Consider the following 57671-nt stretch of genomic DNA (forward strand, 5'->3'; position numbering starts at 1 on the left):
TCAGGCTGCATAAAGTTTATATTTTTTTAGTGTCTACTTGACAGGGCCCACACCAATTAGTCCAGTTTAAATAGTTCACCAGTAGTAAAAAGTAACAGCAGACTAGAAAAGCTGGCAGTGGTGCAAACCTCCATTTCTTAGGGACCGGCACTACTAATACCAACACCACTAACATTTCTAACGTAACGCTAGTCGGCACTTCTTTAGTCTTTTGCCTACTAAGTCGTGCTATTTACTTAGGCAGTGCAAGCTTTCTAAAAGCAAACTAAATAAAAGCCTCGCAAAGTCAGTTTCGGCTTTGCGAGGCTTATTTGGTAGACAATTTATTTTTGTAGATTTTGCTTAAAATATTTTTTGATTTGCTGTTAAATTCAGGCGCACCGACTAAGTTCAGCTAACTTAGTCGCCAACTAAACCCACATAGTGGGCGAAGCGCATGAAGCCTGCCTGACCAGCTTTCGTACGCTTATATACACCAGCATCCTCAAGCACCCGCTTGAAGACTTGCCCCACCTCTGCCTTGACAATTTCGCTAGCATTAGCAGGCGTTAATTCAGGATGCTTAGCCTTAATTTCATCGGCCCAAGCTTGGTGGTAGGCCTTGATTTCATTAGGTTGCCCTAACAGGTACTTGGCTACTTCAGCTAGTTCTGCTTTCAAGCGCGGCGGCAAGATTGCCAAGCCCATGACTTCAATAAGCCCAATGTTTTCCTTCTTAATGTGTTGGACGTCTTGGTGAGGATGGTAGATTCCATCGGGGTACTTGGCTGAAGTTTGGTTATCCCGTAAAACCAGGTCTAACTCAAACTTGCCATCCCGCTTACGAGCAATCGGTGTGATTGTATGGTGCAACTCTCCCTCCGATTCGGCCACGATTTGTAAATCCTCATCAGAGTAAGTACGCCACTTAGCCAAAATCTTGCTTGCCAGTGCCACTAGCTCTTCCTTACTGTCTGAACTCAAGCGAATGACAGACATTGGCCACTTAACAATCCCGGCTGCGACGTTAGGATAACCAGCGAATTGTAGCTGCTTTTCAACTGGGGCCTTTTCCATCGCGAACACGTGCCGCCCACCTTGATAATGTTCGTGGGTTAAAATTGATCCCCCAACGATTGGTAAGTCGGCGTTGCTCCCTACAAAGTAGCCGTCAAACTGAGCGACAATACTCAACAGGCGTTCAAAGGTTGCCTGGTTAATTTCCATCGGCTCATGTTGGCTATCTAGGAAGATGCAGTGCTCGTTAAAGTAAGCGTAAGGCGAATACTGGAAGCCCCAGGTTTTTTGGCCGAGCTTAAAGCGAATGATTCGGTGGTTAGCCCGCGCAGGATAGTCAACCCGCCCTTGATACCCCTCATTTTCTAAGCACAGTTGGCACTTAGGGTAGCCAGCTTGCTTCAACTTTTTAGCAAGCGCAATGGCCTTAGGGTCCTTTTCTGGCTTAGAGAGGTTGATGGTAATTTCAATCTCACCATACTCGGTTGGCACTTGGTAGTAGATATTCTTGGCGATGGCCTTTACCTTAACATAGTCGTTTTGCTTACTTAAGGCATAAAAATCACTGATGGCTTGACTTGGATTCTGATGATAAGTTTCCCAGAAACGTTGGTTAACCACACTCGGTCTAGGGGTAATGAAGTTCATTAACTCTGCCCCTAACGTATCGCCTTCGTTAAAACTTGCTCCCACCTTGCCGTTTGCTTGTGCAAGGGCTACCAACTCATCTTTCAAATCAATGATTGCTTCTTTAGTGGTAGTGCGGTCAGCACCAGCTTCACCAACTAGGGCTAGCACCCGGTTCTTCAAATAAACTGCGTCTAGGTTAGTGTAATCACTATTAGTAATTACCTGCGCTACAAATTCATCTACTAATTTACCTGCCATCTCAATCCCGTCCTTAATTAAAAATTACAATACCTTAGTGCCATCAGCGATTTCCGCAATGTAGAAGGCTGGGGCGTAACCAATTTTAGCTGTATAAGCCTTGCCAACTTCTTCTGTAAAGGCCGCTACCTTGTCTTTAGCGACGATTGCGATTCCGCAACCACCAAATCCAGCCCCGGTCATGCGGGCACCGAGGACACCAGCTTGCTTCCAAGCTGTGTGTGCCAAGGTATCTAACTCAACCCCAGTTACTTCGTAGTCATGCTCTAATGAAACGTGGGAAGCGTTGACTAGGCGACCAAACTTGTCCAAATCACCTGCTTGTAAAGCTTCTTGGGCTTGGAGAGTCCGTTGATTTTCCCAAACAGCATGACGGGCACGCTTCAAACGGTTTTCGTCAGCGATTAAGTAGCTATATTCGTCAAATGTTTGAGCATCTAATTGACCCAAACTTTGAATATCTAACTTAGTTTGGAGTTCGGCCAAAGCTTGTTCACATTCACCCCGCCGTTCATTGTACTTAGAATCAGCCAATTCCCGGCGCTTGTTGGTGTTCATAATCACAATTACGTTATCCTTTAAATCAAGGGGAACTAATTCATAGTCTAGGGTGTTAGTATCTAACAGGATGGCCCGGTTGGCTGCCCCCATCCCGACTGCGAATTGATCCATAATCCCTGAGTTAACCCCGATAAAGTCATTTTCAGTCTTCATCCCGATTTTGACGATTTCAAGGCGTTCAATGTCTAGGTCGAATAACTCTTGGGCGATAACCCCCATCAACATTTCGATTGAGGCTGAAGATGAAAGCCCCGAACCGTTAGGAATGTTACCGTTTAGGTAAATATCCATCCCCTTATCGATTGGATAACCAGCTTCCTTTAAGAAATGAATCATCCCTTTAAGGTAGTTAGTCCAACCATCAGCCTTATCAAAATGTAAGTCGGCCAAAGGCACTTCCACAATCCCTTGGTCTGCAAAGTTAGCCGAATAGAAACGGAGTGTTTGGTCGTCACGCTTCCGCGCAGCCCCGTATGTACCTAGGGTAATCGCACATGGGAATACGTGGCCCCCGTTATAGTCGGTATGTTCACCAATTAAATTAATCCGTCCAGGTGAGAAGAAAGTTGCATCTGCTTCTTGTTGAAAAATTTTACTAAATTCTGCTTTTAAATCTGCTTTATTCATAATTAATTTACCCCTTTAAGTCGTATTATCAGAAAGCGTTTTTATTTACAAGCTTATTCTATCCTTAACTGAGTAAAATTTCAAGTATTATTTAGTTAATTTTTACTAACTTAACCAAATTTATTTACCAAATAATTTTGGCCAGTAAAAAACGAGCCTCTTTTTACAAAGAGAACTCGTTTAAACTTTATGCCTAAATTCCTTCCAAACTAAAGGTGACGGTTAACGGCTTGGCTGCATCCAGCCAGTAGCGCTTATGCACTGGCGCGCCCCAAGAGTCGTCGCCCCCAACTCCCATTTGGGCCACTAAAATCCGGACCCAAACAAAGTGAGCGGCTGGTAATTCTTCCTGGTGACTGGCATTTTCTAATTCGTAAACCGAGTTAGGTAAGACACTGCCTTCAAAGGCCTGGTCGCCAGCACTAAACCGCAGGCCGTGTCCTAATTCATCGGTAACTTCCAACCAGCGTAGGCCAGTGCGGTTCCCTGTTTCTTGGGGAACCAGGTAAGGCGCCTTATTTTCCTTAGCGGTGGTCTCAAAAATCCCTAAGCGGGCACCGGCTTTCCGGTCGCAATAATTTTCAGATGGACCGTAACCATAGTAGCGCACGTTTTGGTAAGGGGCCTTTAGTTTAAAGTCCATCCCGTATGCGGGAATTGATGGTAAGTTTTCATAGCCTGGATAGCTCAACTTAATCGTAACCTTACCGTGACTATCAACGGTATAAGCCACCGTGTGGTAGTATTCACCAGCTAGTGCTAGTTGGTGTTTAAAGGTAACCGTGACACAATCTACCTGTTCTTCAACCTTAGCGTCAACGTGCTTTTGGTAAAGACCAGCTGCCAGCCACATTCCCCGGTCAAAACCATGTTTAACCCCGCGGTCATTATCGGTTTGGGCCCGCCAAAAGCTCGTCTTCGGCGTCCGAGTAATGTATTCTTTACCGGCGTAGACATAGGAAACCAAACCTCCTTCGGCTAAGGAGAGTAGCACGCTAAAGTTTGGCCCGTGCACGCCAATGTTAACGTCGCCGTGAACAACCTTAAGTGCGGCTTGCTTAACAGGCTTAGTTTGGCCTACAACCTGCTTAATAAATTGACCAAAGGTTAGTTCATAACCAGCTTGCGCCCAGTTTGTAGCCCGCTGCAATTTTTGACTAACCTCATAAGTATACTCACCCGGCGCAAGTGCTTTTGGAAAGTCCACCTTGAAACTAGCTGTTTGCCCAGCTGGCACTACCCACTGATAAGCCTTGTGCCAGATTGGTTGCCCAGCTTTTTTCAAGCTAACTTCAAAGTAACTATCACTGGTATCAACAAATAAGTTAGTATTTCTAACGGTGACTTCCTTGTCAGTTAGACTCAGCTTAACGTTGGCATATAGTTGCTTTACTTCTTGAGCCTTAGGCGATGGAGTCCGGTCGGCAAAGACAATCCCGTCCCCACAAAATTCATAATCGGTAGCCCGGTCATCCCAATCACCACCGTAGGTTAAGACTTCCTGGCCAAATTCATTGTGCTTGAGGAGGGCTTGGTCAATGTAATCCCAGATGAACCCACCTTGATACTGTTGGTACTTGTCTTCCAAGTCAGTATACAGGCTCATCCCGCCCAAGGAATTCCCCATCGCGTGCATATATTCACAGGAAAGGTAAGGCTTTTTCGGCTTGGTTTCTAGGTAGGCTGCAATTTCTTGCGGCTTAGCATACATCCGGCTTTCCATATCGGAAATTTCATCATAATCCCGGTTCCAAAAGACCCCTTCATAGTGAACTAACCGGCTGTCGTCTACCCTGTGGAAAAACTTGGTCATCTCTAAAATATCGCTCCCGGCGTAAGACTCATTTCCACAAGACCAAATCAAAACGGCCGCGTGGTTCTTATCCCGCTGAAAGAGGCTATTAGCTCGATCTAAAACGTTAGCCTGCCACTCAGGTTTATTGCCCGGTACATTCCAGCTTGGCTCACATTGCCCTAGCTTTTGCCAAGAGCCGTGACTTTCTAGGTTTGTTTCGTCAATCATATACAGGCCGTATTCATCGCAAAGCTCATACCAGCGACTCTGGTTAGGGTAATGAGAGGTTCTAACCGCGTTAATGTTGTGGGCCTTCATAAACTTAATGTCCCACAGCATCTCCTCTTCCCCAATGGCCCGGCCCTTCTTATAGGAGAACTCATGACGGTTAATTCCTTTAAAAATGAGGCGTTGGCCATTCAAGAGCATTAAGCCGTCTTTGAGTTCAAAGGTCCTAAACCCTACTGGTTGTTGGACAACTTCAACTAACTGGGAGCCTTTTAAGATTGCTAGTTCCAGCGTGTATAAGGTAGGACTTTCTGCGCTCCAAGCAGCCACAGCAAGGTCTGTCAGTTTAAAGCCAATCTCTGGTTGGCCATCCACAAAGCCCTCTGTGATTAAATGGTTTTCTTGATCTCTCAAAGCGTAAGAAACCGTCACTTCAGCCAAGTCACCAGTCAGCTTGCCTGCTAGTTCCAACTGCCCCTTTTGATAATCAGCCCCCATAGTCGCTTTGACAAAGACATCTTCCAAGTGGGTCTTAGGAACTGCGTAAAGATAGACATCCCGGAAGATGCCGGAAAAGCGCCAAAAATCTTGGTCCTCAATCCAACTAGCAGCCGAGCGCTTATAGACTTCCACCGCCAGCTTGTTTTCCCCAGCTACCAGGTAGTCGCTCAGTCTAAATTCGGTTGGACTAAAAGCATCTTCCCCGTAACCAACAAAGTGACCGTTTAACCAAACGTAAAAAGCCGTTTCTACCCCCTGAAATGAGATAAAGACCTCTTTTTGCCGTAAGGCTTCATCAAGTTCAAAGGTTTTGACATAAGATCCAACTGGATTATAGTCTTTAGAAATCTTGGGTGGTCGTAGTTCATCTAAGCCATCCCACGGATACATCGTATTAATGTATTGGTTTTTATCATAACCTTGCATCTGAATGTGCCCTGGAACTTGAATTTTGTCAAAACCAGTCGTATCAAAATCAAGTCGATAAAAATCCTTGACCCGTAAGCTGGGGTTTTGAGCGTAACTAAATTGCCAGGTGCCATTTAACGACTGGCGCAACTTCATCTGCTTAGTCGCCGCTTCTTCATAAGATTGATAGTACTTATGGTCTGAATGGGCGGGAATTTTATTAACCGCAAAAACTTCCGGATCTTCTAACCATGCTAAACTTGCTTCCATTAAATGTAACCTCCTAATCTAGTACCTTAAAATGATAACTTTTTGACGTGTAATCTTGGTGGACCACCGGATCATAAAGACCCAGCTTCATTAACTCGGCCCCACTATATACTTGCCCCGTGGCTTCTTCACGATAGAGCAAGTCTGGCTTTAAACCAGCTAAGTGCGTCTTAGTCAGTGCCCCTTGGGCAAAGGCTTGCTCCTGGAAGGTAAAGAGCATTGCTTCTCTTTGGTCCGGACTGACAAACATCCAGGCCGTTTGGTTTCCCTCGTACGGGCCCTTCAAGCGGTAGAACTTACCATACTGGATTAAGGACCGAATCTGCTTGTAGCTAGCAACCTGCTTTTTGACGGCGGCCTGCTCTGCTTGACTCAGCTTCGTTAAGTCGAGTTCATAACCAAAGACCCCGCTCATCGCGACGTCCCCTCTGGTTTCCAGTGGTGTCTGCCGCCCCGTTTGGTGGTTAGGCACGGCTGAAACGTGGGCTGTCATCGTTGAAATTGGGTAGGCCAGCGAAGTCCCGTATTGGATGGTTAAGCGGGCAATCGCGTCGGTATTATCACTTGCCCATGATTGTGGCATGTAATAAGCCCAGCCAGCATCGAAGCGGCCCCCACCACCAGAGCAGCCTTCAAATAAGACGTCCGGGTAGTTCGTGGTTAGTTTCTCTAAGAGGGCGTACACTCCCAAAATGTAGCGGTGATAAACTTCCCCCTGTCTGCTTGCTGGTAGGCCCACCGAGTAAACATCAGAGATATTGCGGTTCATGTCCCACTTAATGTAGTCAATTCCTTGGTCTAAAACCTGGCTTAATTGTTGGTAGACATTTGCTTGCACCTCAGGCCGACCCATATCTAAAACAAATTGGCTCCGTGATGGACTTGGGGCACGACCTGGAACTTGCATTAGGTAGTCTGGGTGTTGCCGGTACAAGTCCGAATCAAGCGAAATCATTTCAGGTTCAACCCAGATTCCAAATTTCAAGCCCTGTTCATGCACATAGTCGCTAAAATGCTTGATTCCTTGAGGGAACTTCTTTTTATAAACGGACCAATCACCTAATGAACTGGTGTCATCATCCCGGTGACCAAACCAACCATCATCTAAGACAAACATTTCAATCCCTAATTTCTTAGCGTCAGCCACAATTGGTTTGAGCTTTTCTTCGTCAAAATCAAAGTAAGTCGCCTCCCAATTGTTCACTAAAATTGGACGCGCTTGGTGCTTAAACTTACTTCTAACCACCCGCTCTTGAATAATCTGGTGGAAGGCTTGACTCATTTGGTTTAAACCGGCCTCCGAGTAAGTCATTAGCACTTCCGGTGTCGTAAAACTTGCCTGGGGCTGTAGGTCCCAACTAAAGTTATAATCGTTAATTCCAATCAATAAGCGGGTTTGGTCAATTTGATCTTGTTCCAGTTCGAATTTGTGGTTACCGGAATAAACCAAGGCAAAACCATAGGCTTCCCCACTAAATTCATCCGTTTTCGGTTCAACCAAGGCCAAAAACGGGTTCATGTGGTGACTGGAACTGCCCCGGCGGCTCTCAAAACTCTTCACCCCCGCCGTCACCTTAGCCCGCGTTAAGTGGCGTTCGTTAGCGTGCGCGCCCGGTAGGCAAATCGATTCAAAGTCCTTGGCAACAAAGTCTATCTGCAGTGAGGCTAACTTTTTAATCGTAACCGCCTGGCTCCCCAAGTTAGTCAGCTTGCTAGACCGAGTAATAATGGCCTGATCTCGGTAAATCGTATAGTTCAACGCTAGCTCTAAGTGGCTGACTTCATCGACTAAGTTAATAATTAAGGTTTGAGCTTCCGTCTTATCTTCCACAAAGGCTTGGGGTAAGCCAGCTAATTCTGGCTTGCCGTCCACAATTTGGTAGTCTTTAAAAATCCATCTAGCTGCCCGGCTGCCATCAGCATGTTCAATGATAGCTGCTGGCAAGCGGTAATCACTATCCCCACTGGCACTATATTCTTGTGGTAAAGTATCTAGCGAATAAGTCCGGTCTGTGTGCCCAGGTAAATTTCCTGAAAAACCCCGGTCAACCCGCGGATACCTCAATTGACCATGGTAACTATCAATAGCGCTCCCAAAGTATAGGTGGCTCAAAATACCCCCTTCTTCCAGCGCCAATAAATAGGATATTTTACGGTTATGTAGGTGAAAAACGCCTTGCTGTTCATCAAAAGTAATTAATGCGGTCATCAAAAAACCTCCTTCGACTGTCGTTTCTACCCATTCTAGAAAACGCTTCCTAGTAAATTTTACTATATTTTACTTAATGTTTCAATTAATTTAGTTAACGATTTTATTTTTAACTTATCTATGCTACAATATTTTTAATTAAGAACTGTTCTAAGGGGGTTTTCTCATGGCTACAATTAAAGACATTGCTGAGCGCGCCCAGGTTTCGACCGCAACCGTTTCCCGGGTCCTCAATAATGACAAGTCCATGTCAGTTAGCGCTGAAACTAAACAACGTATTTTTGAAGTTGCCGATGAATTAGACTACACCAAGCATAAAAAGCAACACCCAAGCAAAACGACAACTAATAAGCTAGCAATTGTTCAATGGTATACCAAAGAAGAAGAATTAGATGACTTATACTACTACTCCATTCGGGTCGGGCTCGAAAAACACGCCCAGGAGCTAGGCTTTGACCTCGTCCGAATCTTCAACAACGATCCGTTAACCGACGCTCAAAATGTGGACGGCATCATCGCCATCGGTAAATTTTCCGCTAGCCAAATCAAGAGCCTAGCCAAACTCAATAGCAACCTGGTTTTTGTCGATAGCGACACCTTAAATGCAGGTTACAGTTGCGTTTGCACCGACTTCCAAAATTCGGTCACCAACGTTTTGGACCACTTTATTAAACAAGGGCAAACCAAAATTGGGATGTTAGCCGGTGAAGAAGCCACCTCTGACCGCAAGCTATCCTTGATTGACCCACGTTTTTCCACCTTCAAACACTACCTCAGTGAAAATGGCTTCTATAATTCTAAGTACGTCTACGTAGGTCCCTTCACTACCGATGCCGGCTATAAAATGATGAAGGCCGCCATCAATGAACTAGGAGCCGACCTACCCCAAGCTTTCTTCGCCGCTAACGACGCCTTAGCTATCGGGGCTTTACGTGCCTTACAAGAAGCCAATCTCAGTGTTCCTGACCGTGTCAGCCTCATTTCCTTTAACGACACCTCTGCAGCTAAGTTCGTCTACCCCCCTTTATCTGCAGTCACGGTCTACACTAAGGAAATGGGCCAAGCAGCCGTCGATTTACTCAAGCGTAAACTAGATCAACAGGACCTAGGCGTTCCGCGGATGATTAAAATTGCTACCAAGTTGACCTTACGTGGCAGTAGCCTTAACTAGGGGGAATTTTATGCTAACCTATAATGTTGATTCCGAAATCAAACTAGCCTTACCCCGCCCAGAAATCGACGGTCCTAAGCTCTTTGCGCTAATCCAGGCCAGTCCCAACCTAGGCGACTTTCTTCCCTGGGTTAGACTTACTAAAATGGCGGCTGATGAAGAGAGTTTTCTACGTCAATGTAATGAACACTGGGCCAAGGGGCGCTCTTTAAACCTAGTCATCCACTACCGCAACCAAGTCGTCGGCACGCTTAGCCTAAATAGCATCCATGATTGCCACGCCGACATTGGTTACTGGCTTGGGCAAGAGTTTGAAGGTTACGGCATCATGAGTCGGTCAGTCGCTGGCCTCATCTCCTTAGTCAAAAAAGATTATCCCCACATTAAACGCTTGGAATTACTAGCAGACGTAGCCAACACCCGCAGTAATAACGTTGCCAAGCGACTCAACTTTACTTTGGAAGCCTGCCTCAAGCACCGCCTCAAACACTACGACGGCACAATTCATTCTGCTAACCTCTATGCTTTTTACCTAGACTAGCCCAACAAAAAAGGTTGAAATCAGCTTACCTCCAAGTTGATTTCAACCTTTTTCTATTGAAAAACTGAATTTAGTAGATTTTCTAAATCGGCAGCACTACTCCTAGCAAAAACAACCATAGTGCTAACCACAAACTCAAATGAGCTATCTTTTTTTGAAGTAGGCTATATTCTGTTAACCCATCTTTTACATAGTAGAGAAAATATTCTTTATACTCCTCGTATTCTTTACTTCTCTCAATTTCTTTACGCTCCTCAAGTTTAGCAAAATACTCTTTCAGTATTCCCGGTGTTTTATCATTTATAGCTACCGTTATAGAAGCTTGGCAGCTAATAAGCACAAAAAGTACGCTTAGTATCCATAGACTATATTCTGACATTTTATTTGAAATAATACCGCTTATATTTCCAATCATTAAGATGACGACACAACCAAGGCTTATCAGAATCACTATTCGTAATCCCCTATGTAAATACCAATAAAACGTATTTTCTTTTTTGATTTGTTGGCGGACATCTTTTCGGATTTGCTTCTTCTTTTTAATTCTCTGCTTGCCAACCCTCCATGTCTCTGTCACTTCTTTTTTAGCATCTTGCCAATATTTTTTCGCATCTTCCCACCACTTTTTTAAATTACTCTTACGCTGAGCCATAGTAGCCCGCTGGAAAAGTATTCTTCTCAACGAAATAACCTCAACTTCTGTCGCTTTTCCTTCTTCTGATTTTGCATCTGCTTCATCTGACGTAACTTTTTTCTTACTCAGTCCTTGCCTAATAACTCTAGTTCTTAATTTCCTAATTTTTATAATACATACTGCAATCCTTGTTAAAAAAATCGTACTCAAAATTAGTAATGCTAAAAATAATATCAACATAAAAAATGCATTTAATTGCAAAGCTTGGATTAATTTAGGTAAAGCAGCAATTAGTGTAAGCAGGACTAGACTTATCAAATCAAGCGCTAATTTTAAATTTTTTAACAACACCGTAACCTCCTCAGTAGCTTGACAGCTAAACACTCCTAGTCAAATCCCTAAAATAGGGCCGTAGGTTAAGTATAACCCCCTCTTGTCAGATTACCAACTCCGCTAACTATTTAGCTACCAATTAATGCCACTACTACTAAAAAATAGGCTACCAACTTCTGCAGTGGTAGCCTATTTCAGTGACGTTGGTTCAAGGTTTGCTTAAACCAACTTGCTATTTACTTTGTAAACTTAGTACTTCATCTTTGGCGCTGACCATGGTGCCACTAGCTAGCTTGAGGTCAATGTCTTTGAAAGCATCGGAGTTAGTAACCGTCACAATCACGGTGTCATCTAAACCGGCTTTCTTAATGGTTGGATCCCAGAACTCTAGAATTTCTTGGCCAGCCTTAACGCGCTGCCCTTCTGTCACGTAGGAAACAAAGCCCGTGCCCTTTAGCTTAACTGTTCCTAACCCAACGTGAATCAAAAGGACGACCCCATCATCTGACACTAAGCCCACGGCGTGACGGGTAGTGAAGGCTTGGCGAACGGTAGCGTCAAATGGAGCAAAGACGCGGCCGTCACTAGGCTTAATTGCAAAACCTTGGCCTAATTTGCCGCTAGCAAAGGTTGCATCATTAACTTCTGCTAGGGAAATTAATTGACCAGCGATTGGAGCCTTAACACTTAATACTTGGCTAGAAACTGCTTCTGTTTCGCCTTCACCTAAGTATTCATCCCAAGTCTTTTCAAGTTCAGCCACAATTTCGGCGTGCTTTTCTTCGGTTAACTTAACCTTGAAGAAGAAGACTAGGGCCCCTAAGATGATTAAAACAAATGGAATCCCAAATACATACAACTTGAAGGACATGATGCCATGAGCGGTCATGGTCTTAGCAGTTGCCCCTGTAGTCATTCCGGCAGCTACGGCCGCAATCCCGATGACTGAGTTAGAAACCGCGCCCCCGAACTTATCAAGTAAAGGACGAACTGATAAGGTAAGTGATTCGTCACGGTGACCTAACTTAAGTTGCCCGTATTCAACGCAGTCAGTAATTGTCATTAAAACTACCAAGAATACTAATGGTTGGGGAATGAAGAAGAGTTCGGCTGCAACTAAGACCATTACCAATGAAGTACCGGCAATCGTGAAGACCCCAATCCCACAAAGCATGATGAAGATACAGATGAAGAAGAGGTTTCTTCTGTTAATCTTGTCTGCTAATTTAGGAAAAAGCGATACTGATAACAACCCCACTAAGGTGTTGATGGTCCCTAGTAATGCGAATTGAGCTGCGTGGCCTAATACGTAGGTAAAGTAGTAAAGCTCGGAAGCATTTAAGATATTTACCCCAGTTGTATATAAAACGTAAGACAAGGAAATTGCCATTAACTGATCATTCTTCACTAACACTTTCAAAACGTCTTTAAACCCAGTCTTTTCAGTGTTTTTCCGCAAGTCTGAATCAATTTCATGGGTACCAAGTCCAACTCCGACGGCAGTTAAAAAGGAGATAGCAGCCACGATAAAGGCAAACCAGAACCAACCCCGGTTATCACCGGCCCCACCATTTCTACTCATTGAGAAGAAGAGGACGATTGGCATGATAACCACACTGACAATGTTAGCACCGATGGTAGAACCAATCCGGGCGAAGGTCGCTGTCTTTTCCCGTTCCTGTGATGAGAAGGATAAGGCGGGAATCATGGACCAAAAACCAATATCTTTAAAGGAATAAAAGATATCCATGGTGATGTAAATAATTGCAAATAAGATTAGGTATAGGCCTGGATTAGTCTTGTTTAAACCACCCATGTCGGTAAATAAAATTAACAACGAAACAGAACTGATTAATCCACCAATTACAACCCAAGGCTTAAATTTACCCCAGCGGGTCTTAGTGTTGTCGATAGCGTTTCCAACAAATGGGTCAATTACTAATTCGATAATCCGTAAGGCCGCGATAATGTTGGTAATGTATAAAACCATCCGGTTATTTTGGGCTTCGTTCCCCGTGTTAAATAGGTGCGAAGTAACAAAAGTAATGAAGAATGTTGATAAGGTCGCATAAAAAATATCGTGACCAAATGCCCCAAATGAGTACGCAATCCGTGATTTAGCGTTACCGCTTGTTTGAGGTACAGCTTGACTAGTACTTTCCATAGGAGTCTATCCCCTTTTCTACTATAATTTCTTTACAAGCATTATAGTAAACGATTTCAAGAAAATTTTCAATACTTTTTAGTAAATTTTTAGTGAAATATTTATTATTTTTTACCACAAAAAATAGTGGTTACCTCACCGCTGTCTCACTGGTAACTACTTCCTACTATATATAAGATGTACTTTCTAACCATAACAAAAAGTCCTTAGATGATTTCCTCGGACTTTTTAACTAATATTTACTACAAAAATTACCGAAGAAATTAAACCATAAACACTGGGAATTAAATAAAATGGAAACCTATTTAAAAAGCAATGTTTTCTAACACTCAAAAAAAGGATTAAAATATTCAGCCTCAGATAGTTACGCACCTAGTGCCTCACGTAGCCTCTTTAAATTTTTGTTGTGCCAACCAATCATACTCAGCTTAGGAAAATCAACAAACAACTTGATCCCTTCACCATCCCTAGCCTGCTCTGTTAATTCTAACACTAAGCTAGTGGCCAGTTCTCGTTCATAAATTGACGCCTTTGCAATCTTTTCAGCGGGTATATATAGTCCATCATGAAACGTCCCTTGCTTGCTTTTATATTCCGCGGTGAAAAAACCCCCTAAACGCGAAATGTGGACGTAACTAGTTTCAACCTTATCCTTACGCAGGGCGTTAACGGAAAGCAAAACTGCTTCAGGTTGATATGTTACCTCGGGAATTACCGACTGCATGTAATCCCGGAATTTTTCACGATGCGAAAATCTAAACTCCATTCCACACCTCCATTCTGCCAACACTATTTACCCTAAAACTATCATTTTGTGTAACTTTTTGCAATTCTTTTTTAGTTAAATTGTACAAAATCTACCGCTTTTTTAATTAAAATCTTAAAGCCTTTAAATTAGCTACCGGCATTGTTACAACGGTATATACGAATGTAACATTATCCACTTGTAAGTGTTCGAGTTGCCTGCGATATTAAAAGTTACTTATACTCATTTGATAATTAATGTTCAAATTCGAACTTATAAATAATAGTAAAAAAATCCTTCGCAATGAGCCTGTCATTACGAAGGATTTTTTCTTGTTAGCAACTAAAGTTTTAGTATTGATTTAGCCTAAGAAACCTAACCATTTACCTAAGATACCAAGGGCAAAGATTGCCACGATAATTAACATTGGGTTTACACCCTTCTTAAGTAACCAGGAAACAAAGAGGGTTAACAGTAAGGCTAACATCCCAGGCATCACGGAATCCAAGATGTCTTGCACCGTTTGGGTCTTACCGTTAATCTTAGTTGCCACAATCGGAATGTTAATCGTGGTCCACTTAGATACCAGCGCCCCCATAACGAATAACCCTACAATTGAAGCACCTTCAGTTAGTTTCTTAATTCGGTTACCAGCCATGTCTTGGATAATTTCGCTCCCCTTGACGTAACCGTAACGGAGGAAGTACCATTTCATGGTCAAGCGAATGGCATTGATTAAGACGAAGAACAATAATGGTCCCAGGATGCTACCAGTCATGGCAATCCCAGCCCCTAAGGCGGCTAACACAGGCCGAGCCGTCCCCCAGAATAGTGGGTCACCAACCCCGGCAAGGGGCCCCATCAACCCAATCTTCATGGCAGCAATGGCAGTCCCGTCAATGTTACCACCGTTGGCCTTTTCTTCTTCCATAGCGGCTGTTACCCCAAAGATTGGAGCGGTTAACCATGGGTGGGTGTTGAACCATTCCATGTGCCGAACCAAGGCTTCGTTTCTTTCCTTACCTGGCTTGTATAAGCGCTTGATGGCTGGAATCATGGTGAAGCAGTAACCCATGTTTTGGGCCCGTTCAAAGTTAAATGACCCTAGCAAGAACCAAGACCGGATATACATATTGCGAATATCGCCTTTAGTTAATTTTACTTGTTTGTTGTTTAAGTCTGCTGGTGTTTGCATCAAAATCCCTCCTAGTCATCCAAGTCGTCGTCTAGATCATCGTCTAAGTCGTCATCGCTAGCACTGGTATTACTTACAGTTGCTACCCTAGGAGCCTTATTTTCATTGCGGTATTCTAATTGTAAGTAAAGCAAGGCCATGATTAGACCTAAGCCACCAAAACCAACTAAGTTGAAGTTAGTGAAGGCGGCAAAGAGGAAGCCCATGTAGAAGAATGGTTTTAATTGCGGAACATCCATCATATTAATAACCATCGCATAACCTACAACCACGATGATACCCCCACCAATTTGGAGCCCCTTGGTAATCACGGTTGGAATCGCAGCTAACATGTGTTGCACGGCTGCGGTACTCAAAGTCATGATAATTGCGGTTGGAATCATTACACGCAAGGCTTGCAAGGCTAAGGCAATCCCGTGCATCCATTCAATAGCCCGGTAGTTCCCCTTAGCAGCGAAGTCATCACCTTTGTGAACAAAGAAAACAACGATTGTCCGCACAAAGATGGTTAAAGCTTGACCGGCTGCGGCCAATGGTACGGCAATGGCAATCCCTTCACCAACACTGGTATGAGTATTAATAACGATTAAAGTAGAAATTGCTGAAGCTAAGGCAGTATCAGGTGCCATTGCTAACCCAACGTTCATCCAACCAAGGGCCATCATTTCTAGGGTCCCACCTAAGATAATCCCCATCTTGAGATCCCCTAAAATCAAACCGATTAAGGTACAAACCACTAAGGGTCTGTGTGTTTGGGCTTCGTCTAAAACGGATCCCATCCCGGCAATCCCGGCAACAATTAAGATTAATACAATTTGTAGAGCATTCACTACAATCTCCTCCTTTGAGGCCTAGCCTAATTTTGTATCTAAGATTTTCATAAAGTCTTGCTTGCTATCTCCTGGTAATTGACGTAGTTCCAATTCAACCCCTAATTCATGCAGTTTCTTGAAAGCAGCTACATCTTCTGGTGTAACACTAACGGCTTCCGTTACTTGCTTCTTGCTTGGATCAAAACGCATTCCCCCGACATTAACAACCTTAATATCAACTCCTGCTTCCACCGCAGTTACAATTTCGCTTGGATTACCAAACAATAGCATGGCCGTAGTATCGGCATACTTAGGGTTCTTGAAGACCCGCCCCATCTTTTCAGGGGTTACGGCGCTGGCCTTAACATTAGAAGGGGCAACCGATAAAACTAAGGTCTTTCTCATTGGGTCGTTAGCTACTTCATTACTTACGACAATAATTCTTTCTGCTGGTAATAACTTAATCCACTTAGTCAAAACTTGACCATGAATGTAACGATCATCAATTCTTGCAACGGTAATTTTCATTATAATTCGTCCTCCTCTTCGTCTTCTTGGGCTTGAGCTAGCTTGGCTGCTTCAAGTGAGAAGACTTTAAAACTGTCTTGATTTACGGTTTGTAGGTGACTGGTCAATTCTTTTAAGCTCATCATTGGCGCATTGGCTAACGCTTCTAAGACCATTGGTAAGCTAACACCTGTCACTACGTCCAAATTATCCTTCCCATAGGCTAAGGAAACTGCCGCATTATAAGGGCTGCCCCCAAAAAGGTCTATTAAAAATAGCACTTCGCTGTTAGGTTCAAAGCTTTGGAGCGCTTCTTCAAAGTGCGCTTTGAGATCCTCTAGCCCTTCTTCTTTTTTAAATGGCACGGCCTTAATCGTATCGTTGGTGCCAAAAATCATCTCGGCTGCGCTTAGCAACCCGGGCGCCAACTGGCCGTGACCAGAAACAATTAACGAAACCATTTTTGAAACTCCCTTCTTTCAACTTAGCTACACTTTTTATGTAGCAATTTGCGTGCCAATTTTAGAAAACGCTTTTAAACCAATAACAAGGCCGGACCCGTTTTTCACTAATCAAAACAGGTCCGGCCTTAATTTGCTCTTAAGTATTTTAAAATAAAACAGGTTTGTCTTTGCTTGAAACAGGTTAGCGTTGATTATCAATAACCGTCTCGGCAATAAAGTAGTATTCATCTTGTGGGAGCGTTAATTTCAAGGACGAAACCGCGTGATCTAGGGTTTGCTTAACCACCGGCAATAGTTCTAACAGCTCCGGACTAGGTGTTTCATCGTAATTGAGACTAGTCTGGTGATGCGATGCCCGTTCCAAGGCAAAGGCCGTATGCACAATGCAGGCAATCTGCTGACTATTAGATAGTTCGAGCTTAAGTCTCCTGCTCAAATCTTCCAACCAGTTTTGGAGCATTTGGTTAACCAGGCGGGGATTGAGGTAGACTAGGTGCTCGTTTAAAATATCTTCACACATTTGCGAAACAACTACGTTACTTTGCGACTGTTTTTCTTTCGCAGGCGGCGTCTGCTGGCGAATAATCGCTTCTAGGCGAGCTTCCCCGTTACTAGCAATTAAATCTTCTAGGGAAATAAAGGGCACTGCCACACTTGGTTCCTTGGTGCCAACGGTGGCGATTAATTCATACTCCTTGGCTAAGGGTGGAATGGATTCGCTCATCTTTAGCGCTGAAACAGTTTTTACCTCGATATTTTCGGTGGTGGTCTTTCTAATAATGCCCTCGATTAATTTTTTCAATTTAAGGGCCGTTCCACTCCCGGTCATACAGATCGACACAATCGCCCGCTTTTTACCCGTACTCTTTTCTTGGACCGCAAAGTTTTTAATGAAGTCGCGCCGTAACTGGTTAGCCAAACTATTGAGGTCCATATCAATATAGTTGACCTTACGTAAGGCCTCCAAAATAATGGAAGTCGTTACGTTTTGGACTGCCCGCACGGGAATGCCTGTTTCGGTGGCTAACTTTTGGGTAAACATCCCTAACGACCCCATATCCACCAGTAATAAGACCCCTTTTCCCTGGTTGAGCTCCCCTACCTTGGTCTTCATCTGTTCATAAATGGTGGAAGGCGAAACAGTTAGGGGCATGTCTAAGGCGTCAATGTTGCCTTTACCCAACAGTTCTGTCGCCACATTCACCATGGAAGTCGCGGTCGAATTGCCGTGAGCCACCACTAGTAAGCCAATCTTTTTAGTCGCCGACATCGATTCAATCGAGGTTAAAAGCATCGTTAGGTAAATAACTTCAATATCCGGGATGGCGGTCCCAGTCTCCTTGAGGATTTCCGTTTGAAACAGCTTGGCTACCTGATACTCTAACCCATGTTCGCGCTTGATATTTTCAATCTCGGCAGACATCAGCAGGTCATTTTTACTGCCCCGTTTAAAGAAAGCATCTAGGTGGAGGCTGAAGTAATGGATAAAGCTAGCGTCAAAGCGGAGGTCCATTTCTTCTTCCGCAATTAACTTTAATTTCTCGGCTAACTTAATTGCCGCCGGGTCTACAAACTTACTAAAGTTTTCCTCGTTGATTTCCTGTTTAAAGAAGTTTTTAATGTGCAAATGCAGGTCGGTCATAATGTACTGGTGAATTTCTTTTTCATTAATCCCTTCAGCGCGGAGCTTATGAACCTTAGTTTCAATCGTACTGTAGATGTTTTCCTCGTTGTCTAACTTATCAAGGCTAGGTTGCCCCACCTCGATTAAAATCTGACTTTTTAGGTAACGGGACAGGTCGCTTTGCTTACGTTCGGCCCTACTAACCGCCAGCCAACTTTGCCGTAGTTTTTCCGGCAGGTCGTTATCGGTGACACTAATCGTCGTCTTTTCCCCCATGCTATTCAAAAAGGCTTGGGCACAGGTAAGCTGAATCTGCGATTTTAACTGGCCGACATTGCCATAGTTATCCTCATTTAGGATAATCTCAAAGACACTGCGTTTAACGCTTAACGCCCGTTTAATACGTTTGGTTTCGGTTTGAAAGAGGAAGTGGGCTAGCTCAATCCGCTCGGTAATTGGTCGCTCGTCTAAAGCTGGAATGGTAATTGACATTGGAATGCGCCGTAAGAAGGTAGCCAGCATGGCAGAATCTGGATTTTCTGTTGTTGCGCAAATAATCAAGACCTGGGCGTGCCGCTTCTTTTGGCTCTCACCCAAGCGATTAAAGACCCCGTTATCAATAAAATAAAAGAGCATTTCCTGGCCTTCAGGCGGAAGACGGTGGACTTCGTCTAAGAGCAAAATCCCCCCGTTAGCCTGTTCGACTAAGCCGGCTTTTTCTTGGTCAGCCCCGGTGTAAGCCCCCTTAGCGTGACCAAAAAGCGTAGCCATCAACAGTTGCGGATTATTGTAATAATCGGCGCAGTTAAAGGAGACAAAGGGGGCATCTTCCTTAAGAATCTGGGCGAACTTTGCGTAAGCGTAAATCTTATTGGCAAAGTAGGTCTTCCCTACCCCAGTTTGGCCCAAAAGCATCATATGTAAGCCGTGTGGGGGGTACATTAAGGCTGCCTTGGCTTGGGAAACAGCGTTATGGAGGCTGCCCCGGTAACCTATCATTGATTCAAGCGGATCTGCCTGATTGACCTGCTCAGAAGCAGCTTCCTTGATAGCCTGCTCTGGTTTGGCAGTCGGTTTGACTGGCTTTTTAGTTAGGGCCGTTAAGGAGGCCACTTCATAGTAATCTAGTTGCTTTAGGCCAAAATGCTGTTCAATCACTATCATCGGTAAATAGCGTACCGGAAAGGTCTTGATTTTAACAACCTGGGCCTGTCTGACTAGCTTATTTAATTCTAAGGACGTATTAGCCCGGGTTAAGCCTAATTCCGCCGCCAATTCTTTAGCCGCGCTGCCCTGCTTGGCTAAGACTTCTTCCTTAGTGGCCGCCTGCCATTTGGTCACTAGTCCTTGGTAAACCTTATCAATTCGTTTCATGTGTAACACCCCTTATTTTGCTACCGGAACCTGGGCTTGGAGGCGTTTTAAATTCTTAATGTGCCAAGGAGTGCGGTTTAATTTAGGCAAGTTGAGCTTAAGCTTCATCAACTGGCCGTTGACCTCTTGAGTTGTTTCAATGTAGAGGTAGGTTGAAAGTAGCTGCTCCTTGCGGTAAACCTCCTTAATCTTAGCAGCCGGGATATAAAAGCCATCTCCAAAGATATCCCACATACTCTCATATTGAGCTGCATACAAGCCCGCTTCCTTAGAGAAGTGAATACAGTTGGTAACCGCCTTGCCCCGAACCGTGTTCAACGACAAGAGTACTGCATTTTCATCATACTTAATATCTGGTTGATCATCCAACATATACTCTTTAAATTTTTCCCGTTTAATAAATAATCCCATCTGACTCACCTTCTGAAAACGTTATTACAAATTCAACTATACCCAGTTTTTAAAACACTTTCAATAAAAATTTCAAGGTAAGTGTTTTAAGTGTTTCAACTCGGTTGGTAAAATAATTAATTTTTTCGCATTTTGTTATTTATTTTTAATTTATTTCATGCTAAATTAATAACCAACAAGATGAACGAGGTAATTGATTATGAAAAAGACTAACTTCAACAACATTATTATTGCAAGCATTCGGGTCATTATTAGTTAATGATGCGGCTTGCATGGTTGTGCCCGCATCGCTTGTAAGAAGATGCGGGTAGGAGTTAGCCAAGCGCTGGTGACTATCCACAGTCACCGGCGCTTTTTTGTTTGTTTTGTTAAAATTTTTTTAGAATGGATGTGACGTCTATGGAATCAGTAGAAAGTACCAACTTTAAAGTAGAAAAAGACCCGGTGAAAACTGTTATTGCCGCTTCGATGGTGGGCACCGCCATTGAATTCTTTGATTTTTACGCCTACGGGACCGCAGCGGCCGCTTATTTCCCTAAAATTTTCTTCCCAGCAATGACCCCCTTAATCGCAACCATGCTCTCATTATTAACATTCGGGGTTGCCTTTGTTGCCCGCCTAGTCGGTTCCTTTGTCTTCGGTCACTTTGGCGATAAGATGGGTCGTAAGAAGACCCTAGTCGTTTCCCTCTTATTGATGGGGTTATCCACCGTTTTAATCGGTTTTCTGCCCGGTTACCGCACTTTAGGGGTAGCAGCCGTCTTACTACTTTGCTTACTCCGCTTCGTTCAAGGGGTAGGCCTTGGGGGTGAATGGTCTGGGGCCGTTTTAGTCGCCACAGAAAATGCTCCTAAGGAAAAACGCGCCCTCTACGGTTCTTTCCCCGAACTAGGAGCTCCTATCGGTTTCTTCCTTTGCAACGGGCTCTTCTTCGTCTTAGAAAGTTTCTTAAGCCCTGCTCAAATGATGAGCTTTGGCTGGCGGATTCCTTTCTGGGCCTCAGCTGTCCTCGTGGTGGTTGGCCTTTACGTCCGGCATAAACTTCAAGAAACACCACTCTTTAGGTTAGCCCAAGAAAAGGCCGAAGTTAACCACTCCCCATTAAAGGTTGTCTTAAAGCACCACTGGAAGCAAATCCTTCAAGGAACTTTCATCATGGGCTCAACTTACGCTTTCTTCTTCACCCTAACAACCTGGTCACTTTCTTATGCCACGACTGCCCTTGGCTTCGGTCACCAAGAATTCCTCTTCTTGTTGATGATGGCCATCGTCATCTTTGCAGTCATGATCTTATTATCATGCCTTTACGCTGATAAAGTTGGTCGTAAATCCGTCCTCTTATGGACAACGGTTGCCCTACTGGTCTTCTCCTTTGTCTTTCCAGTCTTACTGAAGGGCCAACACAACATGGCTGGGATGCTCACCTTCCTAGGGGTTGGTTTCGTCATCATGGGTACCCTTTACGGTCCCGTTGGTGCCTTACTTCCAGAACTCTTCCCAACCAACGTTCGTTATTCCGGAGCCGGTATTGCTTATAACATGGCGGCGGTAGTTGGGGCAGCCTTGGCTCCTTCCATCACCACTTGGTGCATCAGCAAGTTCGGCTTAATGTCAGCTGGATACTACATGGGCGCCTTAGCCGTCTTGGCAGTCGTTGCCCTTGTTTTAACCAAGGAAACCAAGGACATGGACTTCAGTAAATAAACGCTACACTCAGTTGTTTTTGTTACAACAACATGTCAACTAACATGATATAATATACATGTTTTAACCAACATGTACCCACCCTAAACTTTCCTATTTGTACACTTACATAAGTTAGGGTTGGTATTTTTTAGACATTAAAAAGGTCGGAAACAATAGTTTCCGACCTTTTGATATATGGCTAGCGACTAGAATTGGTCAATCAACATTTGTCTGATTTCTGACAAGTATGGTTGCCGTGGGTTAGCTGGTGTACATTGGTCGTTGTAAACAAGGTCAACCAACTTATCAAGTGACTTGTCAAATTGTTCCTTAGTAACACCATTAGCTGATAACTTAGGTTCTACGTCTAAGGCCTTCATTAATTCGGCAATCTTAGCGCAAAGTGCTTCAACTAATTCAGCGTCGTCCTTACCCTTCAAACCAAGGTAACGAGCGATGTCGGCGTAGTCCTTTTGACCACGGTATACTTCGTAACGAGGGAATGGTGTCCGTTTAACGTTACCAGAAGCACCGTTGAAGCGAATAACGTGTTGCATTGCGATTGAAATTGCTAACCCGTGTGGTAACCCGAATTCCCCACCAGTCTTGTGAGCTAATGAGTGGTTAATTCCTAAGAAGGCATTAGCAAATGACATCCCGGCTAAGGTTGCAGCATAGTGCATGTTTTCACGGGCTGTTTCCCCTTCAAGGGTTGGGTGCTTAGGATCGTACTTGTAAGATGTTTCCAAGTTTTCAAAGACTAACTTGATGGCTTGTAAGGCCCATGGACGGGTAAAGTCTGAAGCCATTACGGATACGTATGATTCTAAAGCGTGTGACAATGAGTCTAACCCTGAAAGTGCAACGGTTCTCTTAGGCACAGTCATAACAAATTCTGGGTCAACGATTGCAACTTGTGGTGTCAATTCGTAGTCAGCAAGTGGGTATTTTACGTGAGTATGGTCGTCAGTGATAACCGCAAATGGAGTTACTTCTGAACCTGTCCCTGAAGTAGTTGGGATTGCGAAGAGCTTCGTGTTAGTTGAGTGGTGGAACTTAACAATTCTCTTCCGGATATCCAAGTACTTTTGTTGTAAGCGGGTAAAGAGTTCACTTACTGCTTCGTAGCTTTCCAAGAAGCCTGGTTCTTGGTCTAGTGAGTATTCGTAGATGTAGCGTGCAATCTTAGCTGCATCAAGGGCTGACCCACCACCGATAGCAATAACTGTATCTGGCTTAAATTGAGCCATTTGCTTAGCAATTTCGATTGTTTGTCCTAAGGTTGGGTCAGGACGAACTGTCCCGTAAATAGCAGTCTTAACTTCGTTATTTCTTACTTCGAGTTGAGCGTATACCTTATCAACAAAGCCGAATTGAACCATTCCTGGGTCGGCTACGATGAAGGCACGGTTGATGTCTTCATATTCATCTTGTAAGTAAGAGATAGCATTCTTTTCATAGTAAATCTTTTCTGGTAGGCGGACCCATTGTGGACGGTTACGCCGTTTTGCAACAGTTTTGACGTTCAAGAGGTCTGCAGTTGATAAGTTGTGTGACAATGAATTCTTCCCCCATGATCCTGTTCCAAGAGTTAAACTTGCACGTAATGCGTCTGTGTAAACATCACCAATACCACCGATGGAGTCTGGTTGGTTAACCAAAATCCGGGCAGCCTTAGTTCTGTCACCGAATTCTGTTACGAATGGGTCTGCTTGAGAACCAATTTGGATAGCGGCGTTGTGACCTGCCCCTTGGTAGTCAAGTAACTTAGCTACAATTTGAACCCCATTTTCACGGTCCTTAGCCTTGTAAACTGACAATAATGGAGATAATTTTTCAGAGGAAAGTTTTTCGCCAATGTTCTTTTCATCAAGTTCAAAGAGCATGACATCCTTACCGGCTGGAAGGTCTACCCCGGCATGTTCTGCAATCCACTTAGCTGGCATCCCAGCAACTGGACCATTAACCCCGTGGCGGTCGTTGAAGACAAAGTCCGCAATCTTTTGGTAGTCCTTCTTAGGTACTAAGTAAGCACCCTTTTCTTGCATCTTCTTTAACCATTCGTCATAGATTGGAGCTTCAACAACGGCTGAGTTTTCAGTTGCACAAATCATCCCGTTATCAAACCGCTTGGAAAGAAGTAAATCTTCTACCGCCCGGTCAAGGTGAGCTGTGTGGTCAACGTAGATAGCCCCGTTACCAGCACCAACCCCAAGTGATGGGTTCCCTGATTTGAGGGCGGCGTTAACCATTCCAGGACCCCCAGTTGCTAAGATAGAAGCAATCTTAGGATTTTGAATTAATGCGGTGGTATTGGCCAATGATGGGGTTTCAATCCATTGGATAATGTCCTTAGGAGCCCCAGCTGCTACGGCTGCGTCGTAAACAATCTTAGCAGCATGTGCAGAACATTTTTGAGCTTGTGGGTGGAAAGCAAAGACAATCGCATTTCTAGTCTTCAAAGTAATGATTGACTTAAACATTGCGGTTGAAGTTGGGTTAGTCGTAGGAACAATCCCTGCTAATACCCCTAGTGGAGCGGCAATCTTAACTTCACCTTTGGTTTTATCTTCTTCAATAATTCCAACTGTTTTATCATTCTTGATAGCGTGGTAAACATTTTCTGTCGCAAAGCGGTTCTTAGTATCCTTATCTTCAACGACCCCACGACCTGTTTCATCAACGGCTTCGTGTGCTAACATTAAAGCGGCTTCTGAACCGGCTAACGCAGCAGCAGCCACAATCTTATCTACTTGTTCTTGAGTGAAGGTTGCGAATTCTGCTTCCGCCTTCAATGCTTTTTGAACTAAACTATCTGTGTAGGCACGTGCCTTTTCCATTTCAGCAGCCTTTTCTTCAGCTGTAGGAACTTTCTTTTCTTTTGCAGCCATATATCAATTACCTCCAATAATTTAAAAAGCATAATGTGAATTTCTTCACTAACAATATAACGCAAAAAGAATTGCTTTTCAACGGTAATTTTTTAAAAATAATTGTAGTTTGTGACTTATCACGCTTGTTACATTGAGGAAAACTTAATTTTTTTGGAATGGTTTTCTTTTATAAAAGCTTAAGCGTTTTCGTTACAAAAGTTTATCTAATAACATTTCCCAAATACTCAATTTAGTTTTTAATTTAAATTTTTTATGGTTTTCAAATTTAAAAATTCCTGCAAAAAAATTTTTATTTTTTTGTTTTCAAATCTTTTTTCAGACAAATTATGCTCAAATCCGTGGAATATCCTTAAAAAAGATTACATAAAGTGATTTTTATTATATTTAAATATTTTGTCCAAACCTTTGACTTCCTTATTTTAAAGGGATTTGTTCCCACAGGGACGCTTAATTTCCCACTGAAATTGTGAGATTTTTAACTATCATCCCTTAAATATCCCTTATTTTTCCTGCCTAAGCCGCCTTACCTTTTTCCAGCTTAACCTGTATAATAAAGTTATTAGCACAAAAATGATTAGTTAGAAAGAATCAAAAAGAAGGGATCAATATGACATTAAAATACAAATTAGTTGCTAAGGACATTGCGCAAAAAATCGACGACCAAGTTTATACAGATAAACTGCCGAGTGAACAAGAACTGATTAACCACTACCAAGTTAGTCGTAACACCATCAGAAACGCTTTAAACCTCCTTTATAACCAAGGCATGGTGCGTTCGATCCAAGGGAGCGGCTACTTCGTTAACACTAGTGCTCAACCAGGGGAATTAATCGTTAACGGTGGGTCTAAAAAAGGCCTCTATGACTTGGAAAAGGCCGACCCCATCTCTTCTAAGGTTCTGAGCCTGGAAGTAATTCCCGCCGACCAAGAAATTGCCACGCGCTTGCAATGCCCACTTGCAACAGATATTTACCACGTTAAACGTCTGCGTTCAAATAGCAAGGAAGTTGTCAGCCTGGAAGATGCTTACTACCTCAAAAGTGTTGTGCCTTACTTGACCGAAGAAGTCTGTCGTGAATCCATCTTTAATTTCATCACTAAAACCTACGGGGTGGAAATTAAAAATGGGGATGAATTCATTAAGCTAGCCCGCCTAACTAAAGCGGAAGCCGACTTAACTGGCCTAGAAGTAGCCACCCCGGCCTTACACCTAACAGAGGTTAACTACCTTAAAAACGAGCAGCCTTTTAACTACTCCAAAACGCTCTACCTTCAAAGCGACTTAACCCTTTACTACCACGTAAGTAACTACCTTAACTAATTAAAAACCAGCCCGGAAGTAATTTACTTCTGAGCTGGTCTTTTTTATTAATTATTCGAGGTAGCCCTTAAGGACTTGTAATACGCCCGCTTCGTTGTTAGCAGGAGCAATGTAGTCCGCAATGGCTTTAACCTTAGGATCACCGTTTTTCCATGGCGTAACCATACTTAGCGTGGGTTAACATTTCAATGTCATTGCCCCCGTCCCCAAAGGCGATTAAGTCATCATGGCCTAAGTTCCAGCGCTTAAGCATTAAATCTAAGCCTTGGGCCTTATTAACCCCTTTTTTCATGAGGTCGATGCTACCAAAGCCTGACGAGGTAATCTTTAAGACCTGCCCAAATTCGGCTTGCAAGGCTGCTAATAGTGGCTTAGTGTCTTCAGCCCTCATGCCCGCTGTCAACTTTAGGTAGGCATCAACCGGTAGCTTCTCCAAACTCTCAATCAATTCGTGTTTGGGACAATAGTACTTCATCCCTTCCACAAAATCCGTTTCTTCGTCATGGGGAATATAAGCTGCCTTGACCCCACAAGCTGCTAGGTGCAATTCTGGGTAGGCCTGCTTAAATGTTACTACCTGCTTAATCACATCTAAATCTAGCGCTTGCGTTAACACCGCTTGTGTCCGGTCAATCAGATAGGCACCATTTTCGGCTACGAAGGCCAAGTCTTGGTAGTGTTCCACAAAGTCCAAGCGCAAGCGCTCGTACTGGTTACCGCTAGCCACAATGAAATGGATGCCCTGCTCGTTCATCTTGGTTAACAGATAAGCGAAAAGTTCCTTATCGTAGTTTTTTTGATCATCCAAAAAAGTCCCATCCATATCAACTGCAATCGCTTTAAATGGTGCCATCAAAATTCCTCCTTAAACAAAACGGGCCGGTAACAATCCCAGCCCGTTATTTTTAATTTTTACTTAGGCAAGTTGACCTTAACATCGTGTGGATCTGTGACCACGCAGATGACAGTCGTATCATAACCTGCTTTTTCAATTTGAGCTTTATCAAATTCTACCAAAACATCACCGGCTTTGACAAATTGCCCTTGCTTAACCTTAACGTCAAATCCTTGCCCTTTTAGCATGACAGTGTCTAAACCAATGTGTAAGAGGACTTCTGCCCCGGCAGTGGTAGTCAAACCAATCGCATGACCCGTTTCATAAGCAACTGTTACTTCTGCATCCGCTGGTGCTGTCAACACGCCTTTACTTGGAATCACTCCGAAACCTTGACCCATCATCCCAGTTGAGAAGACCTGATCTTTTACTTCGGCTAAAGGAATGATTTGCCCTTCAACAGGGGCAACCAATGTTTCTTCTGAAGCCTTAGCGTCTAAGTTAGCTGCTGGCTTAGGAGTTGAGCCTGGCCGTTGCTTCTTTTCAACCTTTTTACCCATTTCCATCTTGTCGTTGTAACCCCAAACCCAGGCAATTACAAAGGAAACGACTAAAGCAGCTGCAGATGAAAGTAAGAAGGCATAGAAACTATTTAAGTCACTTGGGTTCTTAGGGTTGAAGAAGGAAGAAAAACCGATTAATGACCCAGTGAAGCCGTACATTGTCCCGTGCATTAAGCCGGTAATGAAGCCCCCGACTGCAGACCCAATTAAACCAGAGATAAATACCCGGCGGAAGCGCAAGTTAATCCCGTAAATAGCTGGTTCAGTTACCCCACAGAAAGCGGAGATGGTAGCGGCAAAACCTAATTCTTTAATATCATCTTTTCTTGACTTGATAGCAACAGCTAAAACAGCGGCACCTTGAGAAACCATCGTTGTGGAAATAATTGCGTTTAAGGCACTTTCTCCACTACCGGTAATTTGTTGAGCCACCAAAGGCACAACGCCCCAGTGTAGACCGAAGATAACAAGTAATTGGTAGAAGCCACCAATTAGAAGCCCACCTAAACAACCGGATACATGCACCATCCAGTTAATTAAGTCCGCAATGCCGTTGGCGAACCCTTGGATAACTGGGCCAGTTACAACTAAAGTAATCGTAGAAACAACTAAGATCGTAATCAATGGGTTGAAAATCATTTGTAGGTAGCTTGGGAGGTGATCTTTGAGCCAGTCACCAACTTTTTTAGCTAACCAAGCTGCTAAAATCATTGGGAAAATTGAGTAAGTATAGTTTAGGAATTGGAACTTAAAGCCCCCAACTTCAAACATTAACTTAAAGGCTTTCCCAAAGGTTACTAGTTGTGGGTAAGTTAAAACCCCACCGATAACAGCGGCGACAATTGGGTCACTTCCCAAGCGTTTAGCGGCTGCAAACCCTACCAAAATTGGCAAGAAGAAAAAGGCCGAGTCAGCCATCGCGCTAACAGAGATATAAACTAAACTAGTAGGACTAAGTAATGAGCCTAGTTGAGGTAAAGTTAATAATGCTAAAATCCCTTTAATAATACCAGAAGCTGCGATTACCCCAACAACCGGACTCATTGACCCAGTAATAAACCCAATTAGGTTACCCATTGCACGACTAACTGGATTTTTGCCATCGTCTTCAGCGGGAGCTGGTGTTGCTTCCCCGCTAAAGCCAGGTCCTAATTGACTAACAACGGCATCAAACACGTTAGTAACTTCGTTTCCGATTACGACTTGGTATTGGCCGGAAGCGTGAATTACATCTAACACCCCAGTCGTATTCTTCAAAACATCATCGTTAGCCTTACCTTCATCCTTTAGATAAAAACGTAAGCGAGTGATACAATGAATAACGTTGGCGATATTCTCTTGCCCACCGACGTTTTCAATAATGGTTTGAGCTAACTTAGTGTAGTCCTTTTTCGCCATAAGCTTTTCCTCCATTTTACAAAAACGTTTTCTTAACTCTTCGAATTTATCTTACAACCTGTGCGCACATGTGTCAACGTATTTCCTAAAAAAAGTTATTAAAACAAGAATGTAAGCTTTTTTATAACTCTCGTCTTGCTTGTGCGCACATCTGATAATATAATAAACATAGAATTACTTTTAAAGGATGATTGATGATGGTTAAAAGTAAACAAGAAATTATTACCCAAGATATTGCTTTAAAAATTAAGCATCAACTTTATAAACCCGGTGACTACCTTCCCAGCGAAAACCAGCTAGCGGAACTTTACGGCGCAGCTAGAAATACCGTCCGTAAATCGCTCGGGGACTTAACAGACCTGGGCTTAATTCAAAAAATCAAGGGAAAGGGCTCGTTAGTCTTAGACAGCAGTCGCTACGCCTTTCCAGTTGCTGGAATCACTTCTTTTAAGGAATTAAATGAAACCTTAGGGATGAAGGCTAAAACAGAGGTCTTACGTCTAGAAGAAATTGAACAGTTACCTGCAAACATCAAAGTCGAACAGGTTGACGCAGACAAGTTCATCTTCTTGGAAAGACTGCGGTTAATCAATGACCAACCAAAAGTTTTGGACCGTGACTACCTCTTAAGTCCCCCGGTTAATTTCCTACCTATGGAGGAAGCCCAAAATTCGATTTACGCTTACCTGGAAGATAAGTTAGGCTTTGTAATTTCTTACGCAACAAAAGAAATCACCGTCCGTAAGGTTGATGACTATATCGCTAGTAAGCTCAAGTTAGAAGCAGACCGGCGTGCGGTCTTAGTTTCAAGTAAAACTTACTTAGAAGACACTAGGCTCTTTGAAATCACCGAATCTTATCACCATCCCGACGATTTCAGCTTTTTTGATTTTGCCCGCAGACGAAAAATATAAAGGAGGCTCTTATGCAAACACTCGGTCAAAAAGTAATTTATCAAATTTACCCTAAGTCATTTTATGATAGTAACAACGATGGCATTGGCGATTTACGGGGAATCATTGCCAAAATCCCTTACATTGCTAAGTTAAACATCGACATGATTTGGTTTAACCCCTTCTTTGTCTCGCCCCAAAACGATAATGGTTATGACATCGCCGATTACTACCAAATCGACCCTCGGTTTGGGACCATGGCTGATTTTGAAGAACTAGTAGCTAAACTCAAGGAAATCAACGTGGGTGTGATGCTCGATATGGTGTTAAACCACTGCTCCACCGAACACGAATGGTTTAAGAAGGCCTTAGCCGGCGACAAGTACTACCAAGACTTCTTCTACTTAAGACCGGCCAAGGCTGACGGCAGTCTCCCTAATAACTGGTCTTCCAAGTTTGGTGGTCCGGCCTGGGAGAAATTTGGCGACACTAACCTTTACTACCTCCACCTCTACGATAAGACTCAAGCCGACCTTGACTGGCACAACGAAAACGTCAGAAAAGAAGCAAGTAAAATTATCAACTTTTGGAGAAGTAAGGGCGTAGCTGGTTTCCGGTTTGACGTAATCAACGTTACTGGTAAAGACACCGTCCTAGTTGATTCAACCGATATTAATGAAGAAAAAGCCCTCTACACCGATACGCCCGTCGTGCATGATTACCTTAAAGAGCTGAATCGGACTAGCTTTGGTCAAGATGAAGACGCTATCACCGTAGGGGAAATGTCATCGGCAACTATCCCTAACTCAATCGAATACTCCAATCCAGCCGAGCATGAACTCTCAATGGTTTTCACCTTCCACCACCTCAAGGTCGATTATAAAGACGGCGAAAAGTGGAGCGACTATCCCTTTGACTTCATGAAGTTAAAGCAACTTTTCACCGACTGGCAAGAAAAAATGGACCAAGGTGGCGGCTGGAACGCCCTCTTCTGGAATAACCACGACCAACCTTGGGCCCTCAACCGCTTTGGCGACCCCGTTAACTTCCGGGTGGAATCAGCTCAAATGCTGGCTTCTGCCCTCCACTTGATGCGGGGGACCCCTTACATCTATCAGGGTGAAGAATTAGGGATGATGGACCCTAGCTACACGGATATCTCCGAATACGTTGACGTTGAAGCTTTGAATGCCTACCAAGCCCTCATTGAAGCTGGCAAGTCACCTGCAGAGGCCTTCCACCTCGTAAGCCTCAAGGCCCGCGATAATTCCCGGGTCCCAATGCACTGGAATGCCGATAAATACGCTGGTTTTTCTACCGTAACTCCGTGGTTAAAGCCAACTGACCAAGCAGAAATCAACGTTGAAAAAGAGCTAGCTAGTGGTCAAATCTTCACTTACTACCAACAGCTAATCAAGCTCCGGAAAGAAATGCCCCTCATTTCCGCAGGACACTTCCAAACCGTCTTCAAAGATCACCCACAGGTTTTTGCCTACCGGCGCTACCTTGATAACCAAGCTAAAGAACTTTTGGTTATCAATAACTTCTACGGCCAAGAAACAGAACTTGACTTAGGTACTTACGCTAACAGAGCTTGCCGTCTCGTCATCAGCAACTACGACCAAGACCTAGCCAAGTTGCCAGCCAGGTTAACCCTGCGTCCGTACGAAACTATTGCCTGGGAAATATAAGCAACTTAGCCCGAATTCCTCAAAATTCGGGCTTTTTTGCCCCAAAAAGAAAACGCTCACTATAAAATCTGTTATGATATTAATAGAATTAAATTTTCTTTGTGGAGGAATTAATATGGACTTCGATCAAATTATCACTAGCCGCCGGTCAATCCGTTTCTTTAGCTCTAAGCCGGTGGCAACCGACCTACTAACCGAAATTTTAACCTTAGCTAACTACGCCCCCTCTTGGTCTGACTCTCAACCTTGGCAGGTCTACCTGGCTCAAGGCGAGACCTTAGCTAAAATTAAAGCCGCCCACCAAAAGGCAACCGCAGTTAAGCTAGCCACTAGCCCGACCCTTGCTCCCATGCGTCGCCGCTTTTGGGAAGATTTCGCCCGCGAAAACATGCATAACAATAGCGAAGCTATGCGGGCTTTTGTCGGCGGGGCTGAAAATTTAACCGAATTTAACCAGGCACAAACCGACCTCTTTAACGCCCCCGTTATCTGTTACTTGACCATTCCTCAAAAGGCCCCAGACTGGTCCTTATTTGACCTAGGACTTTTCAGCCAAAGCCTAACCCTTGCTGCCAAGTCCCGCGGCGTCGATAGCATCATCGCCTATGAGTTAATCAAGTATACCGACCAACTCAAGGCTACCCTCCAAATTCCAGCTAGCGAGAACCTAATTGCCGGTATCGCCCTCGGCTACCGCGACTCCCACGCCCTAAACGATTACCAATCACCCCGCCGGCCGCTAGCCGAATTTGTGCATACTTTTGACTAAAAAAGACCCCCGTAATAGCACTTCAATTCCTTGTGTCATTACGGGGGTTACTGCTATTTAAAATTTTCCTTTATAGCTATTGACTTAGACTATAGTTTAAGTTGTAAGTTAATAATTGTAAACGATACTATCCGAAAATGCTTTTTAGCCAATAAAAGTTTACTAGTCACCTTATTGGCAACTAGTAAATAAATTTTAGCACCAATAACCTATTATTAGGGTATAATATTTATATAAACTTATAGTAAACGGTTTCTTTTTATAATCGGGGGGATTCAAATATGTTAAAGTATCAAAAAGTTGCAAATGATTTAGCCCAAAAAATCGAGGCAAAGGTCTATCCGGAACGACTACCTAAAGAGGAGGAACTAATCGCCGCTTACGGGGTTAGTCGTAATACCATTAGGTCTGCCCTTGACATTTTAACAAACCAGGGGATTATTCGACGCATCCAGGGTAGTGGCTACTTTGTTAGTTTTCATCCTGATCGTTTGAATAACGTGATTAATATGTCAAATAAATATGGTTTACGGGATTTAGGCGTTGAAACACCCATTATTTCTAAGGTTCTCACTCTCGAAGTCATCCCAGCTACCAAGCGAACCGCAGACTTTCTCCAATGTCGACCGGGGACACCTTTATACCACGTGCTTAGACTACGCTACAAAAACAATGAATTAATTAGTCTCGAAGATGCCTACTACCTTAAAGATGTCGTCCCTTATTTAGACGAAAAGATTTGCCAAAAGGCTATCTACGCTTTCATTATTGAACATTATAATTTAGAAATCATCAGTGGTGATGAATATTCCCAGGTACACGTCTTATCCGAACAGGAAGCAAGTCTAACTGGTTTACCCGCGGGAACACCAGCTATGTGCATCGAAGAAGTTGATTATTTAAAAAACGAGCAACCTTTTAATTACTCTAAAACCCTTTATCTAAAACCTAAACTTACTTTCTACTACCATGTCAGAAATCACCTTCACTAACAAAAAAGGGCTTCATACTTGCTAGCTATGTTACTAGCAAATATGAAGCCCTTCAATTTCCTGGGTCATTTTTAACTATTATTTAGCTTGACTAGCAGCCTGTTCGTTCTTGTAAAGCTTGTTGTCGTAACGCTTGATAAATGGATACCAAATTACGGCTGCGATAACAGCTGTTACAACGGCTAAGACAGCACCACGCCAACTTTGGGTTGCAATGAAGCCCCCTAAACCGATTGGAGTTGGCCAAGGTTGTTGAACGGTAATCTTAGGAACAAGGTGACTAGCGATTGCAGCGTAAGTAACTACGGCCGTAGTCATTGGTGCAAGTGCAAATGGAATGGCAACATCAATGTTGTAAACGATTGGTAGCCCAAACAAGATTGGTTCATTGATGTTGAATAATCCTGGAACAATAGCCAGTTTACCTAACTCACGTAATTGCACAGAACGAGCTCTAAAGCACATGTACAAAACAACACCTAAAGTTGCACCTGAACCACCAAGTAAAACAAAGGCATTAGCAAATTCACCAGCGAAAACATGGTAGCCACCAGCGTTATTAGCAGCTAAGTTAGAAAGTGTAAATGCTTGGTAGAAACTTGAAATGATAGTGGCACCGTGAATACCAACGAACCATAGCAAAGCAATTAAGAAGAAGATAATTGCAACTCCCCACCAAGAATCAACTAACTTAGAAACGAAGGAAAATGGAATATAAAGAACGTTGAAAATATCTGTTCCCATCATGACTAAAATTCCATCAATAATCCCAACAACAAAAGCAATCATGAAGCCAGGCAATAAGGCAGTGAAGGAATCAGCAACACCCTTTGGCACCGAGTCAGGCATTTTAATACCCCAACCTTTTTTAACAACCATACGGTAAATTTGAACTGCTAAGGTTCCAATGATTAAACCAGTAAAGATCCCAGTAGCTCCCAACCGGGCAAAACCTGAGGCACTAGCACCATACCCGCTAATAACAGCGCTTCCAGATTCAACCGCTTTTTTACTTGCGTTGGTCAAGAAAGATGCTTTACCATCTGTCCACACATATTGAGGGATGGTGATAAAGAAACCAAAGAGTGCTAAAAACATCCCGTTTAATGGATCAACATCAATCTTTTCTTCGTCACGATAAATCTTAGTGAAGTTAAACGCAAACGAACCTGCAAAGTAAATAGCGATAAAGCCCATAACGGCATTGTAGATGTTAGAGTAGAGGTCTTGGAAGCGACCTAAAGTATTGTTATAAAAATCTACAAACCAGTCAGCGGTAATAATCAGTTGCAAGTTACTTAAGATCAAAAACATAGAACCAACAATAGTAAATGAAATAACTGTAAATCCGGCGGCCATAACGGCACGGACAAAGCGGAAGTTAGCAAACTTCCCCATTGGACCCACAATGTGCTTGTTCAAAAAATCTTGAAAGCCAGAACTTGATGCCATGAGAGTTCCTCCTCAACTAATTTTTAATATGATTTTTCTTAAAAGCGGAAATAACCTTGTAATACTTATCTGAATTTGTTTTGACAGCTTGAAGTCTATTTAACACCATGATTGCACCAAAAATCCCGATTAATAAAATCATCGTAATAATAGCTCTAGCATTTTTAGCGCTTACAAACGGAAATACACTAGCTGCCAAGGGTGTAAAACAAATAATCCCTAGTAGTAAGTTCAGCGTCAGTTGAACTAGAAAGTAAAAAGTCGTCTTAGGTGCATCCGTTGTTTTGCTTTGCAACTTACCAGCTATCTCCATTGAAGATAGTAAGTTTAAAACAACCATCACTAACGGAATATATAATGTCCAACTTTGATAAGAAAAAGCCACTAAGGCCCAAGCCGCATTAACAAAGAAATAAGCCGCTGAAAGATACCGCACCATCATGAAACGGTTAAAGTGCATGTACTTTAAGCTTTCTTCTAGCTTTTGCTTATCTACTCTTTCTTCTCTAGTCATCTTAATACCTCCTACTAGGAATTAACGTTTACTCAGTAGTTAAACTTTTTGACTTATACAGTAATTCATATAAATCAACCATTTCTCCTGCTAGGTCACGGAACGTAATGGCGTTCATCATATGATCTTGGGAGTGAACTGTTAACAAAGTGACCTTGGCATGTTGCCCTTGTGCTTCTTTAGTTAACATATCTGTTTGGGTATTATGGGCTTCTACTAAAGCTTCATCAGCTGCTTTTAATTTTGTGCGAGCTTCTTCAATCTTGCCCGCTTTAGCCGCACGAATAGCTTCAAAAGATAGGCTTTTAGCGTTACCGCCATTAATAATCAAGCCCATAGTTACTTCTAACTGCTTTTGTTCTTCTTCAGGCGTTAATTTCTTTTCTTCTGCCATAGTTAAACCCTCTAACTCTAAATTATTTCCCCATTAATTTATCCGCTTGTGCAAGTACAGTTTTTCCATCCATCATACCGTAAGCACGCATATCAATCACATCAAATGGGATATCCTTACCGCCTTCACCACGGCCCTTTAGTTTGTTTTCAAAATCAGCACGCATATATGCAACTTGTGGTCCTAATAAAACTACGTCAATCTTCATTGTATCCAGTTTTTGGTCAGCTTCACTAGCTGAGCATGCAAAGATTTCAGTATCGCGCCCTTGAGCCTTTGCTTCATCTTGCATCTTCTTAACCAATACACTAGTACTCATACCAGCAGCGCAGTTTAACATAATAGTTTCTTTTGCCATAATAATAGCCTCCTAAAATCTTTCGGTTATTAACCGCTTTCAACGGTATAAATATAACACATTGGTACAAATTTGTAAAGACCCAAGGAATTTTTTATTTTTGATTTTCTTTAATTAACTGCTTCGCCCTAGCCAAAACAGCCGCGCCACGTAAGCGGCCGTAATCCAAGGAATTAATGACTTCAAAAGGAATTGCTTTTCCATTTGGACCTTTATCCTTAAGGAACTCTTCTAGTCTTGCAGCCATAAAAGCTAATTGCGGCCCTAACATAACCACATCATAAGTTTCAAACTGCAAATGTTGCATTAATGCTTCGGCTGCCATTGCCCTAATTTCTACATCATCTCCCTGCTTACGAGCAGCCTTTTTCATCTGTTCAACTAAAACGCTTGAACTCATTCCCGCCCCGCAACAAATCATGATTTTCATAAAAAAACCTCCGTAATATAGTTGGTACTTGAATAATTAATACCAATAAATTATAATACTTTTGAAAAACAAAATAAACCGCTTACTTACGGAGGTAAACTTTATGATTGGTACTATCGCTGGAATCCTAACCACCCTCGCCTTTGTTCCCCAGGTAATTAAAGTTGTCAAAACTAAAGATACAGCTGCGCTGTCATTAGGTATGTATTCCATTCAAGTTCTCGGTATTGCCCTCTGGTTAATCTATGGCCTATCTATTAGCGACTTCGCCTTGATTTCAGCCAATGCTGTCACCCTCTGCTTATCACTAACCATCCTTGGTTATAAATTGCGCTATCGTTAGTAATCTGACTAACTTTCTAAAATAAAAGACGCTAAAGCCAACATCATTGTCGACTTTAGCGTCCTTTATATTTACTTACTTTTATTTACCCTTGAATTTTACGGACAATCTTATCTGCAACAACCACGTCCAAAGCCGAGGTCCCGACCGTCTTAAAGACCGTGATGTCTTTGGCACTTTGCCGGCCTAGCTCTGGGTGTGAGACCAACTGGCCTAACTCGCCACTAAGATCCTCTTTTGTGATGGTTCCTTTTTCTAAGGCACCAACCACGTCACCAGCTTCTGCTAAGACCCCATCATCGGTATCGGTGAAAATTTTTGCAGCTTTAACCAAGGCTGTTTCTGGTAGCTCGTGCATCTCTAAGGTATAAGCACCCACCCCATTGATATGACAACCTGGCTTAACTAGACTCCCATCAAAAGTTGGCACCTTAGCGGTTGTAACGGTGGTAATTACGTCACATTCACCCACAACGGCATTAACGTCGGCTACGGCTTCAAATTCAACCCCAAAGGCAGCTAAACTAGTTGCAACTTCCTTGGCAAAGGCTTGGGCGCGAGCTTGGTCAATGTCAAAGATATACATTTTTTCAAAATTGCGCACAGTCAACATCGCCCGGAGCTGTTGGAAGCCTTGACCTCCAGTCCCAATTAAAAGTCCGATTTTTGCATCTTTTCTAGCCAATAAATCGGTGGCTGCCCCTTGAACCGCCCCAGTTCGTAACTGGGTTAAAAAGGTCCCATCTAAAACCGCGTTAACAATCCCTGTTTTCGCATCCATTGTCAGCATGGTGGCCGGAACTGATGGCAGGTTAGCCTTAATATTATCTGGAAAAACAGAGACAATCTTAATTCCCAAGGCTGGGGTGCTACCACTTACGTAGCCGGGCATAAAGAGGGCTTGGCCGTTATTTTCCGGCACATCAATGTTAGTCCGTAAGGGAATGTCGGCCCGGCCAGCGGAATAGAGCTCTAGGGCTTCCTTACAAGCGGCGATCGCTTCTTCCATGGAAAAATTAGCAGCAATTTGTTCTTTGTCTAAATATTGCATTAGCTTAAGCCTCACTTTCTTTACGACCAGCCATAAATAATGATACAGCTGAATAGAGTAACACAACTAAAACCACCCATTGGAGCATTTGGGTATTCAAACTCTTAACTAAGAAGACGGCAATTAAGACGCCGATTACCCCGAAAACTGACATCATGGTAATCTTGCGTGAGTAGTCTTGTAACTTGATAAATTGCATACTTCCAATTGAAACAGAAAAGGTACATGCCCCCATCATGATTGGGAAGGCGGCTGCGGGATTCATCCCCATCGCGTAAACAGTCGCCATCGTTAGGGCATAAGAACCAATCCCAATATTATTTAAAGCCCCATAAACAAACATCAACAAACCAGTTAGAACCAGCTTAGTTCCAGTTAATTCCGTTGCGGTCCCGTTAGCAGGAATCCAGTTGAATTTTCCAGCTAAAATTAAGAGACTGGCTACTAATAACCCGACCACCACGAAATTCTTGATTACTTTTTCTGGTAACTTAACCACAAAGTATGGCCCGACATAAGCGCCGATAACTTGGCAGACGATACAAACCAATAGGGTGGTTACCCCAACTGAAATACTGTTAATGTAGGCCAAAGCCATTACAAAGACAGGAATTACACACTGAGTGTTAAGTGTTCCTGGTAATTTCTTCATTGAGACCCACTTAGCTTTCGGATAGAGTGCCGTAGAAATCGCAAAGTCGGAAATTCCAAAGGTCGACAAGAAATAAATAATTACTTGCGCAATTGGTGTCCAAATTGTGCTTGCTGGTTCTGACATCACTTCATCCTTGTGCTTGATTAAATCCTTAACTAAGGTATAGATAAATAACAAGTTAATAATTACGATTGCAGTTAATAAAATCGTTAACATAAGGCTTTCCCCCTCGATGTTTATCAATCAAAATAAATGTTGCGAACATCTGCTAAATCAGCCCCAAAGACCTCCCTAGCCTCTTTATCTAATTTATTCAGTGTTCTTAGATTATAAGCATCATGCAAAACATATTCTTGGGCCATAAAGACCATCGAGCTATTTTGCGTCCACAGTAAGTCACTACCTGCTTCCTCACTAATGCGCCCCGAAACAACGGCTTGACTATCCGCTACCACGCTAAGCCAACGACCGTGATAATCGGCCTTTTTAGCTGCTTCAAAGTAGTGTTTATAATAGCGCCTAAAGGGCAATGAGTAGCGATGGTGCTGACTGAAAAGAATGACCACAAAATCATGCAGTCTACTTTCAGCTCGCTCTAAAGCTTTAATTAACGGCGGGGTTAAATCCTCGGTGTATATCTGAACGTACAGACTTTTTTGCGCAGTCTGAATCTCATACAAGGCCCGCTCCATGGCTTGCTCATAGCTTGCTAACTGCCAAACCGGAGCCTTATCAACCTTGGTGTCTAGCTGGGTTAAGTTTTCCCTTACGTCTTGAATATGCTTTTGCCGATCCAAATCCAACTTAGCCACTAACTCCTTTAAGGTTAAACTCCGATAAACGATGGGTTCTTCCTTCGATTGGAAAATTAGGCCCTTTTCGACTAGACTAGATAAAAGGGGATAAATTTTTGAGCGCGCAATCCCCGAATCCTTACTAATCTTATAGCCCGTCTTGCCATCTTCCTTATAAATCGTTAAAAAAACCCGGGCTTCATTGGGACTGAGCCCAATTTTTTCTAAAGCTGTAAGTGCTTTTTCCAAAATCACACCTTCTTTTAGTAGTTCCTTACGGTAACTACTATATAGCTTTGAAAACGATTTGTCTAGTGAAAAAGTGATTTTTTTCACATTAAAAATAACCTAAGTTAGTGGTTCACAAATGATAATTCCCGTCTAACTTAGGTTATTTAACTTTTATTTCACAATCTTTTTTTACTGCAACATTGTCTTGAGTAAAGCAATATTTTCCTGCAACTGCCGGCCAATATCCGTATCCGCCACTAACTTCCGTTTTAGCTCATGGTTGACCACCCGGGTGGTGGAAATAATGTCTTGCCCACTCTTTAAGGTTTCCTCCTTGGAAGTAAAAGGATGGTGGGCAACTAGCTGTAGGCCATATGAGTTATAAAGCAAGGTATAACCACCAAAGCCTGTCGTGGGCTGATAAGCCTTAGAATACCCCCCATCAATCACAATCATGCGGCCGTTGGCTAAGATGGCCTCGTGGCCCCGCTTAACCGGAGTGTGGCCGTTAATAACGTGGCCACTAACGTCTAGGCCAAATTCACCTAAGAGCTTCTTAACGAACTCCTCTTGCTTTCTCAGTTTGAAATAAGGGTTACGGACTTCTTCGTGACTGGCCTTATCCTTGATAAAGTAGCGGGCAAAGGTCGTCATCTGTTGTTTGCCAAACAAAGGTGAAATCGGCCCCTGCCACAAGTACCAAATTAGATCCTGCGCCGTTTGGTCACCTTCGGGGTGATTATAGGCATAACGGACCTGGTCATCAAAGAAATCCAGTAAGGCCCGGCCCGCATAAGCTTTGCCTTGGTAGTTAAAGGCTAAAAAGTTACCGGCTTCATCTACCGGTAAGCAGCCGTGAACCAAGAGGTTGCCATTATAAGTTAAGTACATGCTGCCCTTATTAACTAAAAAGTCTAGGTGTTTTCTTAGGGCCTTGGAATTCACAAAGGATTGCCGTAACCCTAAAATAATCTGTTCTTCTTCTGGGGTTAATTGGTAGGGGTGCTTAGGATCAATTGTATCAAAACAAGTATTTTCTAGCTGATAGGTCCGCTTGTTTAACTTAATCGTTTGAGCCTGGTAGTCGATTTTAGACAGGAGGGCGGTTTGTTCCATCTTAAAATCTGGTTGGCGCGCGATTACTTGTCCCTCTAATTTGAATTGCATAATCGCCAGGGCTTGTTGGAGCTGCGTTAACTGTAACTGCTCCCCCCGAAAGCTAAATGAGTCGCCCTTGACTAAGTTAGGCAAAAAAGCAGGGTTTAGGCCATAGGTTTCCTCGGCAAACTTCGATAGGTGCCGCAAGCTAATACCGTAAGCGTCTTCGACCGTCGCCAAGTTATTATAGCGTGCACAAATCCGTAAGAGGTTTAGCATGCACAGCTCAGAGCCACTGGCAGCCCCGATCCAAAGCATGTCGTGGTTGCCCCACTGGATATCGACGGAATGGTAATTCATTAAGGTTTCCATAATTAAATCGGGATGCTCACCCCGGTCATAAATGTCGCCAATAACATGTAGGTGGTCTACCACCAACCTTTGGATTGTGTAGCAACTTTCTTTAATGAACTCCTTAACCACCCCCATCTTAACTAGGTTTTTCAAGAGTTGGTTGAAGTAGTTGCGCTTATCTTCTTGGGCTTGATCGGTGTAAAGCAACTCTTCGGTTATGTAAACAAAATTAGGGTCCAGGGCCTTTCTAACCTTAGACCGGGTATACTTGCTAGCAACCATCTTCAACAGCTCTAGCAGGCGGATAATTGTATCTAAATACCATTGCTCTAGGTCCACTTGGCTTAACTTTTGTTCCTGCAAGTGTAACTTATCTTCGGGATAATAAATCAGTAAGGCAAAGTCTTGCAAACTCTTTTGAGTCAAGCGACTACCGAAGGTCTCCTTGATTTTTTGGTAGACGTTGCCTGACCCGTTACGCAAAATATGGTCAAAGGCCGAGTATTCTCCGTGTAGATCCGAAACAAAGTGCTCAGTTGCCTTAGGCAGGTGTAAAATTGCCTCTAAGTTCATTATTTCAGTAACAACCGCTTCCCTAGTCGGAAATTTTTCAGCTAGCAAGCGGCGGGTATAGGTCATATAATCACTTTGCTTTAAACTTGTTTGTGACATTTTAAAGCCCCCTAGTAATTAAAAGAATGTTTTTATTATATTCCTTACCATCGTTATTTTCAAACTTTATTTTTAAGTATTTACGTAAAAGGTAATAAAAAAAGACTCGGAATCCGCAAATTCCAAGTCTCACTATGTAATAATACGAACCCGACATCCTAAAAGGTTCATATTCAATTATCCTAAAATCCCTTTTTCTCCAAAGGCTTTCCCTTTGTATCGTTTGAGTAAAGACACTAACAACTAACAATAACTTTGTCCTTACCTAAACAAGTATCCCTAAAACACTTATGATTATATGGATACTCCCCCCTAAAAGCAATTATCAAGGTAATTTTAGGGTTCATATATATACAAGTTGAGATTGGTATAACTGATATAAAGCCCTTCATAACAAGCATATACAAGTTTTAAAGCTTGTCTAGTTTGGTTTCTTTCCTAAATTTTTAGGCTAAAGTTCAATAAGTTGTAAATTATCTTTTTTCGAAACTTGTCTATACTTGAAAGGGGTTTATTAAGCGCTTATGAGAAAAAAAGAGCCGCCTGCCAATAGCGACCCTTTTACTTCAGCTTACTTTTTATCAACCAAAACAGTTCCTGCCGGTGGATTTTGCTTAAGTGCTCCCTTGATTTTATGTGGTTGATATAATTCCTCTAGGTAAGCTACCTCTGCTGGCGTCAATTTAAGGTTTAAAGCAGCAACCGCATCGTCAAAATGACTAGGCTTGGTAGTCCCTACAATTGGCGCCATTACTCCTTTAGCCCACTGCCATGCTAGGGCTATCTGTGTCATTGAGACCCCGTGTTTTTGGGCTAGCTCGTTTACCCGCAAAACAATTTGATAGTCCTTATCCTTAGTGTCATCATATTTTCCCATCGCCACGCGGTCAGTCCGTGAACGCAAACTATCTGTTTGCCAACCTAAATGACTCAAGTGGCCCGCAGCTAACGGACTATAAGGCATCAAAGATACCCCGTATTGCTTGCAAACCGGAATTAATTCCCGTTCGTCTTCACGGTATAAAAGGTTATAGTGGTTTTCCATTGCCTCAAATTGGGCTAAACCTGCTTGCTTAGCAAATTCCTGCATGTTGTGAAACTGGTAACCGTACATTGCCGAAGCGCCTAGCGCCCTAACTTTACCGGCTTTTACCAACTCATTTAAGGCTGTCATCGTTTCTTCAATCGGCGTCTCATAGTCAAACCGGTGGATGATGTACAAGTCTAGGTAATCTGTTCCTAGCCTTTTTAAAGTACCATCAATTTCACGTTGAATTGCTTGAGCTGACAACCTGCCCGGATTGAAATAAACCTTAGAAGCAATTACCACTTGATCACGAGCAACATTTCTGCGCAAAGCCCTGCCTAAATATTCTTCACTTGTTCCCTGCGAATAGCTGTTGGCTGTGTCAAAAAAATTAATTCCTGCATCTAAAGCATGCTTAATGACCTGTTCACTAGCAGTGGCATCTAGGGTCCAATCATGCATCGTGCCCGCCTTTCCAAAGCTCATACAGCCTACACAAAGCTTGGAAACTTGGATGTCCGTCTGGCCTAAAAATTGATACTCCATTTTAAAAAACCCCTTTCATTTATGCCTACTATACAACTTGGAGTTAAGTCCAAGTCAAGCTAAAAAAACCTGGTTACCCACGGGGGTAACCAGGTTGATGTGCTTATTAAATTTTAGCTGCAGTTGCTTGAATTTCTTCAGCGTCTGGTAAATAATCGTTTTCGACGTAAATCTTATGCCACATCATGAAGGCTAAGACCGTCCATAATTTCCGTGAATTATCAGCCTTACCATCCCGGTGGTCATCTAATAACTTAAGCATGTATGTCTTGTCTAAGTATTTGTCTGTTTGGGAGGCCAAAATTTGGTCTTTAGCCCAATCGTAAAGTTCATCCTTAAGCCAGAATCTGAGTGGTACTGGGAAACCTAGCTTTCTTCTGTGTAAGACGTGGTCAGGAACAATCCCTTCAACCGCCTTACGTAAGATGTACTTAGTGGTATTATTGGCAATCCGTAAGTCGGCCGGAATTTCCCGGGCAACGGCAAAGACTTCCTTATCTAAGAACGGGGTCCGCAACTCAAGACTGTGCGCCATTGTTGTTCGATCGGCATTATGGAGTAAGTCACCGTTAAGCCACTGATTAATGTCCACAAATTGCATCTTCGTCACAGGGTCATAGTTCTTAGCAATATCGTAATATGGTTTAGTTACATCCACAAATGGTTGATTAGCATCATATTGGGTCATAAACTGTTGCTTTTCTTTTTCATTAAAGATAAAGGCGTTACCAACATAACGTTCTTCTAGTAGAGTCGTCCCCCGAAGTAAGAAGCTCTTACCCTTAACCCCTTCTGGAATGATACGGGCTAGGGCATGGAGCGCACCATTTAATGGTTTAGTGTAATTAAACATCTTAAGTGAGTATGGTTCGTGGTAAATAGTGTAACCACCAAATAACTCATCGGCCCCTTCACCGGTTAAGGCAACCTTGACTTGCTTACGAGCTTCCTTAGCCACAAAGTATTGAGGCACAGCAGCTGGGTCAGCCAAAGGATCATCCATGTTCCAGATGAAACAAGGAAAAGCCTCAACAAAACGTTGGGGGGTGATGACTGTGCTAAAGTTTTCCACGTCTAGTTTAGCCGCAGTTTCCTTAGCAACATCGATTTCATTATAGCCTTCCCGTTCAAACCCAACGGAGAAGGTCTTTAACTTCGGACTTAGTTGTCTTGCCAAAGCCACCACGATGGATGAGTCAATCCCACCCGAAAGGAAGGAACCGACGGTAACATCAGCCCGCATGTGTTTTTCAACCGAGTCCAATAAGACGTTACGGACCCGCTTCACGTATTCTTCTTCTGGCCGGGCAATTACATTGAATTCTGGCTTAAAGTAGCGCTTAGTAACGACGGCTTGGCCTGGTTTTTTAATAATGTAATGGCCTGGTAAGACGGCCTTAATTTCTTTAGTTAATGTCTTAGGTTCGGGTACAAATTGGAAGGTCATGTAATCTTGAAGCGCAGCCTTATCAAAGCTCTTGTCCTTCAAGACCTTGTAAATAGCCTTACCTTCTGAAGCATAGTAGAACTTATCGCCCTCTTCAGCGTAGTAAAGCGGCTTAATTCCAAAGTGATCCCGGGCTGCAAACATCGTTTTGGTATCACGATCCCAAATTACAAAGGCATACATTCCCCGCAGGAAGTCGACACACTTTTCTTTATAACGCGCGTACATTGCGATAATAACTTCTGAATCGGAGTCAGTTTTAAATTCGTAGCCTTCCTTTTTCAAGTCGGCTCTTAATTCAAGATAGTTATAAATTTCCCCGTTGAAGGTCATCCAATAACGGTCGTTATCGTAAGATAGAGGTTGGTGACCCCCTTCTAAGTCAATAATACTTAAACGGCGAAAACCCATTGTGATGTGTTCATCTTCAAAGTAACCTGAATCATCAGGTCCCCGGTGAACAATCATTGAATTCATATCGCTGACGGTCAGCTGATCATTAAGATCTTTGGTATTTTTAATTGTTGTCAGACAGCCAACAAATCCACACATATTTTAAACTCCTCTTTATTTTTCCCTTAAACTTAGATTGGTTCAAATCTACCTAGTATTTATCATAACATAAAAAGTTCTTGGCAAACCTTAAGTATTTTAAACATACTCTAAATTCTACTCTTCTCAGTCCAAATTGCAATTACCTTGCTTAATTTATCCTTGGTAGGGTCAGCGTAATCTTTAAGCCCTGTTCATTTCTAGCCGAGATTGTCCCGCCGGCTTGGTTAATAATCGTACGGGCAATGTATAGGCCTAAGCCGCTTCCCTTCTTCTTAGTGTTTCGTGATTCGTCACCCCGGTAAAATTCATTAAAGACTTCGCCTAACTTATCTTCTGGAACACCGGGACCATTATCTCCTAGGCAAAGTTTTACCTCATCAGCGCTGGTAATTAAATCGATTGTAACTAGAGCTGTGTTCTTATCGTTATACTTAATTGCATTTTCGATAATATTAACCAATACCCGCCGTAATTGCTCTGCGTCTATCTTCACCTGACTAGTCTCTGTTCCTAACCGCAAACTCAGCTGGGCACCTTCTTCCTCCCAAGCTAACCGATTCTTAGCCACTAAGTCGCTAACGAAGGTGCGTAAATCCAAAACAACCGGGTTAGCCGGCATATTCCCTGTTTCTAGCTTAGATAAATAGAAGAGTTGTTGAAGCAAACCTTCCATCTCATCGGCCTTATTGTAAGCAATTTCGATATATTTCTTCTGCCGTTCAGGTGTCCTAGCGACTCCATCGATTATCCCCTTTAAACAGCCCTTAATCGAGGTTAAGGGAGTATTTAAGTCATGGGAGATACCAGAAATCATCTTAGTCCTAGCTCGTTCATAAGCTGCAGTCTTATCCATATATTCCTTAATACTGGTCTGCATATCATTAAATGATTTGATTAAAACTTCCATCTCATAATCGCCCCCAGTATAGACGACTGGTTTGAACTCCTGGCCCTCTTCAATTCGCCTAGAAGCTGCGACTAACTTATCCAAGGGGGCCATAATTCTGCGTAAGGTTCGTTTGGAAAAGAAGAGCACCGTTAAGGCTACAATGACGATAATCAACACCCCTGCCCATAAGGTAAAGATAATCCGATTTCTTAAATCTAGTTTGGAAATATGGGTATTATACTTTTTCGGGCGGTAGTGGGTTAACTTAGTGGCTACCAAGCCTATCTTTTGCCCCTGATAATTATAGAGGCGGCTAACAAAGGCAGAATTAGACCATTGGTAACGCTTGGCCTTCTTGGTTGAAAAATCATCAGTTCTGATAGAGTTTACGAAGTAAAGTTCATCTTCCGCAAATTTATCGGTATAGATTACCTTGCCGGTCTTTTGATTAAAAATCCGAACCCGGTAATGATAAGCGTGGAGGTCCCTAATTATTTGAGCCTGGTTAGCCTTACTATACTGGCTATTAGTTACTAATTGCTTAACCTTATGGCCATTCTTTTCAATCTGAAAGTAACGGACATCCGTTGCATATTCGTCATACTTAGCATAGTAGGCTACCATGAAAGCCCCCCCGATTCCTAACAGGGTTAACAAAGCCAACACAATAATAATCACATATGAGGTCACAATTCGCCTTTGTAGACTCATTTTTTACTTGCCTCCGTTAAAACGGTAGCCAACTCCCCACACCGTTTCAATCAACTTGGGGTTATTGCTATCCTGTTCGATTTTTTCGCGAATCCGGTTGATATGAACAGCTACTGTGGCTGGATCACCAATGTAATCGTAGCCCCAAATTTTTTCAAAAAGCTGTTCCTTAGAGTAAACGTAGTTGGGATTTTGCGCTAGGAAACGGAGTAACTCAAATTCCTTATTAGGAAAACGGAGCTCCTTACCATCCTTAGTCACCTTATAACTCCCCAGTTCCATTACAATCCCGTTACCAATAACCAACTTTTCTTCAGCTTGAGCAGTTTGCCCCTTCAAACGCTCATACTGGTTGAGGTTAGCCTTAACCCGGGCAACCAATTCAGCCGGATCAAAAGGTTTTGTTAAGTAGTCGTCAGCCCCTAGTTCCAAGCCCAACACCTTATCTAACGATTCCGTTTTAGCCGTTACCATGATAATGGGAATGTCGACTTGTCCCCTAATTTTCTTGCAAACGTCGTACCCACTCATTCCCCCGGGAAGCATCAAGTCGAGCAAAATTAAATCGTAACTATTATCGTTTAATTTTTGTAAGGCACTAGCCCCATCACCAACCACTTCTGTTTCAAAATTACTTAATTCTAAGTAATCCTGTTCAATCATAGCGATTGCTTCTTCGTCTTCAATAATTAGTATTTTCTTCATCAAAAATCCCCTTAACTAATCAAAAATTACCTACATTATAGCATTATTTCCCAGGAAATAATAAGAACTGACTTGAATTACCCGCTAGCCAAATAAAAAGACAGGAAGTGTACTTCAGCTTCCTGTCTCTTTCAATCCTAAAGGATGTTTAAATGTAATTCGTTATCTCTTACCAAGCCAACTTTCTTCATCAGCTTGAAGCCCACAACAGAGAATAACGCTGGTAAAACAAGCCCACAAAGGACGTAAACGCCAAATGTTCCTAAACCTTGGCCCCAGAAGTAGATTGGCGCGATAAAGGAGTTAAGCCCTAACCCCCCAACAGTGTACGGAGCTTGGAAACCAAAGACCACTGTTGCTAACGGAGCACAAACCATGGCTGAAACCAACGGTGGTAACAATTGCCAAGGATTCACGATTAAGTTAGGGAATTGTAATTTAGGTGTAACTACAAATTGAGCAACGTTTGCTCCGATGGTATTTTGCTTGTATGACATAGCTGTGAAGCCTACGAATTGAGCCGTTGTCCCAATTGCTGCCGCCGCAGCTGAAACGGGATCCAAGGTTAAGGCGACTGCCAAGGCTGCCGATGAAGCTGGGGTCATTAAGAATAACGCCCACACCATTGAGATGCAAACCGAACCAACAAACGGATTAACCTTCATAGATTCAGCGATAAAGGCACTAACACTAAGTAAAGCTGGAGTTACAACTGCCGCTAAGCCTAGTCCGACTAAAGTCCCGACCATGGTAGCACCAAATGGTACTAACACCATGTCAAGTGGAGTCTTACCAGAAAGATACTTCCCAACCAAGGCTGCCACTAACCCTGCCGCTACCGCAGAGATAGGTTGCCCGGTTGAAAAGACCCCGGTGCCAGCGGCTTGAACTGCGGTTTGACCAGTCGCAGTTACGGTTGCGACCCCATTTGCTGCAGTAACAAAGTGAACCGCGTTTGCCCCAACTGTTGCGGCAATCATCGAACTAAACATTACCAAAGTAGTTACTCGTAATTGTGAGGCAACTGCTAGCCCTAAGGCTGGTGCTAATAAATCTTGTGCCAGCGTCCCAGCTTGATAAAGTGGTTGAAAATGAACAAAACCAGCAATGGTTTGCATCAACAACCCCATCCCTAAGGTAACTAAAATTGCATTAGCTACCGCAGCTGAGATATTATAGGCGTATTCTTTAACAGTTGTTCTATCTTGGCCTGCATTCGCAAAGGCACTCGTCTTTGTAGTTGCTTCCATATTCTTTCTCCTTTTATCTTGCCCTTATAATTCCAACAAAAAAAGCATCCTCCGTTACAAACGGTGGATGCTTAACTTCTTATTCCACCGCTCGTTACCTTTTGGTTAGCGCGCCGTGGATTAAATGCTCCTAGACTAATAAGCCGAGACATTCGATCGCACCTGACGCGCGTTGATAATGACTAGGCTGAGAATAATGTATTCAACTGTAGCGAAAACTGTTACCAAGTTTGTCATTGCGACCGACTCCCTTCTTAAATAAAGATTAAAATTGAATTAGTTTTCCCTTTGTTAAGTATTATAATAACAGATAAAAAAATAATTACAAGGCTTTTTTAAGAATTTTTTCATTTATTTTTCAGAAAGCAACCGAGTTCCAATTATCAACATGATAACCGAAGAAAGTACGTAGTTAAGCGGCAAATAGAGATAATTACCGGTCCAATCCATCAAAGAGCCTAGGGCCAAAGGAATGATTCCGGCCATAATGTAGCCACCAGCCTGCATTAACCCTGTTTTCAAGCTCGCCTCATCAGCCTGAGTTGAAAATTGTAAGGGTAACAACAAGGAAATTGGAAATAGTCCCCCACTTCCAATCGCAAATAGGAGGATAGCCACGAAGTAGGCCCAGTCATTGCTTCCTAACCAAAAGGTCAAGCCACTGAAAAGGGCTGCCACGGTACAAAAAATATTCCAGTTTTTAGTTGAGCCAAACCGGTCCATTAAACTTGGAATAATAAAACTGCAAGCCGTAATCAGCACCATCATCACGGTTAAGTAAAGTGTATTTTTTGCCGCTGGCAGGTTCCGACTTGAAAAAAACGACGTGGTCCAGGCAACTGCACTGTAATAAATTCCCGATTGGAAACCAAAGTAGAGGATTAAGGCCCACATCTGCTTCGTCTGTAAAAGTTCACTCACTTTTAAGGGTGAAGAAGTTTGGCTAGTAAGCTTAGGGGCTTTTTTATCATCGGCTGCCCCAAGTTGCCAAACTAGGGCTGAAACTAAGGCAATTACGCTCCAAATCCCCAGGCCAACTTGCCAAGAGTAACGGTGACTTAGACTAAGAGCTGCCCCTGAGGCAACCGTAGCCCCGACCCCCATTGAAAGTGAGTAAACTCCCACCATACTACCTTGATGGTGGGGAAATTGTTCCTTGATAAAGCCAGATAGCATTGGGCCAATGATTGCGATTGTTAAGCCAATGATAAAGGCTGACAAGCATAAACTAATAAAAGAGTGGCTACCTAAACGTGTAGCCGCCGCAACAAACATCAAGAGCAAGAGGTAAAAAATACTCCGCTTGCGCCCATATTTAGTCTGAAGTAGCCCGACAAAAAAGGCAAAAATTCCCATACAAAAAACTGGGATACTGGTTAGTAGGCTGACCTGAAAATTACTGAGGCTCAACTTTAGCTTCAAATAGTCTACCACAGGAGAAACACTAGTGATTCCCCACCGGAGGTTAAAGGCCACAATAATTACCAAGGCAACATTTTTGAAAATTTTCATAAGAAACTCCTTACTATAGATAATCTAAACAATTCTAACATAAAAAACTCCGCAATTTAAAAAAATTGCGGAGGAAAAAGGAGTTATTTATTACAAAGCTAGGGGAACTTTATAATCTCATTACTTTTGTTTAGGGAGAAAAGCAAATGAAAAATTGTTTTTGGATATTAGGTATGGTTATATATTAACTAGAATGTATGAAGATTATATGAACATTTAGGGGTGAAATTCCGACTAATTTTTAAAGACTTTCTTTTGCGCCCAAAGCGAAAAGGCTAAACCTACTAACAATAAGCCCGTAGCTGTTAACATAATGGTGTGTAACCCCTGATGCAAGATAAGTTGCATTTGGGGAATTAAGTTTAGGGGTAATTCCTTGTTAGTCACTGGGTTACTGAGCTTATTCATCATTTCCAAGCTAATCTTGCCCTTAGTCTGTGCCACTCCTCTGGCAAGCTCGAAGTTTAATAACACTCCATAGACGGCTGCCATTAAGGTCTGAGCCAAAATTCTGAGTAGGTAACTCAAGGAAGTGGCTGCGGGCATGTCCTTTATATCTACGTCTTGTTGCACCCGAATCTGCAACACAACAAAGACTAGCCCCACCCCAAAACCATAAAAGGCACTTAAAAATAAAAGCCAGCCATAGGCAGCCTTAGCATCTAGGAAATATAAACCCAACACTGAAACCATGATCCCGATTAGGCCCAGGTTAACTACCGTTAGATCCCGGAATTTCCGTTGAAAGGCCGGAGCCAAGTTAGCACCTAAAAAGTCGGTTAAAGCCCCAGGAACTTGGGTTAAGCCCCCGACCAAGGCCGTAGCTGCTAACAAGCCTTGCGCCCACATTGGGACGTAGGTATTAAAGGCAATTGACGCCCCCCAAGCAATCCCAAATAAAATGAAGTCAACCACTAAGGCCTTATTCTTAAAGAGGTGGCCTGGAATTAAGGGAGTCTGTTGCTTGGCTTCCACCTTGAATAGGCGCCAAATTAATAAACTACCTACTAAGACTAAGCCAGCACAATAATACCAACTAACCATCCCTAATAATTGAATCCCTAATAGAAAGGCTACTAAGCCTAAGACCATCAACCAAGCCCCGCGATAATCGAAGGCTTGCTTAGTTTGACGGACTTCTTCTTTATAAGCCGCTTGAATCAAGCTGATAGTTACTAGGCCCAAAGGAACGTTGATGTAAAAGATCCAATTCCAACTTAGGGTATCCACAATCCAGCCACCTAATAGTGGACCGATAATTGAGCCGGCACTAAAAGAAGCTGAAATGAGCCCTAAAATGTGAGCCCGCTTGTTAATATTTTCGAACACGTAACCGATGATAATGTAAGGCAGTGCCCCCATTCCGCCGGCCCCAATCCCCATTAAGGTACGGGCGGCAATGAAAAAGCCAATGTTAGGCGCCAACCCTTCCAATAAAGAGCCAGCCAAGAATAATACTACCGACAGCTGAAAAGCCTTTTTGTTACCCCAATTTTCACCTAACTTACTCCATAAAGGGGTAAAGACAGCCATTCCCAATAAAAAGACGGCAATAATCCAACCCATATATTCAATTCCGTTTAAGTCACTGATAATGGCTGGCAGAGCCGTATTAATAATCGTTGCGTCCAAACCGGCAATTACACTGGCTAATAATAAGCCGGCTGTGACCCACTTAATTTGTTTACTAGTCATCTTTTTCCCTCACTTGTTAAAAAGTCCACCCTTTATCTTAAACAAGGTTGAACTTATTCACAAGTAAAGTGGGCAAGTTCTCATAAGAGAGCCCTTACTTGCTCAGAATGTGCTCATTTTCAATAATCCACAAGTGGATTATTGAAATAAAAGTCGGTGTAACTTTCTTTTATTTCTAACTGTGGATAACTTGTTTGTTGATAACTAAAAAATACTCCAACCAAGTAACTCGTACTTAGTTGGAGTATTTTACTTTTGCTTAATCTTCAGCAACGAATGGTAATAAGCCCATAATCCGCGCACGCTTAATAGCAACTGTTAAACGACGTTGGTTCTTAGCGCTAGTACCTGTCACACGACGAGGTAAAATCTTACCGCGTTCTGAGATGAAACGCTTCAATAAATCAGTATCTTTGTAGTCGATGTATTCGATGTGGTTAGCTGCGATAAAGTCAACCTTACGACGACGACGACCACCTCTACGTTGTTGTGCCATGTCGGTGTCCCTCCTCTAATCTAGAATGGTAGGTCATTATCTGCGATATCAATCGTATCACCGTTATCTGCAAATGGATCCGCACTTGGTTGTGCCTCACTAGTATTGTTGTTAGTAAAGCCACCCGGTTGCGCTTGGTTTGCAGCTGGTGTCCCGTATGGGTTAGCTTGATAGCCTTGACCTTGTGGAGTATAACCTTGACCACCGCCGTTTTGTTGCCGGTAAGCATCGGCTTGTGCCTTAGATTCGAGGAAGCTGAAGTTTGATACCACCACTTCTGTAACGTACACCCGTTGGCCTTGTTGGTTTTCGTAATTCCGTGTTTGAATCCGGCCTTCGATTCCAACTAAAGAACCTTTGTGGGTATAGTTAGCAAAGTTTTCCGCAGCCTTACGCCAAACAACACAGTTAATAAAATCTGCATCTCTTTGGCCTTGTTGGTTAGTAAAGTTGCGGTCAACCGCCAACGTAAAGTTAGCAGTTGCAACACCAGAGGGGGTGAACCGTAAATCAGGATCTCTGGTCAGGCGACCTACAAGTACGACATTGTTAATCAAAGTCTACTCCTCCTTTTTATATTAGTTAATTGTATTCAATCAGTTAAAATTAAGCTTCACGCTTAACAATCATGTGACGTAAGATACCGTCGTTGATCTTTGCAAGACGGTCAAATTCGTTGATTGCATCAGCGTTTTCAGCCTTAATGTTTACGATGTGGTAGACACCTTCCGTGTAACCAGCAATTTCGTAAGCAAAACGACGCTTAGACCAGTCTTTTGAATCTACAACTTCAGCACCATCATTCTTTAACACGTTGTCGAAGCGTTCTACTAAGTCGTTCTTAGCAGCTTCATCAAGTGATGGGTTGATGATGTAAGTAATTTCGTAATTTGTCATGACTGTTTGCACCTCCTTATGGACTATTGGTTCTAAATATAATTTGAGAACAAGGAGAATCTAAACTTTTGCTATTTAGATACTCACGAGTAAAAATTATAACATTAAAAATTTAAAAAAACAAGTAAAATCCTGAATACAGTTCACCTATATTTAATATACGCAAAAAATCCACGATTAATTTATTTTTCTTCAGAAATTTCTGAATTTTCTTCCGGTTCGACCTTAGCCATAGTTGAAACAACCGAATCTTCATCAAGGTTAATCAGGTGAACCCCCATGGTAGCACGACCGGTTTGGGAGACCGTTTCAATGTTAAAGCGAATCATAACCCCTTTATCGGTAATGACCATGATGTCTTCGTCACCCTTAACCGTGGTTAAACCGACTAACGGCCCATTCTTAGTTCCAATATTCGCAGTCTTAATCCCTTTACCACCGCGACCTTTAATTGGATATTCAGATGCTAGGGTTTGCTTGCCGTAACCTTTTTCTGAAATGACAAAGACCTTACTGTCGGCAGCTAAGACGTCTGAGCCGACTACATAATCAGCTTCACGCAAGCGAATTCCACGAACCCCGGCGGCTGCCCGGCCCATCAACCGAACATTTTCGACCGCAAATGAAACGCTGTAGCCTTGGTGAGTCCCAATGATTACGTTAGCGTCGGCTTTAACAGCAACCACATTAATTAGTTCATCGCCCTCATGGAGATTCAAAGCTTTGAGTCCGTTCTTTCTGATGTTAGTAAATTCGGCTACACTCGTCCGCTTAACCACCCCAAGTTTAGTGGTAAAGAAGAGGGCTAAATCATCTGGTTGCTCTACTTTACTATCTTTTGGCACATTGATGACGGTGGTAATCTTTTCGTCACCTTCAATATTTAACAGGTTGATTACTGGAATCCCCTTGGCAGCTCGACCATACTCAGGAATTTCATAGCCCTTCATGCTGTAAACCTTACCTAGGTTAGTAAAGAAGAGGAGTTCATCATGGGTCGAACTAGTAATGAGTTGTTCGATGAAGTCATCATCATGTACACCCATTCCTTGAACCCCACGACCACCACGATTTTGTTGCTTGAAATCACTGGTTGGAATCCGCTTAATGTAACCATTATGGGTAACGGTGATGGCAACAGATTCTTCTTCGATTAAGTCTTCATCCTCAATGCTTAGGACTTCCCCAACCATTAATTCTGTCCGCCGTTCATCCCCAAAGCGGGCTTGAATGTCGAGTAATTCTTCGTAGATGATTTGGTGAATCCGTTCTGGCTTAGCCAAAATATCTTCGTAGTCGGCAATGGCTTCCATCGTCTTTTGATACTCGGCTTCAACCTTATCTCTTTCCAAACCGGTTAGGCGAACTAAGCGCATGTCTAAGATGGCTTGGGCTTGCTTGTCACTCAAGGCATACTCGTTAATTAACCGATCCTTGGCCACGTCTCCACTTGGTGATTTGCGGATGATATCAATAATGGCTTGAATATGGTCTAGGGCAATCCGTAACCCTTCTAGGATATGGGCTCTTGCCTTAGCCTTCTTTAATTCAAACTCTGTCCGCCGCCGAATTACGCTTTCTTGGTGATTTAAGTAATGTTGCAGTATTTGCTTTAAACTCAAGACCTTAGGCGTACCATCAACGATGGCTAACATATTGAAGCCAAAGGAAGATTGCATCAAGGTTAATTTATATAAGTTATTTAAAACGACTGAGGCACTGACATCACGCCTAATATCAATCGTAATCCGCATCCCTTCCCGGTCGGATTCATCTTTAATATCAGTAATTCCTTCAATCTTCTTTTCCCGGGCTAATTCGGCAATCCGTTCGATCAAGCGGGCCTTATTTACCATGTAAGGAAGTTCGTGCACGATAATTTGTTGGCGCCCATTTTTGAGCTCCTCAATATCAACCTTGGCCCTTAATGTTACCTGACCCTTACCAGTTTCATAGGCCTTCCGAATTCCAGATTTACCCATGACAATTCCCCCGGTTGGGAAGTCCGGCCCAGGAATGGCTTCCATCAAGTCGGCCGTGGTTGCATCCGGATTCTTCATTAAGATATGTAACCCAGAGATTACTTCGCCTAAATTATGAGGCGGAATATTAGTTGTCATCCCAACCGCAATCCCCGTGGCCCCATTGACTAAGAGGTTAGGGAAACGAGCCGGTAAGACCTTAGGTTCCCTTTCGGTCCCATCATAGTTGTCTTGGAAATCAATCGTATCCTTATTAATGTCCCGCAACATTTCCAAGGTAATCTTGCTCATCCGCGCTTCGGTATAACGCATCGCTGCGGCGCCATCACCATCGACAGACCCAAAGTTCCCGTGACCATCGACTAACATGTAACGGTAGCTAAAGTCTTGCGCCATCCGGACCATGGATTCATAGATAGCTGAGTCCCCGTGGGGGTGGAATTTCCCCATGACTTCCCCAACGATTCTGGCCGATTTCTTATACGGTTTATCGGGAGTCACACCCAGTTCATTCATCCCATATAAAATCCGGCGGTGAACCGGCTTTAGCCCATCACGAACATCCGGCAAAGCCCGGGCTACGATAACACTCATAGCGTAGTCTAAAAAGGACGTGCGCATGACTTTCGAAAGATCAACATTTTTAATTCGATTTGGTAAATCTACCACTTATTTCACCTTCCTTAATTAGGCATCCAAGTTTTCAACAAAGGTTGCATTATCTTCGATAAATTGGCGTCTTGGTCCCACATGGTCACCCATTAACATTTCAAATACGGCGTTAGCTTCCTCAGCGTCAGACAACTCTACCCGCAATAAGCGCCGATTTTCCGGATCCATGGTTGTTTCCCATAGTTGTTCCGCGTCCATTTCACCTAACCCTTTATAACGTTGAATGGCAGGCTTAGGTGAAGGTGGTAATTGACCTAAAACTTCATTTAATTCGGCATCCGAGTCAATGTAGCGCACCATCTTACCTTGCCGCACTTGGTACAAAGGTGGTTGGGCAATGTAGACGTAACCTGCGTCAATCATTGGGCGCATAAAGCGGTAAAAGAGTGTCAACAGCAAGGTCCGAATATGGGCCCCATCGACATCGGCATCAGTCATGATGATTAACTTATGGTAGTTGGCTTTAGTAACGTCAAAATCTTTACCAAACCCTGTTCCTAGCGCTGTGAAGAGGGAACGAATTTCTTCATTGGCCAAAATCCGATCAAGACTAGCCTTTTCAACGTTTAAAATCTTCCCCCGAATAGGTAAGATAGCTTGGGTTAAGCGAGAACGACCTTGCTTAGCAGACCCACCGGCGGAGTCCCCTTCGACGATGAAGAGTTCTGAAATAGCTGGGTCCTTGCTGGTATTATCCGCTAACTTACCAGGCAGATTAGAAATTTCGAGGCCATTTTTCTTTCTAGTCATTTCCCGGGCTCTTCTAGCAGCCACCCGGGCCTTAGCAGCAACCGTTCCTTTTTCCACAATCTTTTTAGCCACAGTTGGATTTTCCAACAGGAACTTGTTGAAAGTTTCGGAGAAGGTTTTATCAGTGACCGCCCGTGCGTCAGAATTCCCCAGCTTCGTCTTGGTTTGGCCTTCAAACTGTGGATTAGGGTGCTTAATAGAAATAACAGCTGTTAAACCTTCCCGCACATCTTCCCCACTGAGGTTAGCATCATTTTCCTTTAGTAAGCCCACCTTGCGGGCGTAGTCATTAATTACCCGCGTTAACGCAGTCTTAAAGCCGGCCTCGTGGGTCCCCCCTTCATAGGTATGGATGTTGTTCGTAAAGGTTAGTAAAGTCGAAGTGAAATCATTTGTATACTGTAAAGCTACTTCGACCGTAATTCCCTTTTGTTCCCCTTCAACGTAGATAGGTTCTTCAAATAAGGGTTCTTTGCCCTTGTTTAAGAATTCAACGTAATGGCGAATCCCACCGGCGTAGTGGAATTCCTGGTAGGTTGGTTCTTCAGGACGCTTGTCTTCAATCGTAATTTTTAAACCCTTATTTAAGAAAGCTAACTCCCTAATCCGGGTGGTTAGGACCTTAATATCATAAATAGTAGTTTCCGTAAAAATATCTGGGTCTGGTAAGAAGTGAACTTTGGTGCCGTGT

46 protein-coding genes (1 of these 46 running past the window's edge) are annotated in these 57671 nt (G+C 43.0%); 9 read left to right on the forward strand and 37 right to left on the reverse strand.

What is annotated here, in order from left to right:
* Positions 1-399 precede the first annotated feature (399 nt).
* From galT to FC14_RS00020, 4 genes are all read right to left on the reverse strand, one after another.
* The gene (gene galT / locus FC14_RS00005) at positions 400-1884 is read right to left on the reverse strand and encodes a UDP-glucose--hexose-1-phosphate uridylyltransferase (RefSeq protein WP_056975491.1); all 1485 of its coding nucleotides are present in this window, start codon (positions 1882-1884) and stop codon (positions 400-402) included.
* Between the two features lie 24 nt (positions 1885-1908).
* Positions 1909-3072, reverse strand: coding sequence for a galactokinase (locus tag FC14_RS00010; RefSeq protein WP_056975493.1), 1164 nt, complete (start codon positions 3070-3072; stop codon positions 1909-1911).
* 193 nt (positions 3073-3265) lie between these two features.
* A complete protein-coding gene (lacZ, locus tag FC14_RS00015; RefSeq protein ID WP_056975495.1) occupies positions 3266-6274 on the reverse strand; it encodes a beta-galactosidase, LacZ type in 3009 nt (1002 codons plus the stop codon).
* Between the two features lie 13 nt (positions 6275-6287).
* Entirely contained in the window at positions 6288-8483 is a 2196-nt protein-coding gene (locus FC14_RS00020) for an alpha-galactosidase (protein ID WP_056975497.1), read from the reverse strand.
* Between the two features lie 166 nt (positions 8484-8649).
* Here FC14_RS00020 and FC14_RS00025 point away from each other — a divergent pair, with 166 nt between their 5' ends.
* The gene (locus tag FC14_RS00025; protein WP_056975499.1) at positions 8650-9654 is read left to right on the forward strand and encodes a LacI family DNA-binding transcriptional regulator; all 1005 of its coding nucleotides are present in this window, start codon (positions 8650-8652) and stop codon (positions 9652-9654) included.
* A gap of 10 nt (positions 9655-9664) precedes the next feature.
* Complete coding sequence (locus tag FC14_RS00030) at positions 9665-10195, forward strand: GNAT family N-acetyltransferase (RefSeq protein ID WP_056975501.1); 531 nt, start codon at positions 9665-9667, stop codon at positions 10193-10195.
* An 82-nt stretch (positions 10196-10277) separates the two neighbouring features.
* On the opposite strand, the gene FC14_RS00035 is transcribed toward FC14_RS00030, so the two are convergent.
* The 9 genes from FC14_RS00035 to FC14_RS00075 all read right to left on the reverse strand — a co-directional run bounded on the left by FC14_RS00035 (position 10278) and on the right by FC14_RS00075 (position 20458).
* The gene (locus FC14_RS00035) at positions 10278-11177 is read right to left on the reverse strand and encodes a hypothetical protein (protein ID WP_056975503.1); all 900 of its coding nucleotides are present in this window, start codon (positions 11175-11177) and stop codon (positions 10278-10280) included.
* Positions 11178-11394: 217 nt separating this feature from the next.
* Positions 11395-13326 carry a sugar MFS transporter gene (locus FC14_RS00040; RefSeq protein WP_056975504.1) on the reverse strand — a complete coding sequence of 644 codons (1932 nt, stop codon included), beginning with the start codon at positions 13324-13326 and terminating at the stop codon, positions 11395-11397.
* Between the two features lie 364 nt (positions 13327-13690).
* Positions 13691-14092: a hypothetical protein gene (locus tag FC14_RS00045; RefSeq protein WP_056975506.1), complete on the reverse strand. Its 402-nt coding sequence runs from the start codon at positions 14090-14092 to the stop codon at positions 13691-13693.
* Positions 14093-14432: 340 nt separating this feature from the next.
* A complete protein-coding gene (locus FC14_RS00050) occupies positions 14433-15266 on the reverse strand; it encodes a PTS system mannose/fructose/sorbose family transporter subunit IID (RefSeq protein ID WP_056975507.1) in 834 nt (277 codons plus the stop codon).
* An 11-nt stretch (positions 15267-15277) separates the two neighbouring features.
* Positions 15278-16096 carry a PTS mannose/fructose/sorbose transporter subunit IIC gene (locus FC14_RS00055; RefSeq protein WP_056975509.1) on the reverse strand — a complete coding sequence of 273 codons (819 nt, stop codon included), beginning with the start codon at positions 16094-16096 and terminating at the stop codon, positions 15278-15280.
* Positions 16097-16117: 21 nt separating this feature from the next.
* Complete coding sequence (locus FC14_RS00060) at positions 16118-16606, reverse strand: PTS sugar transporter subunit IIB (RefSeq protein ID WP_056975511.1); 489 nt, start codon at positions 16604-16606, stop codon at positions 16118-16120.
* Positions 16606-17046, reverse strand: coding sequence for a PTS sugar transporter subunit IIA (locus FC14_RS00065; protein WP_056975513.1), 441 nt, complete (start codon positions 17044-17046; stop codon positions 16606-16608). Before FC14_RS00065 ends, FC14_RS00060 begins: the two co-directional genes overlap by 1 nt.
* A gap of 184 nt (positions 17047-17230) precedes the next feature.
* Positions 17231-20047 carry a sigma-54-dependent transcriptional regulator gene (locus FC14_RS00070; protein WP_056975515.1) on the reverse strand — a complete coding sequence of 939 codons (2817 nt, stop codon included), beginning with the start codon at positions 20045-20047 and terminating at the stop codon, positions 17231-17233.
* A gap of 12 nt (positions 20048-20059) precedes the next feature.
* A complete protein-coding gene (locus FC14_RS00075; protein WP_056975517.1) occupies positions 20060-20458 on the reverse strand; it encodes a hypothetical protein in 399 nt (132 codons plus the stop codon).
* 399 nt (positions 20459-20857) lie between these two features.
* On the opposite strand from FC14_RS00075, the gene FC14_RS00080 reads away from it, so the two are divergent.
* Positions 20858-22162, forward strand: a complete 1305-nt coding sequence (locus tag FC14_RS00080; RefSeq protein ID WP_056975519.1) for an MFS transporter — start codon at positions 20858-20860, stop codon at positions 22160-22162.
* Between the two features lie 188 nt (positions 22163-22350).
* Here FC14_RS00080 and adhE read toward each other — a convergent pair whose 3' ends face one another.
* Complete coding sequence (adhE, locus tag FC14_RS00085) at positions 22351-25035, reverse strand: bifunctional acetaldehyde-CoA/alcohol dehydrogenase (RefSeq protein WP_056975521.1); 2685 nt, start codon at positions 25033-25035, stop codon at positions 22351-22353.
* A gap of 610 nt (positions 25036-25645) precedes the next feature.
* Here adhE and FC14_RS00090 point away from each other — a divergent pair.
* Entirely contained in the window at positions 25646-26359 is a 714-nt protein-coding gene (locus FC14_RS00090; protein ID WP_056975523.1) for a GntR family transcriptional regulator, read from the forward strand.
* A 139-nt stretch (positions 26360-26498) separates the two neighbouring features.
* Here the strand turns inward: FC14_RS00090 and FC14_RS00095 are convergent, their stop codons facing one another.
* The gene (locus FC14_RS00095) at positions 26499-27212 is read right to left on the reverse strand and encodes a Cof-type HAD-IIB family hydrolase (protein ID WP_235804484.1); all 714 of its coding nucleotides are present in this window, start codon (positions 27210-27212) and stop codon (positions 26499-26501) included.
* Between the two features lie 59 nt (positions 27213-27271).
* On the reverse strand, positions 27272-29155 hold the full coding sequence (locus FC14_RS00100; protein WP_056975526.1) for a glucose PTS transporter subunit IIA: 1884 nt from the start codon (positions 29153-29155) through the stop codon (positions 27272-27274).
* A gap of 197 nt (positions 29156-29352) precedes the next feature.
* Between FC14_RS00100 and treR the strand changes: the two genes are divergently transcribed.
* The 4 genes from treR (at position 29353) to FC14_RS00120 (ending at position 33500) form a co-directional block, all read left to right on the forward strand.
* Positions 29353-30069 (forward strand): trehalose operon repressor, encoded by a 717-nt coding sequence (gene treR / locus FC14_RS00105; RefSeq protein ID WP_172575627.1) that lies wholly within the window; start codon positions 29353-29355, stop codon positions 30067-30069.
* Positions 30070-30080: 11 nt separating this feature from the next.
* Positions 30081-31739: an alpha,alpha-phosphotrehalase gene (treC, locus tag FC14_RS00110; protein WP_056975530.1), complete on the forward strand. Its 1659-nt coding sequence runs from the start codon at positions 30081-30083 to the stop codon at positions 31737-31739.
* A gap of 115 nt (positions 31740-31854) precedes the next feature.
* The gene (locus tag FC14_RS00115; RefSeq protein ID WP_056975532.1) at positions 31855-32508 is read left to right on the forward strand and encodes a nitroreductase; all 654 of its coding nucleotides are present in this window, start codon (positions 31855-31857) and stop codon (positions 32506-32508) included.
* Between the two features lie 281 nt (positions 32509-32789).
* Positions 32790-33500 (forward strand): GntR family transcriptional regulator, encoded by a 711-nt coding sequence (locus tag FC14_RS00120; RefSeq protein WP_056975534.1) that lies wholly within the window; start codon positions 32790-32792, stop codon positions 33498-33500.
* 78 nt (positions 33501-33578) lie between these two features.
* On the opposite strand, the gene celB is transcribed toward FC14_RS00120, so the two are convergent.
* The 5 genes from celB to FC14_RS00145 all read right to left on the reverse strand — a co-directional run bounded on the left by celB (position 33579) and on the right by FC14_RS00145 (position 36648).
* Complete coding sequence (gene celB / locus FC14_RS00125; protein ID WP_056975536.1) at positions 33579-34952, reverse strand: PTS cellobiose transporter subunit IIC; 1374 nt, start codon at positions 34950-34952, stop codon at positions 33579-33581.
* Between the two features lie 16 nt (positions 34953-34968).
* Entirely contained in the window at positions 34969-35466 is a 498-nt protein-coding gene (locus FC14_RS00130; protein ID WP_056975538.1) for a hypothetical protein, read from the reverse strand.
* A 28-nt stretch (positions 35467-35494) separates the two neighbouring features.
* Complete coding sequence (locus FC14_RS00135; protein WP_056975540.1) at positions 35495-35860, reverse strand: PTS sugar transporter subunit IIA; 366 nt, start codon at positions 35858-35860, stop codon at positions 35495-35497.
* Positions 35861-35882: 22 nt separating this feature from the next.
* Positions 35883-36218, reverse strand: coding sequence for a PTS sugar transporter subunit IIB (locus FC14_RS00140; RefSeq protein WP_050611454.1), 336 nt, complete (start codon positions 36216-36218; stop codon positions 35883-35885).
* 94 nt (positions 36219-36312) lie between these two features.
* Positions 36313-36648: a PTS sugar transporter subunit IIB gene (locus tag FC14_RS00145; RefSeq protein ID WP_056975543.1), complete on the reverse strand. Its 336-nt coding sequence runs from the start codon at positions 36646-36648 to the stop codon at positions 36313-36315.
* 103 nt (positions 36649-36751) lie between these two features.
* Here FC14_RS00145 and FC14_RS00150 point away from each other — a divergent pair, with 103 nt between their 5' ends.
* Positions 36752-36991: a SemiSWEET transporter gene (locus tag FC14_RS00150; RefSeq protein ID WP_050611456.1), complete on the forward strand. Its 240-nt coding sequence runs from the start codon at positions 36752-36754 to the stop codon at positions 36989-36991.
* An 85-nt stretch (positions 36992-37076) separates the two neighbouring features.
* Here the strand turns inward: FC14_RS00150 and FC14_RS00155 are convergent, their stop codons facing one another.
* The 16 genes from FC14_RS00155 to gyrB form a co-directional block, all read right to left on the reverse strand.
* Positions 37077-38042, reverse strand: a complete 966-nt coding sequence (locus tag FC14_RS00155) for an ornithine cyclodeaminase (RefSeq protein ID WP_056975545.1) — start codon at positions 38040-38042, stop codon at positions 37077-37079.
* Between the two features lie 4 nt (positions 38043-38046).
* Entirely contained in the window at positions 38047-38913 is an 867-nt protein-coding gene (locus FC14_RS00160) for a sulfite exporter TauE/SafE family protein (RefSeq protein WP_050611458.1), read from the reverse strand.
* A gap of 23 nt (positions 38914-38936) precedes the next feature.
* Positions 38937-39740, reverse strand: a complete 804-nt coding sequence (locus FC14_RS00165) for a TrmB family transcriptional regulator (RefSeq protein ID WP_056975546.1) — start codon at positions 39738-39740, stop codon at positions 38937-38939.
* A 171-nt stretch (positions 39741-39911) separates the two neighbouring features.
* Entirely contained in the window at positions 39912-41846 is a 1935-nt protein-coding gene (locus tag FC14_RS00170; protein WP_225365294.1) for a fructose-1,6-bisphosphatase, read from the reverse strand.
* 571 nt (positions 41847-42417) lie between these two features.
* Positions 42418-43419, reverse strand: coding sequence for an aldo/keto reductase (locus FC14_RS00180; protein WP_056975550.1), 1002 nt, complete (start codon positions 43417-43419; stop codon positions 42418-42420).
* Positions 43420-43525: 106 nt separating this feature from the next.
* Positions 43526-45418: an asparagine synthase (glutamine-hydrolyzing) gene (gene asnB, locus FC14_RS00185; protein WP_056975552.1), complete on the reverse strand. Its 1893-nt coding sequence runs from the start codon at positions 45416-45418 to the stop codon at positions 43526-43528.
* Positions 45419-45569: 151 nt separating this feature from the next.
* Positions 45570-47021, reverse strand: a complete 1452-nt coding sequence (locus tag FC14_RS00190) for a sensor histidine kinase (RefSeq protein WP_056975554.1) — start codon at positions 47019-47021, stop codon at positions 45570-45572.
* A gap of 3 nt (positions 47022-47024) precedes the next feature.
* Complete coding sequence (locus tag FC14_RS00195; protein WP_056975556.1) at positions 47025-47726, reverse strand: response regulator transcription factor; 702 nt, start codon at positions 47724-47726, stop codon at positions 47025-47027.
* 137 nt (positions 47727-47863) lie between these two features.
* The gene (locus FC14_RS00200) at positions 47864-48976 is read right to left on the reverse strand and encodes a PTS sugar transporter subunit IIC (protein WP_056975558.1); all 1113 of its coding nucleotides are present in this window, start codon (positions 48974-48976) and stop codon (positions 47864-47866) included.
* 351 nt (positions 48977-49327) lie between these two features.
* Positions 49328-50488 carry an MFS transporter gene (locus tag FC14_RS00205; RefSeq protein WP_056975560.1) on the reverse strand — a complete coding sequence of 387 codons (1161 nt, stop codon included), beginning with the start codon at positions 50486-50488 and terminating at the stop codon, positions 49328-49330.
* A gap of 234 nt (positions 50489-50722) precedes the next feature.
* Positions 50723-52183, reverse strand: a complete 1461-nt coding sequence (locus FC14_RS00210) for an MFS transporter (RefSeq protein WP_056975562.1) — start codon at positions 52181-52183, stop codon at positions 50723-50725.
* Positions 52184-52442: 259 nt separating this feature from the next.
* Positions 52443-52679, reverse strand: coding sequence for a 30S ribosomal protein S18 (gene rpsR, locus FC14_RS00215; protein ID WP_006500881.1), 237 nt, complete (start codon positions 52677-52679; stop codon positions 52443-52445).
* Positions 52680-52699: 20 nt separating this feature from the next.
* Positions 52700-53236 (reverse strand): single-stranded DNA-binding protein, encoded by a 537-nt coding sequence (ssb, locus tag FC14_RS00220; protein ID WP_056975564.1) that lies wholly within the window; start codon positions 53234-53236, stop codon positions 52700-52702.
* A gap of 49 nt (positions 53237-53285) precedes the next feature.
* The gene (gene rpsF, locus FC14_RS00225) at positions 53286-53576 is read right to left on the reverse strand and encodes a 30S ribosomal protein S6 (protein WP_050611467.1); all 291 of its coding nucleotides are present in this window, start codon (positions 53574-53576) and stop codon (positions 53286-53288) included.
* A gap of 182 nt (positions 53577-53758) precedes the next feature.
* Complete coding sequence (gene gyrA / locus FC14_RS00230) at positions 53759-56227, reverse strand: DNA gyrase subunit A (RefSeq protein WP_056975565.1); 2469 nt, start codon at positions 56225-56227, stop codon at positions 53759-53761.
* Positions 56228-56245: 18 nt separating this feature from the next.
* Positions 56246-57671: the 3' portion of a DNA topoisomerase (ATP-hydrolyzing) subunit B gene (gene gyrB, locus FC14_RS00235; protein WP_371864101.1), read on the reverse strand. The gene runs 461 nt beyond the window's last position; 1426 of the gene's 1887 nt are visible here — the last part of the coding sequence; its start codon lies beyond the right edge, outside the window — the gene reads right to left on this strand; its stop codon occupies positions 56246-56248.

It is taken from the genome of Ligilactobacillus agilis DSM 20509, from assembly GCF_001436215.1.
Taxonomy (GTDB): Bacteria; Bacillota; Bacilli; order Lactobacillales; family Lactobacillaceae; genus Ligilactobacillus; species Ligilactobacillus agilis.

Bases quoted from the DNA above. Each gene is read 5' to 3' on its own strand.
- FC14_RS00070 (WP_056975515.1), bottom strand. From the start codon at position 20,047: ATGAAACGAATTGATAAGGTTTACCAAGGACTAGTGACCAAATGGCAG.
- FC14_RS00045 (WP_056975506.1), bottom strand. From the start codon at position 14,092: ATGGAGTTTAGATTTTCGCATCGTGAAAAATTCCGGGATTACATGCAG.
- FC14_RS00025 (WP_056975499.1), top strand. From the start codon at position 8,650: ATGGCTACAATTAAAGACATTGCTGAGCGCGCCCAGGTTTCGACCGCA.
- FC14_RS00200 (WP_056975558.1), bottom strand. From the start codon at position 48,976: ATGGAAGCAACTACAAAGACGAGTGCCTTTGCGAATGCAGGCCAAGAT.
- FC14_RS00090 (WP_056975523.1), top strand. From the start codon at position 25,646: ATGACATTAAAATACAAATTAGTTGCTAAGGACATTGCGCAAAAAATC.
- FC14_RS00190 (WP_056975554.1), bottom strand. From the start codon at position 47,021: ATGAGTCTACAAAGGCGAATTGTGACCTCATATGTGATTATTATTGTG.
- FC14_RS00170 (WP_225365294.1), bottom strand. From the start codon at position 41,846: ATGTCACAAACAAGTTTAAAGCAAAGTGATTATATGACCTATACCCGC.
- FC14_RS00140 (WP_050611454.1), bottom strand. From the start codon at position 36,218: ATGGCAAAAGAAACTATTATGTTAAACTGCGCTGCTGGTATGAGTACT.
- rpsR (WP_006500881.1), bottom strand. From the start codon at position 52,679: ATGGCACAACAACGTAGAGGTGGTCGTCGTCGTCGTAAGGTTGACTTT.
- galT (WP_056975491.1), bottom strand. From the start codon at position 1,884: ATGGCAGGTAAATTAGTAGATGAATTTGTAGCGCAGGTAATTACTAAT.
- FC14_RS00155 (WP_056975545.1), bottom strand. From the start codon at position 38,042: ATGCAATATTTAGACAAAGAACAAATTGCTGCTAATTTTTCCATGGAA.
- FC14_RS00065 (WP_056975513.1), bottom strand. From the start codon at position 17,046: ATGGTTTCGTTAATTGTTTCTGGTCACGGCCAGTTGGCGCCCGGGTTG.
- asnB (WP_056975552.1), bottom strand. From the start codon at position 45,418: ATGTGTGGATTTGTTGGCTGTCTGACAACAATTAAAAATACCAAAGAT.
- FC14_RS00050 (WP_056975507.1), bottom strand. From the start codon at position 15,266: ATGCAAACACCAGCAGACTTAAACAACAAACAAGTAAAATTAACTAAA.
- FC14_RS00030 (WP_056975501.1), top strand. From the start codon at position 9,665: ATGCTAACCTATAATGTTGATTCCGAAATCAAACTAGCCTTACCCCGC.
- celB (WP_056975536.1), bottom strand. From the start codon at position 34,952: ATGGCATCAAGTTCTGGCTTTCAAGATTTTTTGAACAAGCACATTGTG.
- FC14_RS00160 (WP_050611458.1), bottom strand. From the start codon at position 38,913: ATGTTAACGATTTTATTAACTGCAATCGTAATTATTAACTTGTTATTT.
- FC14_RS00150 (WP_050611456.1), top strand. From the start codon at position 36,752: ATGATTGGTACTATCGCTGGAATCCTAACCACCCTCGCCTTTGTTCCC.
- FC14_RS00080 (WP_056975519.1), top strand. From the start codon at position 20,858: ATGGAATCAGTAGAAAGTACCAACTTTAAAGTAGAAAAAGACCCGGTG.
- FC14_RS00120 (WP_056975534.1), top strand. From the start codon at position 32,790: ATGTTAAAGTATCAAAAAGTTGCAAATGATTTAGCCCAAAAAATCGAG.
- FC14_RS00195 (WP_056975556.1), bottom strand. From the start codon at position 47,726: ATGAAGAAAATACTAATTATTGAAGACGAAGAAGCAATCGCTATGATT.
- rpsF (WP_050611467.1), bottom strand. From the start codon at position 53,576: ATGACAAATTACGAAATTACTTACATCATCAACCCATCACTTGATGAA.
- FC14_RS00145 (WP_056975543.1), bottom strand. From the start codon at position 36,648: ATGAAAATCATGATTTGTTGCGGGGCGGGAATGAGTTCAAGCGTTTTA.
- FC14_RS00135 (WP_056975540.1), bottom strand. From the start codon at position 35,860: ATGGCAGAAGAAAAGAAATTAACGCCTGAAGAAGAACAAAAGCAGTTA.
- FC14_RS00130 (WP_056975538.1), bottom strand. From the start codon at position 35,466: ATGACTAGAGAAGAAAGAGTAGATAAGCAAAAGCTAGAAGAAAGCTTA.
- FC14_RS00100 (WP_056975526.1), bottom strand. From the start codon at position 29,155: ATGGCGAAAAAGGACTACACTAAGTTAGCTCAAACCATTATTGAAAAC.
- treC (WP_056975530.1), top strand. From the start codon at position 30,081: ATGCAAACACTCGGTCAAAAAGTAATTTATCAAATTTACCCTAAGTCA.
- FC14_RS00210 (WP_056975562.1), bottom strand. From the start codon at position 52,183: ATGACTAGTAAACAAATTAAGTGGGTCACAGCCGGCTTATTATTAGCC.
- FC14_RS00095 (WP_235804484.1), bottom strand. From the start codon at position 27,212: ATGGCACCATTTAAAGCGATTGCAGTTGATATGGATGGGACTTTTTTG.
- FC14_RS00020 (WP_056975497.1), bottom strand. From the start codon at position 8,483: ATGACCGCATTAATTACTTTTGATGAACAGCAAGGCGTTTTTCACCTA.
- adhE (WP_056975521.1), bottom strand. From the start codon at position 25,035: ATGGCTGCAAAAGAAAAGAAAGTTCCTACAGCTGAAGAAAAGGCTGCT.
- FC14_RS00180 (WP_056975550.1), bottom strand. From the start codon at position 43,419: ATGGAGTATCAATTTTTAGGCCAGACGGACATCCAAGTTTCCAAGCTT.
- FC14_RS00060 (WP_056975511.1), bottom strand. From the start codon at position 16,606: ATGAAAATTACCGTTGCAAGAATTGATGATCGTTACATTCATGGTCAA.
- FC14_RS00075 (WP_056975517.1), bottom strand. From the start codon at position 20,458: ATGGGATTATTTATTAAACGGGAAAAATTTAAAGAGTATATGTTGGAT.
- FC14_RS00040 (WP_056975504.1), bottom strand. From the start codon at position 13,326: ATGGAAAGTACTAGTCAAGCTGTACCTCAAACAAGCGGTAACGCTAAA.
- FC14_RS00205 (WP_056975560.1), bottom strand. From the start codon at position 50,488: ATGAAAATTTTCAAAAATGTTGCCTTGGTAATTATTGTGGCCTTTAAC.
- treR (WP_172575627.1), top strand. From the start codon at position 29,353: ATGGTTAAAAGTAAACAAGAAATTATTACCCAAGATATTGCTTTAAAA.
- FC14_RS00115 (WP_056975532.1), top strand. From the start codon at position 31,855: ATGGACTTCGATCAAATTATCACTAGCCGCCGGTCAATCCGTTTCTTT.
- FC14_RS00010 (WP_056975493.1), bottom strand. From the start codon at position 3,072: ATGAATAAAGCAGATTTAAAAGCAGAATTTAGTAAAATTTTTCAACAA.
- lacZ (WP_056975495.1), bottom strand. From the start codon at position 6,274: ATGGAAGCAAGTTTAGCATGGTTAGAAGATCCGGAAGTTTTTGCGGTT.